The sequence below is a fragment of the Planococcus rifietoensis genome (genome assembly GCF_001465795.2).
Classification (GTDB): Bacteria; Bacillota; Bacilli; order Bacillales_A; family Planococcaceae; genus Planococcus; species Planococcus rifietoensis.
Map to the genome: position 1 here is coordinate 3,200,001 of NZ_CP013659.2, position 57,671 is coordinate 3,257,671.

46 protein-coding genes, 1 tRNA gene, 5 rRNA genes, 1 other RNA gene and 1 other annotated feature (2 of these 54 cut by a window edge) are annotated in these 57,671 nt (G+C 50.4%); of the genes, 47 read left to right on the forward strand and 6 right to left on the reverse strand.

All coding sequences use genetic code 11. The annotated features are described in order from the left end of the window. The 5 genes from AUC31_RS15850 to AUC31_RS15870 all read left to right on the forward strand — a co-directional run. A 23S ribosomal RNA gene (locus tag AUC31_RS15850) occupies positions 1–1,759 on the forward strand (it extends 1,174 nt beyond the left edge of the window). Positions 1,760–1,824: 65 nt separating this feature from the next. Then, a 5S ribosomal RNA gene (gene rrf, locus AUC31_RS15855) occupies positions 1,825–1,940 on the forward strand. A gap of 121 nt (positions 1,941–2,061) precedes the next feature. After that, positions 2,062–2,538 carry a glutathione peroxidase gene (locus AUC31_RS15860; RefSeq protein ID WP_058382260.1) on the forward strand — a complete coding sequence of 159 codons (477 nt, stop codon included), beginning with the start codon at positions 2,062–2,064 and terminating at the stop codon, positions 2,536–2,538. Positions 2,539–2,642: 104 nt separating this feature from the next. Next, positions 2,643–4,106, forward strand: coding sequence for an IMP dehydrogenase (guaB, locus tag AUC31_RS15865; protein ID WP_058382259.1), 1,464 nt, complete (start codon positions 2,643–2,645; stop codon positions 4,104–4,106). A 103-nt stretch (positions 4,107–4,209) separates the two neighbouring features. Next, entirely contained in the window at positions 4,210–5,499 is a 1,290-nt protein-coding gene (locus AUC31_RS15870; protein ID WP_237150652.1) for a D-alanyl-D-alanine carboxypeptidase family protein, read from the forward strand. Between the two features lie 11 nt (positions 5,500–5,510). On the opposite strand, the gene pdxR is transcribed toward AUC31_RS15870, so the two are convergent. Beyond that, positions 5,511–6,935 (reverse strand): MocR-like pyridoxine biosynthesis transcription factor PdxR, encoded by a 1,425-nt coding sequence (pdxR, locus tag AUC31_RS15875; RefSeq protein ID WP_058382258.1) that lies wholly within the window; start codon positions 6,933–6,935, stop codon positions 5,511–5,513. 104 nt (positions 6,936–7,039) lie between these two features. On the opposite strand from pdxR, the gene pdxS reads away from it, so the two are divergent. From pdxS to AUC31_RS15895, 4 genes are all read left to right on the forward strand, one after another. Further along, positions 7,040–7,924 (forward strand): pyridoxal 5'-phosphate synthase lyase subunit PdxS, encoded by an 885-nt coding sequence (gene pdxS, locus AUC31_RS15880; protein WP_058382257.1) that lies wholly within the window; start codon positions 7,040–7,042, stop codon positions 7,922–7,924. A 2-nt stretch (positions 7,925–7,926) separates the two neighbouring features. After that, positions 7,927–8,532 (forward strand): pyridoxal 5'-phosphate synthase glutaminase subunit PdxT, encoded by a 606-nt coding sequence (gene pdxT, locus AUC31_RS15885; RefSeq protein WP_058382256.1) that lies wholly within the window; start codon positions 7,927–7,929, stop codon positions 8,530–8,532. An 11-nt stretch (positions 8,533–8,543) separates the two neighbouring features. Further along, positions 8,544–8,747, forward strand: a binding site (T-box leader). Positions 8,748–8,813: 66 nt separating this feature from the next. Then, on the forward strand, positions 8,814–10,088 hold the full coding sequence (serS, locus tag AUC31_RS15890) for a serine--tRNA ligase (protein WP_058382255.1): 1,275 nt from the start codon (positions 8,814–8,816) through the stop codon (positions 10,086–10,088). An 82-nt stretch (positions 10,089–10,170) separates the two neighbouring features. Further along, positions 10,171–11,028 (forward strand): alpha/beta fold hydrolase, encoded by an 858-nt coding sequence (locus AUC31_RS15895; protein ID WP_058382254.1) that lies wholly within the window; start codon positions 10,171–10,173, stop codon positions 11,026–11,028. A 14-nt stretch (positions 11,029–11,042) separates the two neighbouring features. On the opposite strand, the gene tadA is transcribed toward AUC31_RS15895, so the two are convergent. Continuing rightward, entirely contained in the window at positions 11,043–11,534 is a 492-nt protein-coding gene (gene tadA / locus AUC31_RS15900; protein ID WP_157073514.1) for a tRNA adenosine(34) deaminase TadA, read from the reverse strand. 163 nt (positions 11,535–11,697) lie between these two features. Here tadA and AUC31_RS15905 point away from each other — a divergent pair, with 163 nt between their 5' ends. Together AUC31_RS15905 and AUC31_RS15910 are read left to right on the forward strand one after the other, a co-directional pair. Next, positions 11,698–12,336 carry a deoxynucleoside kinase gene (locus AUC31_RS15905; protein WP_058382253.1) on the forward strand — a complete coding sequence of 213 codons (639 nt, stop codon included), beginning with the start codon at positions 11,698–11,700 and terminating at the stop codon, positions 12,334–12,336. Then, on the forward strand, positions 12,333–13,007 hold the full coding sequence (locus AUC31_RS15910) for a deoxynucleoside kinase (protein ID WP_058382252.1): 675 nt from the start codon (positions 12,333–12,335) through the stop codon (positions 13,005–13,007). Before AUC31_RS15905 ends, AUC31_RS15910 begins: the two co-directional genes overlap by 4 nt. Before the next feature lie 178 nt (positions 13,008–13,185). Here AUC31_RS15910 and AUC31_RS15915 read toward each other — a convergent pair. Continuing rightward, a tRNA-Ser gene (locus AUC31_RS15915) sits at positions 13,186–13,278 on the reverse strand. A gap of 181 nt (positions 13,279–13,459) precedes the next feature. Here AUC31_RS15915 and ffs point away from each other — a divergent pair. The 18 genes from ffs (at position 13,460) to rsmI (ending at position 32,913) form a co-directional block, all read left to right on the forward strand. Then, positions 13,460–13,725, forward strand: an RNA gene (gene ffs, locus AUC31_RS15920) — signal recognition particle sRNA large type. A gap of 152 nt (positions 13,726–13,877) precedes the next feature. Continuing rightward, positions 13,878–15,614 carry a DNA polymerase III subunit gamma/tau gene (gene dnaX / locus AUC31_RS15925; protein ID WP_058382251.1) on the forward strand — a complete coding sequence of 579 codons (1,737 nt, stop codon included), beginning with the start codon at positions 13,878–13,880 and terminating at the stop codon, positions 15,612–15,614. Between the two features lie 29 nt (positions 15,615–15,643). Beyond that, positions 15,644–15,964, forward strand: coding sequence for a YbaB/EbfC family nucleoid-associated protein (locus AUC31_RS15930; protein WP_058382250.1), 321 nt, complete (start codon positions 15,644–15,646; stop codon positions 15,962–15,964). Positions 15,965–15,977: 13 nt separating this feature from the next. After that, a complete protein-coding gene (gene recR, locus AUC31_RS15935) occupies positions 15,978–16,577 on the forward strand; it encodes a recombination mediator RecR (protein WP_058382249.1) in 600 nt (199 codons plus the stop codon). Positions 16,578–17,056: 479 nt separating this feature from the next. Continuing rightward, a 16S ribosomal RNA gene (locus tag AUC31_RS15940) occupies positions 17,057–18,607 on the forward strand. A gap of 186 nt (positions 18,608–18,793) precedes the next feature. Then, a 23S ribosomal RNA gene (locus tag AUC31_RS15945) occupies positions 18,794–21,726 on the forward strand. Between the two features lie 65 nt (positions 21,727–21,791). Continuing rightward, a 5S ribosomal RNA gene (gene rrf / locus AUC31_RS15950) occupies positions 21,792–21,907 on the forward strand. The 16S, 23S and 5S rRNA genes sit together here, the layout of an rRNA operon. Before the next feature lie 143 nt (positions 21,908–22,050). After that, positions 22,051–23,469: an aminotransferase class I/II-fold pyridoxal phosphate-dependent enzyme gene (locus tag AUC31_RS15955; RefSeq protein ID WP_058382248.1), complete on the forward strand. Its 1,419-nt coding sequence runs from the start codon at positions 22,051–22,053 to the stop codon at positions 23,467–23,469. Between the two features lie 62 nt (positions 23,470–23,531). Further along, on the forward strand, positions 23,532–25,058 hold the full coding sequence (gene ppx / locus AUC31_RS15960) for an exopolyphosphatase (RefSeq protein WP_058382247.1): 1,527 nt from the start codon (positions 23,532–23,534) through the stop codon (positions 25,056–25,058). A gap of 46 nt (positions 25,059–25,104) precedes the next feature. Further along, positions 25,105–27,201 (forward strand): RNA degradosome polyphosphate kinase, encoded by a 2,097-nt coding sequence (locus AUC31_RS15965; protein ID WP_058383735.1) that lies wholly within the window; start codon positions 25,105–25,107, stop codon positions 27,199–27,201. Between the two features lie 84 nt (positions 27,202–27,285). Next, on the forward strand, positions 27,286–27,918 hold the full coding sequence (gene tmk, locus AUC31_RS15970; RefSeq protein WP_058382246.1) for a dTMP kinase: 633 nt from the start codon (positions 27,286–27,288) through the stop codon (positions 27,916–27,918). A 173-nt stretch (positions 27,919–28,091) separates the two neighbouring features. Continuing rightward, entirely contained in the window at positions 28,092–28,421 is a 330-nt protein-coding gene (locus AUC31_RS15975) for a cyclic-di-AMP receptor (RefSeq protein ID WP_058382245.1), read from the forward strand. 79 nt (positions 28,422–28,500) lie between these two features. Further along, on the forward strand, positions 28,501–29,493 hold the full coding sequence (gene holB, locus AUC31_RS15980) for a DNA polymerase III subunit delta' (RefSeq protein WP_058382244.1): 993 nt from the start codon (positions 28,501–28,503) through the stop codon (positions 29,491–29,493). Between the two features lie 4 nt (positions 29,494–29,497). Further along, entirely contained in the window at positions 29,498–30,310 is an 813-nt protein-coding gene (locus tag AUC31_RS15985) for a PSP1 domain-containing protein (protein ID WP_058382243.1), read from the forward strand. A gap of 13 nt (positions 30,311–30,323) precedes the next feature. Then, complete coding sequence (gene yabA / locus AUC31_RS15990) at positions 30,324–30,683, forward strand: DNA replication initiation control protein YabA (RefSeq protein ID WP_058382242.1); 360 nt, start codon at positions 30,324–30,326, stop codon at positions 30,681–30,683. 364 nt (positions 30,684–31,047) lie between these two features. After that, positions 31,048–31,788, forward strand: a complete 741-nt coding sequence (locus AUC31_RS15995; RefSeq protein ID WP_058382241.1) for a tRNA1(Val) (adenine(37)-N6)-methyltransferase — start codon at positions 31,048–31,050, stop codon at positions 31,786–31,788. Beyond that, positions 31,772–32,044 carry a GIY-YIG nuclease family protein gene (locus tag AUC31_RS16000; RefSeq protein WP_058382240.1) on the forward strand — a complete coding sequence of 91 codons (273 nt, stop codon included), beginning with the start codon at positions 31,772–31,774 and terminating at the stop codon, positions 32,042–32,044. Before AUC31_RS15995 ends, AUC31_RS16000 begins: the two co-directional genes overlap by 17 nt. Continuing rightward, positions 32,041–32,913, forward strand: a complete 873-nt coding sequence (rsmI, locus tag AUC31_RS16005; protein WP_058382239.1) for a 16S rRNA (cytidine(1402)-2'-O)-methyltransferase — start codon at positions 32,041–32,043, stop codon at positions 32,911–32,913. Before AUC31_RS16000 ends, rsmI begins: the two co-directional genes overlap by 4 nt. A gap of 46 nt (positions 32,914–32,959) precedes the next feature. On the opposite strand, the gene AUC31_RS16010 is transcribed toward rsmI, so the two are convergent. Further along, positions 32,960–33,238 (reverse strand): transition state genes transcriptional regulator AbrB, encoded by a 279-nt coding sequence (locus tag AUC31_RS16010; protein ID WP_058382238.1) that lies wholly within the window; start codon positions 33,236–33,238, stop codon positions 32,960–32,962. A gap of 309 nt (positions 33,239–33,547) precedes the next feature. Here AUC31_RS16010 and metG point away from each other — a divergent pair, with 309 nt between their 5' ends. From metG to AUC31_RS16100, 18 genes are all read left to right on the forward strand, one after another. Next, positions 33,548–35,515: a methionine--tRNA ligase gene (gene metG / locus AUC31_RS16015; RefSeq protein WP_058382237.1), complete on the forward strand. Its 1,968-nt coding sequence runs from the start codon at positions 33,548–33,550 to the stop codon at positions 35,513–35,515. 193 nt (positions 35,516–35,708) lie between these two features. Then, positions 35,709–36,476, forward strand: coding sequence for a TatD family hydrolase (locus AUC31_RS16020; protein ID WP_058382236.1), 768 nt, complete (start codon positions 35,709–35,711; stop codon positions 36,474–36,476). A gap of 86 nt (positions 36,477–36,562) precedes the next feature. Continuing rightward, positions 36,563–37,942, forward strand: coding sequence for a G5 and 3D domain-containing protein (locus AUC31_RS16025; protein WP_058382235.1), 1,380 nt, complete (start codon positions 36,563–36,565; stop codon positions 37,940–37,942). A gap of 115 nt (positions 37,943–38,057) precedes the next feature. Then, positions 38,058–38,618: a ribonuclease M5 gene (gene rnmV, locus AUC31_RS16030; protein WP_058382234.1), complete on the forward strand. Its 561-nt coding sequence runs from the start codon at positions 38,058–38,060 to the stop codon at positions 38,616–38,618. Beyond that, positions 38,615–39,493: a 16S rRNA (adenine(1518)-N(6)/adenine(1519)-N(6))-dimethyltransferase RsmA gene (gene rsmA, locus AUC31_RS16035; protein WP_058382233.1), complete on the forward strand. Its 879-nt coding sequence runs from the start codon at positions 38,615–38,617 to the stop codon at positions 39,491–39,493. Before rnmV ends, rsmA begins: the two co-directional genes overlap by 4 nt. A gap of 161 nt (positions 39,494–39,654) precedes the next feature. Continuing rightward, on the forward strand, positions 39,655–39,918 hold the full coding sequence (gene veg / locus AUC31_RS16040; RefSeq protein WP_058382232.1) for a biofilm formation stimulator Veg: 264 nt from the start codon (positions 39,655–39,657) through the stop codon (positions 39,916–39,918). 140 nt (positions 39,919–40,058) lie between these two features. Continuing rightward, positions 40,059–40,922 (forward strand): 4-(cytidine 5'-diphospho)-2-C-methyl-D-erythritol kinase, encoded by an 864-nt coding sequence (gene ispE / locus AUC31_RS16045; RefSeq protein ID WP_058382231.1) that lies wholly within the window; start codon positions 40,059–40,061, stop codon positions 40,920–40,922. 57 nt (positions 40,923–40,979) lie between these two features. Continuing rightward, entirely contained in the window at positions 40,980–41,804 is an 825-nt protein-coding gene (gene purR, locus AUC31_RS16050; RefSeq protein WP_058382230.1) for a pur operon repressor, read from the forward strand. Between the two features lies 1 nt (position 41,805). Next, a complete protein-coding gene (locus AUC31_RS16055) occupies positions 41,806–42,183 on the forward strand; it encodes a RidA family protein (protein ID WP_058382229.1) in 378 nt (125 codons plus the stop codon). A 148-nt stretch (positions 42,184–42,331) separates the two neighbouring features. After that, positions 42,332–42,616: a septation regulator SpoVG gene (gene spoVG / locus AUC31_RS16060; RefSeq protein ID WP_058382228.1), complete on the forward strand. Its 285-nt coding sequence runs from the start codon at positions 42,332–42,334 to the stop codon at positions 42,614–42,616. 300 nt (positions 42,617–42,916) lie between these two features. Next, positions 42,917–44,287: a bifunctional UDP-N-acetylglucosamine diphosphorylase/glucosamine-1-phosphate N-acetyltransferase GlmU gene (gene glmU / locus AUC31_RS16065; RefSeq protein ID WP_058382227.1), complete on the forward strand. Its 1,371-nt coding sequence runs from the start codon at positions 42,917–42,919 to the stop codon at positions 44,285–44,287. A 17-nt stretch (positions 44,288–44,304) separates the two neighbouring features. Next, positions 44,305–45,267, forward strand: a complete 963-nt coding sequence (locus AUC31_RS16070) for a ribose-phosphate diphosphokinase (RefSeq protein ID WP_058382226.1) — start codon at positions 44,305–44,307, stop codon at positions 45,265–45,267. 96 nt (positions 45,268–45,363) lie between these two features. Then, positions 45,364–46,014, forward strand: coding sequence for a 50S ribosomal protein L25/general stress protein Ctc (locus tag AUC31_RS16075; protein ID WP_058382225.1), 651 nt, complete (start codon positions 45,364–45,366; stop codon positions 46,012–46,014). A gap of 108 nt (positions 46,015–46,122) precedes the next feature. Further along, positions 46,123–46,683, forward strand: coding sequence for an aminoacyl-tRNA hydrolase (gene pth / locus AUC31_RS16080; protein WP_058382224.1), 561 nt, complete (start codon positions 46,123–46,125; stop codon positions 46,681–46,683). A gap of 109 nt (positions 46,684–46,792) precedes the next feature. Then, positions 46,793–50,326, forward strand: coding sequence for a transcription-repair coupling factor (gene mfd / locus AUC31_RS16085; RefSeq protein WP_058382223.1), 3,534 nt, complete (start codon positions 46,793–46,795; stop codon positions 50,324–50,326). A gap of 16 nt (positions 50,327–50,342) precedes the next feature. Further along, a complete protein-coding gene (locus tag AUC31_RS16090) occupies positions 50,343–51,923 on the forward strand; it encodes a putative polysaccharide biosynthesis protein (protein ID WP_058382222.1) in 1,581 nt (526 codons plus the stop codon). A 3-nt stretch (positions 51,924–51,926) separates the two neighbouring features. Then, positions 51,927–53,405 carry a bifunctional methyltransferase/pyrophosphohydrolase YabN gene (gene yabN, locus AUC31_RS16095; RefSeq protein ID WP_058382221.1) on the forward strand — a complete coding sequence of 493 codons (1,479 nt, stop codon included), beginning with the start codon at positions 51,927–51,929 and terminating at the stop codon, positions 53,403–53,405. Next, positions 53,392–53,682 carry an RNA-binding S4 domain-containing protein gene (locus tag AUC31_RS16100; protein WP_058382220.1) on the forward strand — a complete coding sequence of 97 codons (291 nt, stop codon included), beginning with the start codon at positions 53,392–53,394 and terminating at the stop codon, positions 53,680–53,682. The genes yabN and AUC31_RS16100 overlap by 14 nt, the downstream gene beginning before the upstream one ends. A gap of 868 nt (positions 53,683–54,550) precedes the next feature. Here AUC31_RS16100 and argF read toward each other — a convergent pair. Further along, on the reverse strand, positions 54,551–55,501 hold the full coding sequence (gene argF / locus AUC31_RS16105; RefSeq protein ID WP_058382219.1) for an ornithine carbamoyltransferase: 951 nt from the start codon (positions 55,499–55,501) through the stop codon (positions 54,551–54,553). Beyond that, positions 55,498–57,671: the 3' portion of a carbamoyl-phosphate synthase (glutamine-hydrolyzing) large subunit gene (locus AUC31_RS16110; protein WP_058382218.1), read on the reverse strand. It continues 925 nt past the right edge of the window; the window shows 2,174 of its 3,099 coding nt (coding positions 926–3,099); its start codon lies off the right edge, out of view — the gene reads right to left on this strand; its stop codon occupies positions 55,498–55,500. Before AUC31_RS16110 ends, argF begins: the two co-directional genes overlap by 4 nt.

Genomic DNA, 57,671 nt, shown 5'->3' on the forward strand with positions numbered 1-57,671 from the left:
ATGTACCGGGGCTAAACGGATTACCGAAGCTGTGGATGGACATCGTAGATGTCCGTGGTAGGAGAGCGTTCTAAGGGCGTTGAAGTCAGACCGGAAGGACTGGTGGAGCGCTTAGAAGTGAGAATGCCGGTATGAGTAACGAAAGACGGGTGAGAATCCCGTCCACCGAATGCCTAAGGTTTCCTGAGGAAGGCTCGTCCGCTCAGGGTTAGTCGGGACCTAAGTCGAGGCCGATAGGCGTAGACGATGGACAACAGGTTGATATTCCTGTACCACCTCCCCGCCGTTTGAGCAATGGGGGGACGCAGAAGGATAGGGTGAGCGTGCCGTTGGTTGTGCACGTCCAAGTTGTGAGATGAGAAACGAGGCAAATCCCGTTTCTATACAACATCAAGCAGTGATGGCAAGAGGTTTACCTCAGAGTCCCTGATTTCACACTGCCAAGAAAAGCCTCTAGCGAGGCGGGAGGTGCCCGTACCGCAAACCGACACAGGTAGGCGAGAAGAGAATTCTAAGGTGAGCGAGTGAACTCTCGTTAAGGAACTCGGCAAAATGACCCCGTAACTTCGGGAGAAGGGGTGCTCTGGTAGGGTGTTACAGCCCGAGAGAGCCGCAGTGAATAGGCCCAGGCGACTGTTTAGCAAAAACACAGGTCTCTGCAAAACCGTAAGGTGACGTATAGGGGCTGACGCCTGCCCGGTGCTGGAAGGTTAAGGGGAGTGCTTAGCGCAAGCGAAGGTGCGAACCGAAGCCCCAGTAAACGGCGGCCGTAACTATAACGGTCCTAAGGTAGCGAAATTCCTTGTCGGGTAAGTTCCGACCCGCACGAAAGGCGTAACGATCTGGGCACTGTCTCAACGAGAGACTCGGTGAAATTATAGTACCTGTGAAGATGCAGGTTACCCGCGACAGGACGGAAAGACCCCGTGGAGCTTTACTGTAGCCTGATATTGAATTTTGGTGCAACTTGTACAGGATAGGTAGGAGCCAGAGAACCCGGAGCGCCAGCTTCGGGGGAGGCGTCGGTGGGATACTACCCTGGTTGTATTGAACTTCTAACCCACAAGCCTTAGCGGCTTGGGAGACAGTGTCAGGCGGGCAGTTTGACTGGGGCGGTCGCCTCCTAAAGAGTAACGGAGGCGCTCAAAGGTTCCCTCAGAATGGTTGGAAATCATTCGCAGAGTGTAAAGGCACAAGGGAGCTTGACTGCGAGACGGACAGGTCGAGCAGGGTCGAAAGACGGACTTAGTGATCCGGTGGTTCCGCATGGAAGGGCCATCGCTCAACGGATAAAAGCTACCCCGGGGATAACAGGCTTATCTCCCCCAAGAGTCCACATCGACGGGGAGGTTTGGCACCTCGATGTCGGCTCATCGCATCCTGGGGCTGTAGTCGGTCCCAAGGGTTGGGCTGTTCGCCCATTAAAGCGGTACGCGAGCTGGGTTCAGAACGTCGTGAGACAGTTCGGTCCCTATCCGTCGCGGGCGCAGGAAATTTGAGAGGAGCTGTCCTTAGTACGAGAGGACCGGGATGGACACACCGCTGGTGTACCAGTTGTTCTGCCAAGAGCATCGCTGGGTAGCTATGTGTGGCCGGGATAAGTGCTGAAAGCATCTAAGCACGAAGCCCCCCTCAAGATGAGATTTCCCATTGCGCAAGCAAGTAAGATCCCTCAAAGACGATGAGGTAGATAGGTTCGGGGTGGAAGCGTGGCGACACGTGCAGCTGACGAATACTAATCGATCGAGGACTTAACCAATAAACTGAAACGCGAGTTTCCCACAATGTCGATTTATCCAGTTTTGAGCGAACAAGCTCAACAAGTCCAGTGATGATGGCAAAGAGGCCACACCCGTTCCCATCCCGAACACGGAAGTTAAGCTCTTTTGCGCCGATGGTAGTTGGGGGTTTCCCCCTGTGAGAGTAGGACGTCGCTGGGCAAGTAGAAAGGCCGTTACCGGTTCATTCCGGTAACGGCCTTTTTTGTATGAAAATTTTTCTTATTTCTTGTGAAGATAGTTTTTCAAAGGTAGGCTAAAGATAAGGAGAGGTGGAGTGAAGATGAGTAATCTATATACTTATGAAGTAAAGCAAGCGGATGGCAACATGGAACAGCTAGAAAATTTTAAAGGAAAACCGTTGGTTATTGTCAACACAGCAAGCAAATGCGGGCTAACTCCGCAGTTTGAGGGTTTACAGCATCTGTATGAGAAATATAAAGATCAAGGTTTAGAAATTCTCGGGTTTCCTAGTGGTCAATTCAATGATCAGGAATTCCACACGCAAAAGGAAACACAGGAGTTTTGTCGTAAGAATTACGGAGTGAGCTTTCCCGTCTTTTCTAAAATAGACGTAAATGGAGAACTTGCTGATCCACTTTTTAAGTATTTGACTTCTTGGGGTACAAATGACGTAAGTGGAGAGATTAAATGGAACTTTACTAAGTTTCTAATTGATCGCCAAGGAACCATTATTCAGCGTTACGAACCTCAGGTTGAACCAGAACAAATGGAGAAAGATATACAGAAAATTTTATGATCCATTAGTCGGAATAGTTTTACTTTTATCAGTTTCTTGACACCCCCTGAAACCGCTGATAACCTTACAATAATATTCAAAAGGAAGCAGGAGGCGTGTCAATTATGTGGGAATCAAAATTTCTTAAAGAAGGGTTAACCTTCGATGATGTATTGCTAGTGCCAGCTCATTCAGAAGTGTTGCCGAAGGATATTGATTTGTCAGTAGAACTGACGCCGAAAATCAAGCTGAACATTCCAATTATCAGCGCTGGGATGGACACTGTGACGGAAGCAAAAATGGCTATTTCAATGGCGCGTCAAGGCGGCCTAGGGGTCATTCATAAAAACATGAGCATCGAAGAGCAGGCTGAACAGGTAGTGACTGTCAAACGTTCGGAAAATGGCGTTATTACAGATCCTTTCTACCTGACTCCTCAGCACCAGGTTTACGATGCTGAACATTTGATGGGGAAATACCGTATTTCGGGTGTGCCGATTGTTCAAAGTGAAGAAGATCTTACTTTGGTGGGCATTATCACTAACCGCGACCTCCGCTTTATCCAGGATTACTCTTTAGAAATTAAAGACGTTATGACGAAAGAGAAGTTAGTGACGGCTCCGGTCGGTACTACTCTAGAAGATGCTGAAAAAATTCTTCAGCAATACAAAATCGAGAAGTTGCCGATTGTGGATCAGAACGGCATGCTAAAAGGCCTTATTACTATCAAGGACATCGAGAAAGTGATCGAGTTCCCGATTGCTGCAAAAGACGCCCAGGGACGGTTGCTTGCTGGCGCTGCTGTTGGTGTTACGTCGGATACGATGAAACGCGTTGAACAATTGGTGAAAGCTCATGTCGATGTCGTGGTCATTGATACAGCCCATGGTCATTCGGCAGGCGTATTGAACATGGTCAGCCAGATCCGCGATGCCTATCCTGAACTGACGATTGTGGCAGGGAATGTGGCTACTGCAAGTGGAACGAAAGCTTTGATTGAAGCTGGTGCTGATATCGTAAAAGTGGGCATTGGACCAGGTTCTATTTGTACAACACGCGTTGTTGCCGGTGTAGGAGTACCGCAAATTACAGCTGTTTATGATTGCGCTACTGAGGCCCGTAAACATGGCAAAGCGATTATCGCTGATGGGGGCATTAAGTTCTCAGGCGATATCATCAAAGCGCTAGCTGCAGGCGGACATGTCGTTATGCTTGGCAGCTTGCTTGCAGGAACAACTGAAAGCCCAGGAGACACAGAAATCTTCCAAGGCCGCCGTTTCAAGACCTACCGCGGCATGGGATCGATTGCTTCTATGGAAAAAGGATCGAAAGACCGTTATTTCCAAGATGAAGCGAAAAAATTGGTGCCGGAAGGAATTGAAGGGCGCTTGCCTTATAAAGGGCCTCTTACAGATACGATCCACCAATTGCTTGGAGGCATTCGTGCAGGTATGGGTTATTGTGGAACAAAAGATTTGGCGACACTCCGTGAAGAAGCACAATTTATCCGCATGACGGGTGCAGGATTGATCGAAAGTCATCCGCATGATGTACAAATTACAAAAGAATCACCGAATTACTCAATGTAAGACGAGAAGCCTCTCTAAGGATTCCTAGAGAGGCTTTTTTTCGTTTTGCTTTCAGAGAGTATGATAAAATAGCAAAAGGAATGAATTGATGGAGGACAACTGAGTGAAAAGTTTAGTGAAATGGGTTCAGATATTGATGGTAATGGCTGTAGCTCTGATGATTGTGATGCCGAATCGCGTGCAGGCGGAAGAAACTGTTCCGGTGTTGGCGGATGCGGCCATTGTCGTAGATGCAGAGACCGGACAAATTTTATACGGACAAAATGATGAAGCCGTCCTTGGTATTGCTTCTATGAGCAAAATGATGAGTGAGTACCTTTTGTTTGAAGCGATCGAGCAAGGTATCGTCAGTTGGGACGATGAATATGAAGTGACGGATTATAGCCACCGGATTTCGCAGGATTTACGCTTGAGCAATGTTCCGCTGCGCCGGGATGGTTCCTATACGATGAAGGAGTTATATGAAGCGATGGCGATTTACTCGGCGAATGCGGCGACGATTGGCATTGCTGAAACGATTGCGGGTACTGAGAAAGAGTTTGTCCAGATGATGAATGATAAGGCGAAGGAAATGGGTATTGAAGATGCACATTTCGTCAATTCAACTGGCCTTAATAATTCATTTCTATTGGGCATGCACCCTGAGGGGACGGGAGAAGATGAAGAAAATACGATGTCTGCCCGTTCGGTTGCCATACTGACTAAAGCCTTGCTGGATGATTACCCCGAAATTCTGGATACTGCTAAAATTCCAGAATTGATGTTCCGGAAAGGAACGCCTGACCAGATCCGCATGGTCAATTGGAATACGATGCTTCCTGGGATGGACCATGAATATGAAGGCGTGGACGGTTTGAAAACCGGAACGACGGATTTTGCGGGCCATTCCTTCGCAGGGACTGCCAAACGTGACGGAATCCGGTTGATTGCGATAGTGATGAAAGCGGTCGATGCTGAAGGAGAAGGTTCCTACGATGCTCGTTTTGATGCAACGCGTGCATTACTAGATTACGGCTTTGGATTTCAAGAAACGGAGATCATGAAAGCAGGCCAGCAATTTATGGGGCAGGAATCCCTCCCTGTTGCAAAAGGTGAAAAAGAGCAAGTAGCGATAGCGGTTAAAGAACCGGTTCGTTTGCTGGTCCCGTCTGCTCAGCAAGAGGCGTACCGCACCGAGCTTGAATTGACAGAAGGAGCCCCGATCGAGGCAGCTGTAGAGGAAGGCCAACTTGTAGGTAAGGTAAGAGTTTTGGATTCTGAAGACAATGAAGTGGAGTACTTGAAAGGCGAAAAGCTCGCTGCGGATGTAGCAGCGACAGAAACGGTAGAGCGCGCCAATTGGTTTGCCATTTCCATGAAAAGTGCTGCGGATTTCATTAAGGGGTTATTTTGAGAAAAACCAGCTCATCTTTTAGCAGATGAGCTGGTTTTTGTTATATTCCAGCATGCCATCAATTGGCCGATGCCTTGCTGGATTTCGTTTTCGTCAAGTCCTCCAAAACCGAGGACGATTTTTGGTGAAGTTGATTTTTGCTTAAGCAGGTCGTAATTCTGCATCGCGAATACACGGATTCCGGCATCACTTGCCAAGGAAACTAAGTTTTGTTCTGTGCGTTCGGTATCGATGGTCAACACGACATGCATGCCTGCTTGCTCGCCGGAAACAGTCACTAGTGGTTGATAAGGGTCAAGTGCTTGCATCAGGCATTCGAGTTTTTTCCGGTACAGTTTGCGCATGCGGTTTAAATGCCTTGAAAAATGGCCTTTTTGCATGAAGGTCGCGACGATTTGCTGGTCGATGCGCGGTACGGTGGACGTGTAATGCAAAAAGGTCTTGCGGTAGGCGTTCAACAGCCTTGGCGGCAGCACGAGATAAGCGATGCGCAACGAAGGCATGATTGATTTGGAGAAGGTACTTACATAAATGACCCGACCGCCGACGTCCATGCTTTGGAGGGCAGGAATCGGCTGGCTCGTGTAGCGGAATTCACTGTCGTAATCGTCTTCGATGATATAGCGTTCGGGACTTGCGGCTGCCCAGTTCAATAGCTGTGCGCGGCGTGTGGCGCTTAAGATCGAGCCAGTCGGGAATTGGTGGGACGGGGTGACGTAGGCGATGTCGACGCCGGTTTTGTCGAGTTCCTGCACTTCGATGCCGTCTTCATCGACGGCAATTGGGAAGGCCTGTCTGTCATCGTGTTCGAAAATGCTATGGGTTAAGGCGTATCCCGGATTTTCAAAGCCGAAGCTCAAGTTTTTATCGAAGAGCCGGATCAGTAATGGCATCAATTGTTCGGTCCCGGAGCCAACTATGATTTGTTCCGGTTCGCACACGACACCGCGGGATTGGTATAAATAACGGGCGATTTCAGCGCGCAGCGACTCGTCTCCCTGCGGATGGCCAGCGAGCAGGAGTTCATGGTTTTCTTCATCGATTACTTCGCGTGCCGTTTTGCGCCATGTCGGGAATGGGAATGAACGGGTATCGATGCGCGCTGGGTTAAAGTCATATACATAAGTGGGTTTTGGTACATCGCGGATAGCTGTTTCTTCTTGAGGCAGATCCAAATAAGCCAGTTCTTCCACCGGCATCGTGAAAAAGCCTTTTCGCGGGCGTGGTTCAATAAAACCTTCTGCAACTAATTGGGAATAGGCGAGTTCGACGGTGGTCTGGCTGATCTGCAGATAATCCGCCAGTTTGCGCTTGCTCGGCAGCTTGGTATCGACCGCAATTTTACCGGCCGTGATGGCGGTACGGATTTCACGGTAAAGCTGCTTGTATAGTGGAATGGTTGATTGTTTTTGCAATTGGAACATGAGCATATCCATCAGGTTTCCTCCAACTGACCTTTTAAATTAACGTAAACTGAGTCTTTTTATATGGTCACAGTTTATTATACTGGAAACAACCAACAAAAGGGAGGAATTTTCAGATGAGTGAAAAAGGTACAGATCGAGTGAAGCGTGGCATGGCAGAAATGCAAAAAGGCGGCGTTATCATGGATGTGGTCAATGCAGAACAGGCGAAAATTGCAGAAGCGGCAGGGGCGACGGCTGTCATGGCGCTTGAGCGCGTGCCATCCGATATCCGCAAAGAAGGCGGCGTTGCCCGTATGGCGGACCCGCGCATTACCGAAGAAGTGATGAATGCCGTATCGATTCCGGTCATGGCGAAAGCACGCATCGGCCATATTACAGAAGCGCGCGTGCTAGAAGCGATGGGCGTCGACTATATCGACGAAAGCGAAGTACTGACACCGGCGGATGAGGAATTTCACTTGCTGAAAAATGATTACACGGTGCCGTTCGTCTGCGGCTGCCGTAATATTGGGGAAGCGGCACGGCGCATTGGAGAAGGGGCATCGATGCTGCGCACGAAAGGCGAGCCTGGCACAGGGAATATCGTCGAAGCGGTGCGCCATTTACGCCAAGTGAATGCCGAAGTGCGCAATATCGTCGCGATGGGCGAAGACGAATTGATGACAGCTGCGAGAGACTTAGGTGCATCTTATGAGTTTTTGAAAGAAGTGAAATTGCTTGGCCGTTTGCCGGTCGTCAACTTTGCAGCAGGGGGCATCGCGACGCCAGCGGATGCGGCGCTCATGATGGAACTCGGTGCGGATGGCGTTTTTGTCGGATCCGGCATCTTTAAGTCCGACCAGCCGGAACGTTTTGCGCGTGCCATCGTCGAAGCGACAGCTCATTATCAGGATTATGCGTTGATTGCGAAACTGTCGAAAGATCTTGGGCCGGCAATGAAAGGCTTGGAAATGGCGACAATCGGTGCGGCGGACCGCATGCAGGAAAGAAGCTGGTAACGATGAAAATCGGTGTATTGGCACTGCAAGGAGCGGTGCGTGAACATGTACAGGCGATTCAGGCATGCAGCGCGGAGGCTGTCGTGGTGAAGAAAGCAGCCGAGTTGGCAGACCTTGATGGGCTAGTGCTGCCGGGTGGAGAAAGCACGGCGATGCGCCGTTTAATTGACCGTGCGGAGTTGATGGAACCATTAAGAGAATTTGCTGATTCTGGAAAGCCGATGTTCGGCACTTGTGCAGGGCTCGTGCTGCTGGCAAAAGAAATTGAAGGGCAGGAAGCTGCGCATCTCGGTGTCATGGACATGACCGTGGCGCGCAATTCATTCGGCAGGCAAGTGGACAGTTTTGAAGCGGATCTGGACATTGCGGGAATTGACGCGCCCTTTCCAGCAGTGTTTATCCGTGCGCCGCATATCGTGCGTGCTGGTGAGGATGTGGAAGTCTTGTGTGAATATGATGGGCGCATTGTGTTGGCGCGGAGCGGGCCGTTCCTTGGCTGTTCATTCCATCCGGAACTGACCGGTGACCACCGGCTGATGCAGCTGTTTTTGGACATGGTCGAAAACAGGGAACTCTTGCCAACCGCAGCGCACTATAGTAAAATATGAATAATTTCAAAGAAGAAACGTTGATGGGAATAGTAAAGCGCAGTTTTTCTGTAAGAGAGCCGGTGGTTGGTGCAAACCGGTGTCAAACGCGTTTGAATCCACCCCGGAGTTGCATGGCGATGAGCCAGTGCCGGTTTTAATGCCGTTATGTGATGAAGAGGATTGGCTTTTGCCGATCAATCAGGGTGGCAACGCGGGTAGCTCTCGTCCCTTTACCAGGGGACGGGGGCTATTTTTGCGTTGTTTTTTCTTATTTGACGAAGACTTAAGGAGGAATTTCTATGTTGGATATCCGTTTTGTACGGGAAAATTTTGAACAAGTGAAAACAAAGCTCGGAAAGCGCGGGGAAGACATTTCCGTACTCGATGATTTCGAAGCGCTAGACCAGAAGCGTCGTGAACTGATCGTCCAGACCGAGAAGCTGAAAGCGGAGCGTAACGAAGCTTCCCAGCAGATTGCTGTCATGAAGCGCAACAAGGAAAATGCGGACGAGGCGATCGCGAAAACACGCGAAGTCGGCGACCAGATCAAAGCGATCGACGATGAGCTGCGCGAAGTGGAAGTAAAACTCGACTACATCATGATGCGCGTGCCGAACGTTCCGCACGACAGCGTGCCGTTCGGCGATTCTGAAGACGATAATGAAGAAATCCGTACATGGGGCGAAAAGCCGGAGTTTGGCTTTGAAGCGAAGCCGCATTGGGACATCGCGACCGACTTGAACATCGTCGATTTCGAGCGCGCCGCTAAAGTGACCGGCAGCCGTTTTGTGTTCTACCGCGGGCTTGGCGCACGTCTCGAGCGTGCACTCATCAATTTCATGATGGACCTTCACCAGGAGGAGCACGGCTACGAGGAAATGCTGCCGCCATATATGGTCAACCGCGAAAGCTTGACGGGCACCGGGCAATTGCCGAAATTCGAGGAAGATGCGTTCTTGATCGAGAAGGAAGATTATTTCCTCATCCCGACTTCTGAAGTGCCGGTGACGAACTTCTACCGTGATGATATTTTGACGGCGGATATGCTGCCGCAAGCTTTCGCTTCTTACAGCGCGAATTTCCGCTCTGAAGCGGGTTCTGCAGGACGCGATACGCGTGGCTTGATCCGACAGCATCAATTCAATAAAGTCGAGCTGGTGCGCTTTGTGAAGCCGGAAGATTCTTATGATGAGCTTGAGAAGCTGACGGGACATGCGGAGAAAGTGTTGCAGCTGTTGGGCCTGCCGTACCGCGTCTTGAAGATGTGTACAGCGGATCTCGGCTTTACTGCAGCGAAGAAATACGATATTGAAGTATGGATTCCGACGCAGGAGACGTACCGTGAAATTTCTTCTTGCTCAAACTTTGAAGATTTCCAGGCGCGCCGCGCGAACATCAAGTTCCGCCGCGAAGCGAAAGGCAAGCCGGAATTCGTCCATACGCTAAACGGCAGCGGACTTGCTGTTGGACGGACTGTGGCGGCATTGCTTGAGAACTACCAGCAGGAAGACGGTTCTGTTGCCATTCCTGAAGTCTTGCAACCTTATATGGGCGGAAAAACAACGATCCGCTAAACGAGAAGACCCGAATACATTTCGGGTCTTTTTCTTTGCAGTAAACGGGTAAACAATAAGAAACGTGAAAGGAGCGGTTCAAATGCAAGAAGTGGAATTTCACTTGATTGAAACCAATGGTATTCGTCTGCACACAGCAGTTGCAGGACCGGAAGATGGGGAACTCGTGGTATTGCTTCATGGGTTTCCGGAATTCTCCTATGGATTCCATCATCAAATGGAAGCACTGGCTGCCTCGGGTTACCGCGTTGTGGCACCGGATCAGCGCGGCTATCATTTGAGCGACAAGCCGGAACAAATAGAAGACTACACGATTAATAAGCTAAGCGATGATATTGCCGGTTTGATTGAAGCATTCGGGGAAACTTCAGCGATGGTGATTGGCCATGACTGGGGAGGGGCGGTCTCCTGGCATTTGGCAGCAAGCAAGCCGGACTACGTTAAAAAGCTGATTGCCATCAATATTCCCCATCCGGCAGCCATGCCACGTGTTTTCATGAAAAACCCGCTGCAATGGCTGAAAAGTTCATACATGGCTTTTTTCCAGCTACCGGAAGTGCCGGAGAAGCTGATGGCTGCAAACGATTTCGAATCGATGAAACAGGCGATGAAAGGGACCGCAAGGCTGGATGCATTCACAGACCAAGAACTTGAACGGTACAAAGATGCGTGGAGCCAGCCAGGCGCTTTAACGGGCATGCTCAATTGGTACCGGACAATCCGAAAAGGGAGTCTCCTGCAAATGCCAAAAGCCCCGATGCGCATGCCGGTGCGCATCATCTGGGGTCTCGGCGACCAGTTCCTGTCGCCGATGCTCGCAACTGAAAGCTTAAAGTTCTGTGAGAACGCCGAACTTGTCTGGGTCGGCGAGGCGACGCATTGGGTGCATCATGAGCAGCCGGAGATTGTGAATCGGTTGATCAAGGAATTTTTGGCATAGAAAAACGGAAAACCCTAGGCTTGGGTTTTCCGTTTATTTTTATTGCGTGCGCGCAAATCGCGGAAAAACTGGGTGAGCAGGCCGCCACACTCATCCGCCATGACATTTTCGGTCACTTCGCATTGGTGGTTGAAGCGCTCGTCGTTCAGCAGACGGTACAGCGAATCGACGCAGCCTGCCTTGCTATCGCGCGCACCGTAGACGATATGCGGGATGCGCGATTGCAGAATGGCGCCGGCGCACATCGGGCAAGGCTCTAACGTAACGTAAAGCTTTGTGTCTCCAAGCCGCCAATTGTCGAGTGCTTCACAGGCTTGCTGGATTGCGAGCAATTCGGCGTGTGTCACTGCATTGCGCGTCGTTTCACGTAAATTATGGGCACGCGCGATGATGCGGTCGCCTTGCACGATGACCGCGCCGATCGGCACCTCGCCTTTTTGGGCTGCTTTTTGGGCTTCTTCAATCGCCAGCCCCATAAAATAATGGTCTTTTTCCATTCCGTTCATGATTCATCGCTCCTCGACTTTCAGTGTATCATTTTTTCATCCTGACAAAGCACTACAAAGCCGTGCACAATTTGGAACGCCATTTGGCTCTACTTTTACTTTTGGAGATATGGTAAAATAAATGGCATTGCATTTTACTTGAATCGAAGAAGGGGGACTTCTTGTGCCGGTGCCATTTATCACCGTAGAAGGTCCGATCGGAGTGGGGAAAACCTCGCTGACGAAAGCACTTTCGGAACAACACCAGTTTCAATTGCTGAAGGAAATCGTGGATGAAAATCCGTTTTTGAATAAATTTTACGAAGATATCGAGGAATGGAGCTTCCAGACGGAAATGTTCTTCCTGTGCAATCGCTATAAGCAATTGAGCGATATCCAAAAGAAATTCATCTCCAACCAGGAGCCGGTCGTTGCGGACTATCATATCTTTAAAAACTTGATCTTCGCCAAACGGACGCTCCCTGAAGAAGAGTATGCCAAATACGAAGCGATCTATAAAATCCTGACGGCCGATATGCCGAAGCCGAACATGGTCATTTATTTGCATGCGAGCCTCGACACCTTGATGAAGCGCATTAAATTGCGCGGCCGTGAATTCGAACAGATGATCACGCCTGATTACATGGAGCAATTGTCTGCAGATTACCATGAATTCATCGAACGTTTCGAGCGCGAGCATCCGGAAATTCCGGTACTGCGCTTTAACGGAGACGAACTTGATTTTGTGCAAAACCGTTCCGACCTCGAAGTGATTCTCACTCATGTGGAAGGCACGCTTGAAAAAAGGAGCTTATCAATATGAATGAAAATTTGCGAGACAAGTACGGCATTCCGAAAGATGCCGTCATCACCATCGCCGGAACGGTCGGCGTTGGCAAATCTACAATGACCAAAGCACTTGCAGATTCACTGCAATTCCGTACCTCTTTTGAAAACGTAGATGGCAACCCGTATCTTGATTTGTTTTACGACGATTTCGAGAAATGGAGCTTCCACTTGCAAATCTATTTCCTGGCAGAGCGTTTTAAAGAGCAAAAGCGGATGTTCGAATATGGCGGCGGCTTTATCCAAGACCGCTCGATTTACGAAGACACCGGCATTTTCGCGAAAATGCACCAGGAAAAAGGCACGATGAATGCAGTGGATTACGAGACCTATACCAACCTATTCGATGCGATGGTCATGACGCCCTATTTCCCGCATCCGGATTTATTGATTTACCTCGAAGGATCGATTGAAGACATTCTCGGGCGCATTCAAGAGCGCGGCCGTGCGATGGAACAGCAGACGCCTGTTGAATACTGGCTGGAAATGCACGAACGCTATGAGCGCTGGATCGATTCGTTCAACGCGTGCCCCGTGCTGCGCCTCAACATCAATGACTACGATTTGATGAACGACCCCGATTGCTCGGAACAAATCGTAGAACGCATCGGCAAGTTTATGCAGCAGACCGCTGTGTTGAAACGCTAAAAAAGCGGAGACAATTGTCTCCGCCTTTTTTATTTCCCGGGAAATAAGCCAATAAAAAACCCACAGGAAGAATCCTGTGGGCTATATCGTAATATTCGGACATATTGATGGGAAGAAAAATTCGTTGCTTACACAACGAATCAACCTCATATCTACATGCGCGTAGTTATTCAAAAAATGGAGGAGGAAGAGGGATTCGAACCCCCGCGGGATTTGACTCCCCTGTCGGTTTTCAAGACCGATCCCTTCAGCCAAACTTGGGTATTCCTCCGTGTTGGACAAGATATAATTTATCACGGATTTAAAAACCCGTCAACAGTTTTGAAAGAAAAAATGCGTTTTTTTATGGAGAGTGATAAATAGACCGGTTTATGGAGACAATCCCCGCCTGTTTTACGCGCTATTAACTTTATGTTTGATTTTTCCTCCAGCACTCCGTATACTAGTAAATGCCGTGCTAGGTGGGAAGGTAGCGGTGTCCTGTAACCTGCAATCCGCTCTAGCAGGACTGAATTCCTTTCTGAGGCTGTTTGTATGCAAGGTCTGCCTCATGCACGTAGTGTTGACATCTGGGTCCTGCGCAATGGAAACCCATGAACCATGTCAGGTCCGGAAGGAAGCAGCATTAAGTGGTACTTTCTATGTGCCGCGGGGTTGCCTAGATCGAGCCAACGACATGAGTAACGTTTGTGTACAGCAGTCGAAGAAAGGTGCACGGCTTAACCTAAATGATCCAAACCTGTCCGCAGCTTGCGGGCAGGTTTTTTTCTGTCCAGAATGTGTGGCGCCCGGTGAAATGATTCGGGAACAAGGCCCTTTTATGGTATAATGAAAGGACGGAACAAAGACTTTTTAAAAGGGGAGAACAAGGTGGCGTATCAAGCTTTTTACCGTGTGTACAGACCGCGGACTTTCTCGGAAATGACCGGCCAGACGCATGTCAAACAAACCCTTCAGAATGCTCTCCTTTATGATAAAACGACCCACGCGTATTTATTCTCAGGCCCTCGGGGTACCGGGAAGACGAGTGCGGCGAAGATTTTCGCTAAAGCGCTGAATTGTGAACAAGCCCCAGCAGCGGAACCGTGCAATGAATGCTCTTCTTGTCGGAGCATCGACGAAGGCTCGAATACAGACGTCATCGAATTTGATGCGGCTTCCAATTCACGGGTCGAGGAAATGCGGGAAATTATCGAGAAAGTTCGTTTTTCTCCAGCTAACTCCCGGTTCAAAGTTTATATCATTGATGAAGTGCATATGTTGTCGAACAGCGCTTTCAACGCGTTGTTGAAAACATTGGAAGAACCGCCGGAACACGTCGTCTTCATTTTGGCGACGACCGAGCCGCATAAATTGCCGCTGACGATCATTTCCCGTTGCCAGCGGTTCGATTTCAAATCGCATACACAAGCGGACATCGTCGCGCGAATGATCACCGTCTTGGAAGATGCTAAGATTCCTTATAATGAGCAAGTGTTGAAAATCATCGCCCAGGCAGCAGCGGGTGGTATGCGTGATGCGCTCAGCTTGCTCGACCAAGTGGTGTCGTTCAGTGGAGATGAAATGACCATTGAAGATGCGCTTCTGGTCACCGGCTCTATCAGCCAGGACATGTTTTACGGCATTGCCGAAGCGCTGTTGAAGAAAGACGTCGGCCAAGCGTTGACCTTGCTCGAGCAATTGGTGCGCGACGGCAAAGACCCGGTGCGCTTAGTGGAAGATTTCATTACCTTCTTCCGCGACCTATTGCTGATCCAAACAGCACCTGGGTTGCGCGACATGCTGGAGCTTGCCGCTTTCGAACCGCGTTTCGAAGAACTGGCAGAACAGTTTGAAGCGTCGACACTTTATGACTGGATCGATATTTTAACAAAGACCCAGCAGGAGATGCGCTTCTCCAACCATACGAAAATCTATATGGAAACCGCACTTCTGAAAATGGTGCAAGCAGACGCCCCCGTCCAAACCATCGGGGCGGGTGCACCGTCTCCTGAACTGGAAGCGAAAGTCGCGAGCCTCGAGCAATTGGTACGCGAACTTCAGCAACAAATGAAGGAAGGCGGCGGCTCGAATAATGCGGCGCCTCAAGCCGAGCAGAAAAAGCGGCAGCGTTCGCAAAGCGCCTTTAAAATTCCAACTGGCCGCATTCAGGAAGTGCTGAAGAATGCAACGAAACCAGATATCCAGGCGATCAAAACTAATTGGGCCACCGTGATGGGGCAACTGCAGCGCTCGCATTCGGCATTGCTTAACGATGCCGAGCCGGTAGCGGCATCCCCGGATGCTTTTGTGTTAAAATTCAAGTATGATATTCATTGCCAGATGGCTTCTGAAAATCAGACTTTTGCTGCAGCGTTTAGCCAATTGCTCGAGCAGTATACGGGCAAGGCTTACACGCCGGTTTACGTGCCGGACGCCAATTGGCTGAAGATCCGTGAAGAGTTTATCCGCAACGGCGGCTTGAAAAATGAAGGCGACGCGCAGGAACCGGAAGGACAGGAAGAGAATCCGTTTTCCGGTGACGGCGCAAGCCCTGAAGAAGATCCATTCGTCTCTGAGGCGGAGCGGCTCTTCGGCAAGGATTTCGTTGAAGTCCATGATGATTAACGAATACAAAATTTGAGGAGGAACCAATTATGCGTGGTGGAGGAAATATGCAAGGTATGATGAAGCAAATGCAAAAAATGCAAAAACAAATGGCGGAGGCTCAAGAAGAGCTCGGTACATTGAAATTTGAAGGAACAGCAGGGGGCGGAATGGTCAAAGTAACCGTTTCCGGCCATAAAGAAGTTCTTGATATCGCATTGGATCCGGCAGTCGTAGACCCGGAAGATGTTGAAATGCTGCAAGATACATTGATCGTTGCAACAAACGAAGCGTTTAAAAAAGCGGACGAGCATGCGAATTCCACAATGGGGAAATTCACGAAAGGCTTGAATATCCCAGGCATGTTCTAGGAGGTAAGCGATAATGCACTACCCGGAACCTATTTCCAAATTGATGGAGAGTTTTATGAAGTTGCCAGGGATCGGGCCGAAAACAGCGGCCCGGCTGGCATTTTTTGTGCTCGGCATGAAAGAAGACACCGTGCTTGATTTTGCGAAAGCATTGGTCGACGCCAAACGCAATTTGAGCTTTTGCTCAGTCTGCGGCCACATTACGGATGTCGACCCGTGCCAGATTTGCCAGGATACAAGCCGCGACCGTTCGATGATCTGTGTGGTCCAGGATCCGAAAGACGTCATCGCGATGGAAAAGATGCGCGATTACACGGGTCTTTATCACGTACTGCAAGGTGCCATTTCACCAATGGATGGCATCGGGCCGGAAGATATCAACGTACCATCACTTTTGACCCGTCTTCAAGACGAGCAAGTAAAAGAACTGATTTTGGCGACGAACCCGACGATCGAAGGGGAAGCGACCGCTATGTATATCTCACGGCTAGTAAGGCCATCCGGCATCCGGACGACGCGTATTGCTCACGGACTTCCAGTTGGAGGCGACTTGGAGTATGCGGATGAAGTCACATTATCCAAAGCTCTCGAAGGCCGACGCGAACTTTCCTAAGCTCTTGATAAATGGTAAATATTCTGACAAATAATGATATTTGTATAATTATTCCGTTTGATTTTAATGAAAGCTTATTATAGAAGGAAGTTGTTTAATCCATCTGTTTCAGATGGGTGAACAGCTTCTTTTTTTGTATGAAAAGAGTGGCGGGAATCAAGAAAGGTTTTTAAATATAATTTAATTTACCAAAAGTGTTGACTTTCTAAAGGGTGTGCTTTAATATAGTAAGAGTCGTCAGGAACGACAGCAAACATGAACCTTGAAAACTGAACAGCAAAACGTCAACGAAAGACGTCACGAGCGCCTTGGCGCGCGAACGGCTTTTGCGATGGTCGCCTTTGGGCGATCGGAGCAATCAGCCATTCCGACCTTCGGTGTTCGTGACTTACTTACTGATCAGCTTCGGCAGATCAAGCGAATCGCGCGTCTTTTAGACGGCGATACGCCAGCAACTATTGAGCAATCAATACTACTCTATAATGGAGAGTTTGATCCTGGCTCAGGACGAACGCTGGCGGCGTGCCTAATACATGCAAGTCGAGCGGAGATAGTGGAGCTTGCTCCATTATCTTAGCGGCGGACGGGTGAGTAACACGTGGGCAACCTGCCCTGCAGATCGGGATAACTCCGGGAAACCGGTGCTAATACCGAATAGTTTGCGGCCTCTCATGAGGCTGCACGGAAAGACGGTTTCGGCTGTCACTGCAGGATGGGCCCGCGGCGCATTAGCTAGTTGGTGAGGTAACGGCTCACCAAGGCCACGATGCGTAGCCGACCTGAGAGGGTGATCGGCCACACTGGGACTGAGACACGGCCCAGACTCCTACGGGAGGCAGCAGTAGGGAATCTTCCGCAATGGACGAAAGTCTGACGGAGCAACGCCGCGTGAGTGAAGAAGGTTTTCGGATCGTAAAACTCTGTTGTGAGGGAAGAACAAGTACCAATTAACTACTGGTACCTTGACGGTACCTCACCAGAAAGCCACGGCTAACTACGTGCCAGCAGCCGCGGTAATACGTAGGTGGCAAGCGTTGTCCGGAATTATTGGGCGTAAAGCGCGCGCAGGCGGTCCTTTAAGTCTGATGTGAAAGCCCACGGCTCAACCGTGGAGGGTCATTGGAAACTGGGGGACTTGAGTGCAGAAGAGGAAAGTGGAATTCCACGTGTAGCGGTGAAATGCGTAGAGATGTGGAGGAACACCAGTGGCGAAGGCGACTTTCTGGTCTGTAACTGACGCTGAGGCGCGAAAGCGTGGGGAGCAAACAGGATTAGATACCCTGGTAGTCCACGCCGTAAACGATGAGTGCTAAGTGTTAGGGGGTTTCCGCCCCTTAGTGCTGCAGCTAACGCATTAAGCACTCCGCCTGGGGAGTACGGCCGCAAGGCTGAAACTCAAAGGAATTGACGGGGGCCCGCACAAGCGGTGGAGCATGTGGTTTAATTCGAAGCAACGCGAAGAACCTTACCAGGTCTTGACATCCCGCTGACCGCCTAGGAGACTAGGCTTTCCCTTCGGGGACAGCGGTGACAGGTGGTGCATGGTTGTCGTCAGCTCGTGTCGTGAGATGTTGGGTTAAGTCCCGCAACGAGCGCAACCCTTGATCTTAGTTGCCAGCATTCAGTTGGGCACTCTAAGGTGACTGCCGGTGACAAACCGGAGGAAGGTGGGGATGACGTCAAATCATCATGCCCCTTATGACCTGGGCTACACACGTGCTACAATGGACGGTACAAAGGGCTGCAAACCCGCGAGGGGGAGCCAATCCCAGAAAACCGTTCTCAGTTCGGATTGCAGGCTGCAACTCGCCTGCATGAAGCCGGAATCGCTAGTAATCGCGGATCAGCATGCCGCGGTGAATACGTTCCCGGGCCTTGTACACACCGCCCGTCACACCACGAGAGTTTGTAACACCCGAAGTCGGTGGGGTAACCCTTACGGGAGCCAGCCGCCGAAGGTGGGACAGATGATTGGGGTGAAGTCGTAACAAGGTAGCCGTATCGGAAGGTGCGGCTGGATCACCTCCTTTCTAAGGATTATATCGGAACCGATCTTCGGATCGGGTTGACGTTTTGCGTTCAGTTTTGAAGGTTCACTCCGCAAGGATTGACTTTCAAACTTGTTCTTTGAAAACTGGATAGATCGACATTGATTAAGAAACAAGCATCAAGTAGCGTGATCGCTTTGCGATCAACTTATTTTTTTGACCCTCAGTGGTTAAGTTAATAAGGGCGCACGGTGGATGCCTTGGCACTAGGAGCCGAAGAAGGACGGCACTAACACCGATATGCCTCGGGGAGCTGTAAGTGAGCTGTGATCCGGGGATTTCCGAATGGGGAAACCCACTGTTCGTAATGGAGCAGTATCCATGTGTGAATACATAGCACATGAGAAGGCAGACTCAGGGAACTGAAACATCTAAGTACCTGAAGGAAGAGAAAGCAAATGCGATTCCCCAAGTAGCGGCGAGCGAAACGGGATCAGCCCAAACCAGAAGGCTTGCCTTCTGGGGTTGTAGGACACTCTATACGGAGTTACAAAGGAACGGATTAAGCGAAGCGACCTGGAACGGTCCGCAAGATAGGGTAATAGCCCCGTAGCTGAAAGTTCGTTCCCTCCAGAGTGGATCCTGAGTACGGCGGAACACGAGAAATTCCGTCGGAATCCGGGAGGACCATCTCCCAAGGCTAAATACTTCCTAGTGACCGATAGTGAACCAGTACCGTGAGGGAAAGGTGAAAAGCACCCCGGAAGGGGAGTGAAATAGATCCTGAAACCGTGTGCCTACAAGTAGTTAGAGCCCGTTAATGGGTGATAGCGTGCCTTTTGTAGAATGAACCGGCGAGTTACGATTGCATGCAAGGTTAAGGTGAGAAGCCGGAGCCGCAGCGAAAGCGAGTCTGAATAGGGCGAGTGAGTATGCAGTTGTAGACCCGAAACCAGGTGATCTACCCATGTCCAGGGTGAAGGTAAGGTAACACTTACTGGAGGCCCGAACCCACGCACGTTGAAAAGTGCGGGGATGAGGTGTGGGTAGCGGAGAAATTCCAATCGAACCTGGAGATAGCTGGTTCTCTCCGAAATAGCTTTAGGGCTAGCCTCAAGATAAGAATCCTGGAGGTAGAGCACTGTTTGGACTAGGGGCCCATCCCGGGTTACCGAATTCAGACAAACTCCGAATGCCAGTGATTTATGCTTGGGAGTCAGACTGCGAGTGATAAGATCCGTAGTCAAGAGGGAAACAGCCCAGACCACCAGCTAAGGTCCCCAAATATCCGTTAAGTGGAAAAGGATGTGGCGTTGCTTAGACAACCAGGATGTTGGCTTAGAAGCAGCCATCATTTAAAGAGTGCGTAATAGCTCACTGGTCGAGTGACACTGCGCCGAAAATGTACCGGGGCTAAACGGATTACCGAAGCTGTGGATGGACATCGTAGATGTCCGTGGTAGGAGAGCGTTCTAAGGGCGTTGAAGTCAGACCGGAAGGACTGGTGGAGCGCTTAGAAGTGAGAATGCCGGTATGAGTAACGAAAGACGGGTGAGAATCCCGTCCACCGAATGCCTAAGGTTTCCTGAGGAAGGCTCGTCCGCTCAGGGTTAGTCGGGACCTAAGTCGAGGCCGATAGGCGTAGACGATGGACAACAGGTTGATATTCCTGTACCACCTCCCCGCCGTTTGAGCAATGGGGGGACGCAGAAGGATAGGGTGAGCGTGCCGTTGGTTGTGCACGTCCAAGTTGTGAGATGAGAAACGAGGCAAATCCCGTTTCTATATAACATCAAGCAGTGATGGCAAGAGGTTTACCTCAGAGTCCCTGATTTCACACTGCCAAGAAAAGCCTCTAGCGAGGCGGGAGGTGCCCGTACCGCAAACCGACACAGGTAGGCGAGAAGAGAATTCTAAGGTGAGCGAGTGAACTCTCGTTAAGGAACTCGGCAAAATGACCCCGTAACTTCGGGAGAAGGGGTGCTCTGGTAGGGTGTTACAGCCCGAGAGAGCCGCAGTGAATAGGCCCAGGCGACTGTTTAGCAAAAACACAGGTCTCTGCAAAACCGTAAGGTGACGTATAGGGGCTGACGCCTGCCCGGTGCTGGAAGGTTAAGGGGAGTGCTTAGCGCAAGCGAAGGTGCGAACCGAAGCCCCAGTAAACGGCGGCCGTAACTATAACGGTCCTAAGGTAGCGAAATTCCTTGTCGGGTAAGTTCCGACCCGCACGAAAGGCGTAACGATCTGGGCACTGTCTCAACGAGAGACTCGGTGAAATTATAGTACCTGTGAAGATGCAGGTTACCCGCGACAGGACGGAAAGACCCCGTGGAGCTTTACTGTAGCCTGATATTGAATTTTGGTGCAACTTGTACAGGATAGGTAGGAGCCAGAGAACCCGGAGCGCCAGCTTCGGGGGAGGCGTCGGTGGGATACTACCCTGGTTGTATTGAACTTCTAACCCACAAGCCTTAGCGGCTTGGGAGACAGTGTCAGGCGGGCAGTTTGACTGGGGCGGTCGCCTCCTAAAGAGTAACGGAGGCGCTCAAAGGTTCCCTCAGAATGGTTGGAAATCATTCGCAGAGTGTAAAGGCACAAGGGAGCTTGACTGCGAGACGGACAGGTCGAGCAGGGTCGAAAGACGGACTTAGTGATCCGGTGGTTCCGCATGGAAGGGCCATCGCTCAACGGATAAAAGCTACCCCGGGGATAACAGGCTTATCTCCCCCAAGAGTCCACATCGACGGGGAGGTTTGGCACCTCGATGTCGGCTCATCGCATCCTGGGGCTGTAGTCGGTCCCAAGGGTTGGGCTGTTCGCCCATTAAAGCGGTACGCGAGCTGGGTTCAGAACGTCGTGAGACAGTTCGGTCCCTATCCGTCGCGGGCGCAGGAAATTTGAGAGGAGCTGTCCTTAGTACGAGAGGACCGGGATGGACACACCGCTGGTGTACCAGTTGTTCTGCCAAGAGCATCGCTGGGTAGCTATGTGTGGCCGGGATAAGTGCTGAAAGCATCTAAGCACGAAGCCCCCCTCAAGATGAGATTTCCCATTGCGCAAGCAAGTAAGATCCCTCAAAGACGATGAGGTAGATAGGTTCGGGGTGGAAGCGTGGCGACACGTGCAGCTGACGAATACTAATCGATCGAGGACTTAACCAACAAACTGAAACGCAAGTTTCCCACAATGTCGATTTATCCAGTTTTGAGCGAACAAGCTCAACAAGTCCAGTGATGATGGCAAAGAGGCCACACCCGTTCCCATCCCGAACACGGAAGTTAAGCTCTTTTGCGCCGATGGTAGTTGGGGGTTTCCCCCTGTGAGAGTAGGACGTCGCTGGGCAAGTAGAAAGGCCGTTACCGGTTCATTCCGGTGGCGGTCTTTTTTGTGTTGTTTTTGTAAAAACGCAGCCCAGCTTTTCGAAAAGATGCGGCGTCCGGTATAATGGAATAAACTATGAATGAAAACGTGAGGATGCAAAGATTATGACTCAAAGACGTCCAGTGGTGGATGCATTATTGGAATTTCAGAGAAGACGGCCGATTTCGTTTCACGTTCCAGGCCATAAAAATGGCCTGCTATCGGGTTTACCGAAAGAATTGAAAGCGGCACTTGCCTATGATATGACAGAGTTGGAGGGCCTTGACGATTTACACGCCCCGAATGCGGCGATCAAGGAAGCGGAAGATTTGCTGGCAGGTGCGTATGGTTCGAAAAAAAGCTACTTTCTGGTGAACGGTTCAACTGCAGGAAACCTTGCGATGATCCATGCGGTCTGCGGAGAAGGCGATTCAGTAATTGTGCAGCGCAATTCGCATAAATCGATTTTCCATGCGCTTGAACTGGCCCATGTAAAACCAGTTTATGTAGCACCTGAATGGGATGAGGCGTCCAAAAGCGCTGCAGCTGTCGCCCTTTCTTCAATAGTGGCTGCCATGGATGAATATCCGGAAGCGAAAGCGGTCGTTTTGACATATCCAAGTTATTATGGCGTGGCCTCTTCTGAACTAGAGGCAATTATTGAATTTTGCCATGAACGTAGAATTCCCGTGCTGGTCGATGAAGCGCATGGGGCGCATTTAGCAGCGGGCGAGCCGTTCCCGGTGAGTGCATTGGCATATGGAGCCGATGTGGTGGTTCAGTCCGCACATAAAACTTTACCGGCTATGACAATGGGCTCGTATCTTCATATAGCAGGAGAGCTGGTAGAGGAAAGAATGATCGGGAAGTATTTGCGAATTTTTCAATCAAGCAGCCCTTCCTATCCCATTATGGCGTCTCTTGATGACGCGAGGGCATATATCCAAAATTATTCTGTTCATGATAAGCGCGATTTTCTTGAAAAACGCCTTTATTTCATTTCCAGTATCAGGCGGATCCCTGCACTTGAAGTAGTGGAGACCGACGACCCGCTGAAATTATTGCTGCGGGTCGAAAACAGAGGGGGCTTTCAGCTGAAAGCGGCATTGGAACAAACGGGTGTTTATGTGGAATTAGCAGATCTGTTCCAGGTGCTGTTGATCTTGCCGCTGTCAAAACCTTGGCATGCTTATCCGTATGCCGAAATACGCAGCCGCATCAAAGAAGCTGTGCACAGTGTGCGTTTATTGGAGAAACGTGTTCCAGAATTTCGACCTGGCTATCCCAAACCGGTGACAGTGCCCGAGCTATCGTTTGAGGAAGTGGATTTATCGGTGCAGGAATGGGTGCCTTACACGAGGGCGATTGGCCGGATCTCATCGGCTATGGTAACGCCTTATCCGCCAGGCATTCCGCTGGTAACGGCAGGGGAGAAGTGGACTGTCGAAAAAGTGGAGGAGCTGTCGGATTATCTAGGAGCTGGTGCGGAGATACAAGGGGAACACCGTTTGTCGGAAAAGCTGGTTTCAGTTATCCCGTGGTGAGTAGAACGAATGCTTGGGTGGTATACAATAGCATATGCGAAAGCGAATGTGGGGGTAATAGTATGGAACAGGAAAAGTACGCAATTATTGATATTGGCTCGAATACCATCCGGTTGGTGATTTATACGCGGGATAAGAGCGGGCGTTTCTCTGAGAGTGAGAACGTTAAGGCAGTTGCCCGTCTGCGCAATTATTTAACAGATGATAATACGCTCTCCGAAGAAGGCATACAAGTATTGATCGATACTTTGAAGAGCTTTCAGGAAGTCACTCGCCACCATCAGCTCGAAGCGATTAAATGCGTGGCGACGGCTGCTGTGCGGCAAGCGAAAAACCAGGAAGTTATTATCGATCGAGTTGGAAAAGAGACGGATTTTACCATGCGCATTCTATCGGAATACGAAGAAGCGCATTACGGTTATTTGGCTGTGGTCAATTCGATGTCGTACAAAAGCGGCATTACGGTCGATATCGGCGGTGGCAGTACGGAACTGACTTTATTTGAAGGCCGTGAACTCATTCATTTCCACAGTTTTCCGTTCGGTGCTTTATCGCTGAAGAAGCAGTTTATCGAAGGGGATACACCGAAAAACAGTGAACTGAAGGCGTTGCGGGAGTTTCTTGAAAGCCAATTTTTGACACTTGATTGGATCGAAGGAAAGAAATTGCCATTGATCGGAATCGGAGGCAGTGCGCGAAACTTGGCGCAGGTTCACCAAGAAAAAATCGATTATCCACTTTCCGGTGTCCATCAATACACCATGAAGCGAAAAGAAGTGGAAGAAACGAACAAATGGCTGGGATCGATGGCATTTGACGATTTGCAGCGTGTGGAAGGTTTGTCGCGTGACCGAGCGGATATCATCATTCCAGCCGTGGAAGTATTCAATTGCCTGATGGAATTGATTGATGCTGAATTGTTTGCTTTGAGCCGAAAAGGTCTTCGGGATGGCGTGTTTTATGAAGAGATGACCAAAGATTTTGAGATGCCGGTGTTTCCGAATGTCATTGAGGAAAGTTTCTACGATTTGGCGATCGACTACGATATCAATTTGACGCATGCCATCCATGTGACCAATAGCTCGCTGATGATTGTGCGGGAATTGGAAGAGCAAGGGCTTCTCGAATTGACGGAGAAGGATCATCAATGGGTCCGCCTTGGCAGTTCCATGTACAATCTCGGTTCGTATATCGACTCTGAATCGAGCAATCAGCATACCTTCTATCTACTGGCGAACCGGACCATCGATGGGCTTTTGCACAAAGAGCGCATCATTGTCGCCTTGCTCGCCTCTTATAAAAACAAGAATTTGTTCAAACGCAATGCAGCGCTCTATGAAGACTGGTTTACGGAAGAAGAGCTGGATAAATTCAATATCATCGGCGCGGTCATCAAATTCGCCTATAGTTTGAATGCGACGAAACGCGATATTGTTGAAGACATCCAATTGGAATCCCAAAAAGAAGCGCTCATTTTCTCCATTCAATGCCGTGAAGACTGGAAACCGGAGCAATACCAGGTCGAGAAGCAGAAAAAGCATTTGGAGAAGCTATTAAAGAAAACGATCACCGTCCACTTTCATGAATGAATGAAACCTGAGGGGGAGTTTTGCCGTGGGAAAGAAAAAGGAAGACATGATCCAGTTGAACAATCCTTCTTATTACAATAACCGCGAACTGAGTTGGCTGGCATTCAATGAACGGGTGTTGCAAGAAGCGCTTGACCCGCGCAATCCGCTGCTCGAAAAGCTTAAGTTCTTGGCGATTTTCAGTTCCAACTTGGATGAGTTTTTCATGGTCCGTGTGGCGGGACTACAGGACCAAGTGAAGGTGGGCTTTAATAAGCCTGAGAACAAAGCCGGGATGACGCCAAAGCAGCAATTGCATGAAATTGCCTTGAAGAACCATGAATTGGTGAATTTGCAATACGACACTTTGCGCAAAATATTGTATCCCAAGCTTCAAAGAGAACATGTCCATTTCCTGAAAGTAAGGGAATTGAACGATTTGCAGCGAGAGGCTTTGGAGGTTTATTTTGATGAGCATATTTTTCCTGTGTTGACCCCGATGGCGATCGATGCCTACCGCCCGTTTCCGATGCTGTTGAATAAAAGTATCAATTTGGCGGTGGTATTGGAAGACACGGCAAAAGAAGCGGATTCTGAACAACGCACGCGAACAGCCATCGTGCAATTGCCTGCGATGCTTGAGCGGTTTGTCCAATTGCCGGAAAACGGCGGATTGCGTAAGTTATTGATGCTCGAAGACGTCATCGGTTTCTTTATCGGCAAGCTGTTTCACGGCTATGAAGTCATATCGACGACTGTGTTCCGTATCACCCGCAATGCGGATATGACAATACACGAAGAAGGCGCGCGCGACTTGCTCAAAGAAATCGAAGAAGAGTTGAGGAAGCGCAAATGGGGCGCTGCCGTTCGCCTCGAAGTGCAAAAAGATGGCTTGGATCCCGTTATTTTGGACTATTTGATGGATGAGTTGGAAGTGCATCCGAAAGACGTCTATGAAATTGATGGATTTCTGGATTTGACGGTGTTTTTCAGTTTTTACAAAAAGATGGCCCCAATATGGGAGCATTTGGTCTACGAAGGGAAGATTTCACAATTGCCGGCGGGAATGGAGAACGGCAAGGCGATTTTTGCGAAAGTTGCCGATGAAGATGTTTTTTTGCATCATCCGTATGAATCGTTCGAGCCAGTCGTTGAGTTTATTTCAGAAGCGGCGGATGACCCTGATGTGCTCGCCATCAAACAGACCTTATACCGTGTCAGCGGGGATTCCCCGGTGATCAATGCCTTGAAGCGGGCAGCGGAAAACGGTAAGCAAGTAACGGTGCTTGTCGAATTGAAGGCGCGTTTTGATGAGGAAAACAACGTGCACTGGGCGAAAGAACTTGAAAAAGCGGGCTGCCATGTTATTTACGGGATGACCCATTTAAAGACCCATAGCAAAATCACTCTTGTGGTGCGGAAAAAACAAGGGCGGATCGAGCGTTTTGTCCATCTTGGGACCGGCAATTACAACGACCAGACGGCAAAAATCTATACCGATATGAGCTTATTTACCTCGAAAAAAGAAATCGGCATCGATGCGACGAATTTCTTTAATTACTTGAGCGGCTACACGGAAAAGCCAGAATTCCATTATCTATCGGTGGCGCCGTTTTCGATCAGGAAAGACATTCTTCATTTGATCGATTCCGAAATTCGGTACGAGAAAAAGTACGGCAATGGCCATATTGTGGCTAAAATGAACTCGTTGACGGATAAGAGCATCATCATCAAGCTGTACGAAGCGTCGCGTGCCGGGGTGAAAATCGATTTGATCGTCCGGGGAATTTGCTGCTTGCGCCCAGGGATTCCCGGAGTGAGCGACAATATTCGCGTGCGCAGCATTGTCGGGCGCCTGCTTGAACATAGCCGTGTGTATTATTTCCATCAGAACGGCAAAGAGAAAACCTTTTTGTCCTCCGCGGACATGATGACGAGAAATTTGAACAACCGCATTGAAATCCTTTTCCCGATTCTCGATAAGAGGGTGAAAGGGCAAGTGTGGGACATTCTCGAGCTTGGGCTACGGGACAATGTCAAAGCCCGTGAACAGGACGAGGAAGGCAATTATGGCTACGTCCGGAGAATCGAAGGGCAAGCGGTGATCGATAGCCAAATGGAACTGTTCGAGCGCGCATACCAAGTGGCGGAAGACGAAGAATAAGGTCAAAAGGAAGTTGTGAAACAGCTGGTTTTTGCGTTATAGTGGGGAAGGTTTTAGTTAAAAGATAAGGGAACAGGTGAAAATATGAGTTATTTTATTACGCTAGAAGGCGGCGAAGGATCGGGTAAGACGACGGCACTGGCGAAGCTGGCAGAACGTTTGACAGCTGATGGGTTTGAAGTAGTGACAACGCGTGAACCGGGGGGCATCGAAATCGCGGAGAAAATCCGCGAAGTCATCCTGGACCGGACGCATACGGCGATGGACGCCCGTACCGAAGCGCTATTATATGCAGCGGCACGGCGTCAGCATTTGGTGGAGCGTGTGCTGCCGGCGCTTCAGGCAGGGAAAATCGTTCTTTGCGACCGTTTTGTCGACAGCAGCCTCGCTTACCAGGGCCACGCGCGCGGGCTTGGCCTGGACAATGTGCTGGCGATCAATGAATTCGCTATCGAAGGGCATATGCCTGAATTGACTTTGTATTTTGATGTCAATCCGAAAACGGGGCTTGCGCGCATCGACCTCGATCAAGGACGTGAATTCAATCGCCTGGATGAGGAGTCACTGGCGTTTCATTACAAAGTGAGGGAAGGCTATTTGCTATTGCTCGGCCGCTACCCAGAACGTATGCAATTGATCAATGCAGAAAATGAGCTGGATGAAGTGGTGGCGGATGCGTATGAAGCACTGCAGCGCTTCTTGGCTGAAAAACAATAATGGATTGCCGGCAGCCCTGTTCGTTAAGGGCTGTTTTTTCATGGACTGAATCAACGGCTTTGTGCATATAGTCATGAATTTTTCGCATTGCCTAAAGGAAAGATGTGACGGCACGTTCGCCGTTCGTGTTATACTAATACATAGAGAAGCAACCAAAAAAGGAGTGAGTGCTGATGAAACTCGTCGTTGCAGTGGTACAGGATCAAGACAGTAACCGCTTATCCAACGCGTTGACGAAAAATGATTTCCGGGCTACCAAGCTTGCCAGTACGGGAGGGTTCTTGCGCTCAGGAAATACCACCTTTTTGATCGGGGTCGACGATAGCCGTGTCCCGAAATTGATGGATTTGATCCGCGACAATTGCCGCGCGCGTGAACAGATGGTGGCGCCGGTTTCCCCGATGGGTGGAAATGCGGATTCCTATATACCGTATCCGGTCGAAGTGGAAGTGGGCGGGGCAACGATTTTTGTCTTGCCAATCGAACAGTTCCAGCAATTTTAAGCAGCAGCTGCTGTGTCGTCCGCACTACCCGTGATCCATCTGGAACACGGGATTTTTTACAAAGTTTGAAGGTGGAATCATGCACAAGACCATAGAAGAATTGCAGGACATGCAGCCGGTTGTGGTGAAGCGGTTGCAAGGGGCGTATGCCAATGACCGTCTGGCCCATGCGTATCTACTCGAAGGGCCATCGGGTTCCGGGAAAAAGGAACTGACGCATTTTTTTGTCAAATTATTATTATGTGAAACACCGATCGATAATGTTCCATGTGAAACATGCCGCAGCTGTAAATTGTATGAAAGCGGCAATCATCCGAATATTTTATTTATCGAACCGGATGGGCAGAACATCAAAATCGACCAGATTCGCGACTTGATTTATACGATGAACAAGACCGCGCTGAATAGCGGGCGCAAGATCTACGTGATCGAGCAGGCGGACCGAATGAATAATTCGTCCGCCAATGCCTTGCTGAAGTTTTTGGAAGAACCCGAAGCGAATGTGACCGCGCTATTATTGACGGAGCGCTTGAATGCCATCATGAGCACGATCCGCTCGCGCTGTCAGCTATTGTCATTCCAGCCGCTGTCACGGCCGAGGCTGATGGAGCGCTTGATGGCGGATGGCATGACGGGGTCGATGGCAGCGACGGTGAGCATGCTGACACAAAGCGAGCAGGAAGCGAAGCGGCTGAGCGAACAAGAGCAGTTTGCCGATGAGCGGAAACTGGTGTTGAAGCTCGTCGAGACGGTCGGGAGCAATGTCCACGAGGCATTACTTTTGATCCAATCTGACTGGCTGCCCTTGTTCAAGGAGAAAGAAGATGCCGAAAGAGGGCTCGACATGTTATTATTTGCATATCGGGACATCGCGACAGTGAAAGCGGGTCTTGAAACTGCACGCACGTATCCGGACATGGAAGAAACTTGGAAGCAGATGGCGCTTCAACGTTCGTTCGATGTATTGTCCAGGCAGCTGCAGGCAGTGCTACAAGCCAAACAGCAATTGCCGCGCAATATGAACCGGACACTGTTGATGGAGCAATTAATGCTGAATCTGCAGGAGGGGTAAGCAATTGTATAAAGTAATAGGAGTCCGCTTCAAGAAAGCGGGTAAAATATATTATTTCGATCCAGGCGAAGCACTGATCGAAAAAGACGATTATGTCATTGTGGAAACAGCACGGGGCATCGAATACGGCAAAGTGGTCGTTCCCGTGAAAGAAGTGGGCGAGAACGATGTTGTTCTGCCGCTTAAGCAAGTGGTGCGGGTCGCTACTGAACGCGACCGCCTGCAAGTGGATGAAAACCGCTCAGAAGCAGAGCGCGCGTTTGAAGTCGGGACGGAGAAAATCGAATCTCACCGTTTGGACATGAAGTTAGTCGATGTGGAATACACATTTGACCGCAATAAAGTCATTTTCTATTTCACGGCAGAAGGCCGTGTCGATTTCCGTAATTTGGTGAAAGACTTGGCGTCGATTTTCCGTACACGCATTGAACTCCGCCAGATCGGTGTGCGCGACGAAGCGAAAATGCTTGGCGGCATCGGGCCATGCGGTCGCATGCTATGTTGTTCGACTTTCCTCGGCGATTTCGAGCCCGTGTCGATCAAGATGGCGAAAGACCAGAACTTGTCGTTGAATCCGTCGAAGATTTCGGGGCTGTGCGGCCGTTTGATGTGCTGCCTGAAATACGAAAACGATGAATACGAACAGGCGAAAAAGGAAATGCCGGATATCGGTGCACGCGTCGAGACGCCAGATGGCAACGGCCGAGTCGTCAGCTTAAACTTGCTTGAAAGAGTATTGAAAATCCGCCTGGCTGAACAAGACCAGACGCTGGAATATACATTGGATGAAATCATGAACCAAGGGACGAGAGCGTGAGGTGGTGGTATCAGTGAAAGAAAAGAACTTTTTGGATACGGTCATGGATTTTGAACAGCAATTGGAATCGATGCAAGAGCAGTTCCGTGATTTGAAAACAGTAGTAGCGCGGACGATGGAAGAGCATCATGCGCTGCAATTGGAAAATCATCATTTGCGTGCCCGCCTCGATGAACTGAACGAAAAGGTGCCGGAACCGGAAAAAGTCGACCCGGTCAAGTTGAAAAAAGCCGTCATGGATATCGGCGAAGGCTACGATAACTTGGCCCGCCTATACCACGAAGGCTACCACGTCTGCAACGTCCATTTCGGCAGCTCCAGAAAAGGCGACGACTGCCTGTTTTGTTTATCTTTCCTAAATAAGCAAAACTAACAAAGAAAAGCGAGGCCGCCTGTTCAGCTCTGACAGGCATAAGACAAGTTCCCGAAGCGGCGCTTTTTGCCGCACAGGGAAATGGGCTTATGACCCGAGGAGCTAGGCGCTTGAGCTGGACAACAAGAAAAGCGTAGACAGCCGTTTAGACCCGACAAGCACAAGGTGGTTTGCTGAAGCGGCGTAGTTTGCCGCATAAGCAAACCACCTTGTGACCTCGAGGGTCTGGCTGTCGAAGCCTAGACATAAAGGAGAAAAGCCGAAACGGCCGTTCTGGCTAGGCAGACATAACCCAAAAATAGAACCAACAGGCTTCCGACACTCCGTGTGGCGGCAGCCTTTTATTATGGCAGGAGTGAACGATATGTTAACAGATGACGAACGGCTGGATTATTTGCTGGCGGAGAACTTGCGCATCATCCAAAGCCCATCGGTATTTTCCTTTTCTTTGGACGCGGTGCTGTTGGCGCGTTTTGCCTATGTGCCGAAAAAGCGCGGCCGCATTGTCGATTTATGCACGGGCAATGGGGCGATTCCATTGTTTTTGAGCGCTCGCACCGAATCAACGATCACGGGAGTTGAACTTCAGCCCCGCCTGGCTGGCATGGCGCGCCGCAGCATCGAATTCAACGGCCTCGACGGACAGATCGACATTATCGAAGGGGACGTGAAAGAAATCCCTGCGCAGCTCGGCTACGAGAAATTCGATACGGTGACATGCAATCCGCCGTATTTCCCGGCGCATGACATGAGCGATAAAAATCTGAGTGAGCATATGGCGATTGCGCGCCACGAACTGCACCTGACATTGGACGAAGCGGTACGGTCGGCGAGCCAGCTGTTGAAGCAAGGCGGCAAAGCGGCGTTTGTGCACCGTGCGGGAAGATTGATCGATATCATGGCGGCGATGCGCAACAACCGCTTAGAGCCAAAACGGATCCGGCTTGTCTACCCGAAGGCTGGAAAAGAAGCGAATACTTTATTGATTGAAGGCATCAAGGATGGCAAGCCTGATTTGAAAGTATTGCCGCCTTTGATCGTTTATGGAGACGACGGCGAATACACGGAAGAAGTGCGAGGTTTGCTGTATGGAAGTGAACAATGAGCATTATTTCTACGTGCTTGAATGTGGGGACGGGTCTTATTATGCGGGTTATACGAATGATTTAAAAAAACGCTTGGCCAAGCATGAAAGCGGCAAAGGCGCGAAATATACGCGCTCCCGCGGCCCGTTGACGCTCCTTTACCACGAAATGTACAAAACAAAGCCGGAAGCGATGAAAGCGGAATACGCCTTCAAACAATTGAGCAAGGCGGAAAAAATCGCCTATATTCAGGACGGAAAGGCGGAACGGACATGAAATCACAGAAAAGTTTCAGTGGCGAACAAACGACGCTTTATTTAGTGGCGACACCGATAGGCAATTTGGAAGACATGACGGTGCGCGCGCTGCGGCTGTTAAAAGAAGTGGATGTCATTGCGGCGGAAGATACGCGCAACACCAAGAAGCTTTGCAATTATTTTTCCATCAGTACGCCGTTAGTTAGCTATCACGAACACAACCAGGATAGCGGGGGAGAGAAAATCCTGCGCTATTTGGCGGAAGGGAAATCGGTGGCGTTGGTCAGCGATGCCGGCATGCCGTGCATTTCCGACCCAGGGGAAGACATCGTGAAAAAAGCAGTCGAGTCAGGCTATCCGGTCGTCCCGGTACCGGGTGCGAATGCGGCACTCAGCGCATTGATTGCTTCTGGCATCACTCCGCAGCCGTTCTTGTTTTACGGGTTCCTATCGCGCAATAAGAAAGCGCGCCTCACCGAACTCGAAAAATTGAGCCAAAAAGAAGAAACGCTGCTATTTTACGAGGCGCCGCATCGTTTGAAAGATAGTTTGAAAAGCCTGATGGCGGTGTTCGGCGGCGAGCGCCGGATTGTCTTGGCCAGGGAAGTGACAAAAAAATTCGAGGAGTTTCTGCGCGGAAGCCTAGAAGAAGCCGTCGCTTGGTCGGAGTCGAATGAAATCCGCGGCGAATTCTGCTTGGTGGTTGAAGGCAATTCGGAGCCCGACATGCTGGAAGTGGATGAGTGGTGGAAAGAACTAACATACGAACAGCATGTCACCCAGTTGATGGAACAAAAACAAATTTCTTCAAAAGAAGCGATCAAGGAAGCGGCAAAAGCGCGCGGCCTGCCGAAGCGGGATGTATACGAAGCATTCCATAAAGACTGAATCGAGTCCATAAAAAAAAGCCGGTGTGCATAGGCACGCCGGTTTTTTATTTCTTCAAATTGCTTTGGATTTCTTTAACGAGCTGCTCCGCGCCTTCTGGGCTGAGGATCAATTTGCCGCCAACCAATTGCATGTTCTCATCGGAAACTTCACCAGTTACCGCACATGTCATATTTGGCATATATTTTTTCAAGATAATTTTGTCGTCGTCGACATAAATCTCCAACGCGTCTTTCTCTGCGATTCCTAGCGTACGGCGCAATTCAATCGGAATAACTACGCGGCCCAATTCGTCCACTTTACGTACAATACCAGTCGATTTCATAATCATTAGCCCCTTTCAATTTTAGCGGCAGAATTCGTCAAAATTCGACATTTACCACTTCTTGTCATAAATCATACCAAGTAATGTCAATTAGGTCAATAAAAAACTATGGATTTCATAATAAATTTTGGGTTTTTGAGGCAAATACCCATTATTTCGTTGTTTTTTTGCCATTTATTTTCCTGTCGACCTATTTTGGGAAGAAGCTCCAGTTTTGGGACTGGGATTTTCCGGGCGGGAGGAAACATTGTACAAAATTCACGACTTCGTTAAAATAAAGGATATACAAAAAAACTGGAGGAATTTTTCGTGACTGCCAAGAACAAGACATTTTACCTGACGACTCCCATTTATTATCCGAGCGGAAAATTCCATATCGGAACGGCTTACACGACCGTTGCATCCGACGCCATGGCGCGTTATAAACGCTTGCGCGGCTTCGATGTCCGTTTTTTGACGGGCATGGATGAGCACGGCCAGAAAATTGAAGAGAAAGCCCGCGAAGCCGGCAAAGAACCGCAAGTCTTTGTCGATGATATGGCTGAGGCGGCGAAAAAAGTATGGGAAGTCATGGACATCAGCTATGACGACTTTATCCGCACGACTGAAGCCCGCCATAAGGAAGGCGTGGAGAAAATTTTCCAAACCTTCCTCGACAATGGCGATATCTACAAAGGCGAATACGAAGGCTGGTATTGCACGCCTTGTGAATCCTTCTTCACGGAATCTCAGCTAGAAGACGGCAATTGCCCGGATTGCGGACGCCCGGTGCATAAAGTGAAAGAAGAATCGTATTTCTTCAATATGAAAAAGTACGCAGACCGCTTGCTTGATTATTACGATAAGCATGTCGAATTCATCGAGCCGGAATCGCGTAAAAATGAAATGGTCAATAATTTCATTAAGCCGGGCCTTGAAGATTTGTCGGTTTCCCGGACTTCATTCGACTGGGGCATCCCGGTTCCTGGAGATCCGAAGCATGTCATCTATGTATGGGTCGATGCGTTGTCGAATTACATCACGTCACTCGGCTATGGTTCGAATGATGATTCCAATTTCAATAAATACTGGCCGGCAGACGTCCACGTCGTCGGAAAAGACATCGTGCGCTTCCATACGATCTATTGGCCGATCTTCCTCATGGCGCTTGACTTGCCATTGCCGAAGAAAGTCTTCGCACATGGCTTCATCATGATGAAAGACGGCAAAATGTCGAAATCGAAAGGCAATGTCGTCTATCCGGAAATGCTTGTGGAGCGCTACGGGCTGGATGCGGCGCGTTATTTCCTATTGCGCGAACTGCCATTTGGATCTGACGGCGTGTTCTCGCCGGAATCTTTTGTCGAGCGTACCAATTACGACTTGGCGAACGATCTCGGCAACTTGCTGAACCGCACTGTCTCGATGATCAATAAATATTTCGACGGTTCAGTGCCGCAAGTCAATGGCTTCAAGACCGACTTCGACGAGACTTTGCAGACGGTGGCAAAAAACACCGTTGCTGTTTACGAAGAGCATATGGAAAAAATGCAGTTCAGCCTCGTGTTGAGCGAAGTGTGGACATTGATTTCGCGCACGAATAAATACATCGATGAAACGCAGCCGTGGGTATTGGCGAAAGATGATGGCGATCGCACGCAGCTTGCATCGGTCATGGCGCATCTCGCGGAAAGCTTGCGCATGACAGCGGTTATGCTGCAGCCGTTCTTGCCGAATGCACCAAAGCAGATCATCGAACAGCTCGGCCTTACGCCGGAGTTCCTTGAATGGCAGACATTAGAGTCATTCGGTGCGATTCCTTCAGGTACGACCGTCGTGAAAAAAGGCACGCCGATTTTCCCGCGTCTCGAAGTGGAACCGGAAGTGGCGTATATTCGCGACCAAATGCGCGGAGGGGCAGCGCCGAAAGAAGAACAAGCACCTGTTGAGACCGTCCCGGAAAAGCCGGACACCCCCGAGATTACGATCGATGATTTCATGAAAGTGGATTTACGCGTAGCGACGGTTACGGCATGCGAACCGGTGAAGAAGACCGATAAGCTATTGAAGCTGCAAGTGGACATGGGCTATGAAACACGGCAAGTCGTCTCCGGCATTGCGGAGCATTACAAGCCGGATGAGCTCGTCGGCCGAAAAGTCATCATTGTCGCCAACTTGAAACCGGTCAAGCTGCGCGGAGAATTATCGCAAGGCATGATTCTCGCCGGCCAGCAAAATGGCTACTTGACCATCGCTTCCGTAGACCAAAAGTTACCGAACGGCACACAAGTTAAGTAAATATTCATGTGACAGCCTGCTCAGTTGAGCAGGCTGTTTTTATGTGTTTCGTGACTTAAAGACTATGAAAACGTCTGAAAAAGACGAAATGACTTTAAAACATCATGTTTTGTAATCCAAATGTAATATGGCTGTGAAGAAAGAAATGGCCTCAACCCGTACAATGTAATCTATGTGAAGGAGACTGATGAAGATGTATATCGATACCCATGTTCATTTAAACGCCGATCAATACGACGAAGATTTGCAGGAAGTCATTGATCGCGCGCTAAACAGCAAGGTGGAGAAAATGGTCGTCATCGGTTTTGACCGGAAAACGATCAAACGCGCCATTGAATTGGCTGAGCAATATGACTTTATCTATGCCGTCGTCGGCTGGCATCCTGTCGATGCGATCGACTGCACAGATGAAGACCTCGAATGGATCGAACAATTGGCTGCGCACGAAAAAGTGGTCGGCATCGGTGAAACGGGCCTCGATTACCATTGGGATAAATCCCCGAGAGATATCCAACAACAAGTATTCCGCAAGCAGATCCAACTCGCGAAACGCGTCAAGTTGCCAATCATTATCCATAACCGGGAAGCGACAGAAGACGTGCTGACGATCTTGCGCGAGGAAGACGCACAAGAAGTCGGCGGTGTCATGCATTGCTTCGGCGGCAGCGTCGAAACGGCGCAAGAGAGCATCAAGATGAATTTCATGATTTCACTCGGCGGGCCGGTAACATTCAAAAACGCCAAAAAGCCAAAAGAAGTGGCTGCTGAAATTCCACTTGAGCATCTGATGATTGAAACCGACGCCCCGTACCTCGCGCCGCATCCATACCGCGGCAAGCGCAACGAACCTTCGTATATGCCGCTTGTGGCGGAAGAGATCGCCCGCTTGAAAGAGCTGCCGGTCGAAACGGTCGCTGAAGCAACAACGGAAAATGCAAAACGATTCTACAAATTGTCATAAATGCTGGTTAATTGAAAAAACATATGCATTGACATGGAAGTGGTACGCGCCTATAATCACTCAGGTGTACAAAGGAGGAGTTATTTTTGACAAAAGAGGCAAATAATACCAATAACAATAAATCATTTAAAGGGAAGTCGATCGCGATCAGCATTGCAACGGTTCTGTTGTTCGCAGCTGTATTGGCTTTCGCAATTTTCGAAGGCACGAAAAATACGGTGACCATTACAGCGAACGGGGAAACCGAAGAAATCCGCACCCATGCTGAAACGGTCGGCGATGTATTGGACGAAAAGGCGATTGAAGTCGGGAAAGACGATTTCCTCAGCCATTCAGCCGATACGAAGATCGAAGGCGACGCCGCGATCGAATGGGATGAAGCGGAACAATACGCAGTAACAGTTGACGGAGAAACCCGTTCAGCATGGACGACTGAGAACACTGTTGCTGCAATTTTGGAAAAAGCTGAAATTGAAGTGACAAAACATGACAAAGTAAGCCCTGCATTAGATGAGACTGTCGATGAAGATACAATGATCGACGTAGAGAAAGCGTATGAAGTAACCATCGTGGATGGCGGAAAAGACAAAAAAGTCTGGTCCACTTCGACTACGGTCGCTGACTTTTTAAAACAGCATAGTGTAGAACTAAGCAAACTTGACCGTGTAGAACAGGATATGGATGAACTCGTTCTTCCTAACTCGAAAGTCGAGGTCGTGCGTGTAGAAAAAGTCACCGATGTAGTGGAAGACGCTGTGAAGTATGCAGTGGAAACGAGAAAAGATTCGTCCCTTTTGAAAGGCAGCGAAAAGCTTGTCCAAAAAGGGCAGAACGGATTGGTTAAGAAAACGTACGAAGTCGTGAAAGAAAACGGCAAAGAAGTAAAACGTGAATTGAAAAAAGAAAAAGTCGTCAAAGAACCGAAACAGCAGATCTTGGCTGTCGGCACGAAAACAATCGTAGCGAGCGTTTCGCGCGGCACAGCGAAAAAAGAAACCGCCACGCCTAAACAGGCATCAGCGAAACAAGAAGCAGCACCAGTGAAAAAAGCTTCGGCACCGGCGAAGAAAGCTGCGGCTCCAAAGGCGGTAGCAAAAGCTCCTGAAAAAGCTCCTGAAAAAGCGAAAGCTGCACCACAGCCAGCGAAAAAAGAAGCTGCTTCTGAACCTACAGGCGGTAAGGAATTCTATGTCTCGGCAACAGCTTACACGGCTAGCTGCACAGGCTGTTCTGGCATCACGGCAACGGGCATCAACTTGAAAGCGAATCCGGGCCTCAAAGTGATCGCAGTTGACCCAAGCGTCATTCCACTCGGTTCAAAAGTGTGGGTAGAAGGCTACGGCAATGCCATTGCAGGCGATACAGGCGGAGCGATCAAAGGCAACAAGATCGATTTGTTCATGCCGAACCGTTCCGATGCCATCGCATTCGGGCGCAAACAAGTGAAAGTTAAAATCCTCAACTAATCGAATAAGGTATTATATAGAAGGAAAAGCTTTCCCGGAGTATCGGGAAAGCTTTTTACATGTTTGCCGGAAGCGCGGTAAAATGAATGAGATCTGCAGAAACGAGGGATAGGCCATGAAGATACAAGAAGTGATTGTAGTCGAAGGTAAAGATGATACAGTGGCGATTAAGCGGGCTGTGGGCGCCGATACGATCGAAACGAACGGGTCCGCCATCTCAAACGAGACTTTGCGGCGCATTATGCATGCCCAGGAGAAGCGGGGCGTCATCGTCTTCACCGATCCCGATTATCCGGGCAGGCGGATTCGTGCTATTATTGAAGAACACGTGCCGCATGCCAAGCATGCCTTTTTGGCGAAAGAAAAGACTATTGCCAAAAACGGCAAAGGGCTCGGCATTGAACATGCCAGTGATGAAGATATCCGCCAGGCGTTAGAGGCGGTCTATACGCCGCTGACAGCAGAGCGGCCGGTGGAGATCACCCTAGAGGATTTGATCGACGCCCGGCTGATTGCCCATCCGTCAGCGAAAGCCCGCAGGACAGAGCTCGGCGAAGCGCTCAACATCGGCTACACGAACGGCAAGCAGCTGCATAAGCGCCTGCATGTGTTCGGCATTACCAAACAGCAGTTTATCGACGCAGTGCAAGCGTTAACCCAGGAGGACAGAACATGACCAAAGATATAGCAACACCGATCCGTACGCAAGAGATCATGGCCAAACACGGCCTGACTTTCAAGAAAAGCCTCGGCCAGAACTTTTTGATCGATCCGAATATTTTACGCAAAATCGTCTCGCAAGCGGGGCTCACAAAAGATTCGGCCGCCATTGAAATCGGCCCGGGCATCGGTGCATTAACCGAACACCTGGCGAGAGACGCAGGGAAAGTATTGGCGTTTGAAATCGACCAGCGATTATTGCCGGTACTCGCGGACACATTGTCGCCCTATGATAACGTCAAAGTGATCCATTCCGATATTTTGAAAGCGGACGTCGAAAGAGCGATCCAAGAAGAATTGGCCGGTTTTGACGACATCATGGTCGTCGCCAACTTGCCTTATTACGTGACAACGCCGATCATCCTCAAATTATTGCTTGAGAAACTGCCGATTCGCGGAATGGTCGTCATGCTGCAAAAAGAAGTAGCAGAGCGCATTACGGCGAAACCTGGCACGAAAGCATATGGCTCCTTGTCGATCGCCATCCAATATTATACGGAAGCCGATTACGCCATGACAGTGCCGAAGTCGGTTTTCATGCCCCAGCCGAATGTCGACTCCGCGGTCATCCGCATGATCAAACGAACGGAACCGATCGTGCAAGTTATTGACGAAGACTTTTTCTTCTCGGTGACACGCGGGTCATTTGTCCAGCGCCGCAAGACGATTCTCAACAACCTACAAAGTGCCATGCCGAACGGGAAAGCGAAAAAAGACCTCATTTTGCAGGCACTCGAAGAAGCCGGCATTGACCCAGCGAGGCGCGGTGAAACGCTCAGCATCAAGGAATTTGGGCTGCTTTCCGATAAATTGTATCCGCACTTTCACTAAACTGTGAAACTGTAACAGTTTTGGCACAGTTTTTTTCGGAAGTAGAATATTTCGGATAAATAACTGTTGCAATTCCTGAAAAGCATTGGTAAAATTAAAAATTTATTTGACTCCGCGGTCATTTTATGCTAGACTTTAGACTATAGTGAGGTGTAGACAAAATGCCCAAAACTTTGGCGGAGATTAAAAAGTCATTAGACCTGCATTTAGGGAAAAGGTTGCTGTTAAAAGCAAACGGAGGTCGCAAAAAGACGGTAGAACGTGCCGGAATTCTGCGTGAAACCTATCACTCCGTGTTCGTGATTGAATTGGATCAAGATGAACATGCATTTGAACGTGTATCTTATAGCTACGCGGACATCTTAACTGAAGCAGTGGAAATCACTGTCTTTGAAGGAACAGAAGACGCACTAGTCGTTAAATAATTGAACTCTATTTCATACTTACTTTACAACCCGCTTCGGTGATTTCGCCGGAAGCGGGTTTTTTCTATTGTTCCGGTTCTTCGGAAGCCATGCGTCTGTGTTAAAATAGTTTTCATCAGAACAGAAAAGGAGGCAGTGGAATGCTCTATATAAAAGCGCCTGCCAAAATCAATTTGACGCTGGATGTCTTGTATAAGCGTCCGGACAATTACCACGAAATCGAAATGATCATGACCACCGTCGACTTGGCGGACCGGATCGGCCTGCAAGGAACAGCGAAAGGCATACATATCCAGTCAGCGGACCGCTTCGTGCCGAATGACTCGCGCAATCTGGCGTACCAGGCTGCGCAATTGATCAAAGATACATTCAATATCAAGACAGGCGTCATTATCTCGCTCGATAAGCAAATCCCGGTAGCTGCGGGACTTGCCGGCGGCAGCAGCGACGCAGCGGCCACCTTGAAAGGGCTCAACCAGCTATGGCAATTGAATCTGTCGCTCGATGAGCTGGCAGAACTGGGCGCGAAAATCGGCTCTGACGTATCATTTTGCGTATACGGCGGCACAGCGCTCGCGACTGGGCGCGGCGAGGTGATCGAAGAACTGCCGGCGCCTCCGCATTGCTGGGTCATCCTCGCCAAACCATCGCTCGGCGTTTCGACAGCGGATGTATACGGGGCATTCAATCCAGACAAAGCGGATCATCCGGACACGCAAGCGATGATCGCAGCACTCCGTGAAGGGGATTACGAAGCGATGTGCGCTAATCTCGGCAATGCGCTCGAGAGCGTCACGATGAACCTCCACCCCGAAGTTGGGCAGATCAAGGAGCAAATGATTAAATTCGGTGCCGATGCGGTGCTCATGAGCGGCAGCGGTCCGACCGTTTTCGGCCTGGTCAACCAGGAAGCGCGCATTCCGCGCATCTATAACGGCCTGCGCGGCTTCTGCTCCGAAGTATATGCGGTGCGCTTGCTTGGCGACCGGGAGCCTCTTGCTTAAATACGTATATTTATGGTAAGTTTTCATTAGAATATTCGTGTTTAGGAGAGGGTAGTAGTGAAATGGAAGCGCAGTGAACGCTTGGTCGACATGACGCATTATCTATTGGAACATCCGCATCAATTGATTCCGTTGACATATTTCTCGGATCTGTATCAGTCAGCGAAATCATCGATCAGCGAGGACCTAGGCATCGTCAAGGAAACCTTTGAAGAAAAAGGCATCGGCCTGTTGATGACCGTGCCGGGAGCTTCGGGCGGCGTCAAATATGTACCGAAGATGAAAGATGCCGAGATTCGCCAAGTCATGGACGGATTGATTACGGAATTGAGCCAATCGGACCGGCTATTGCCGGGCGGTTATTTGTATATGACCGATGTGCTCGGCAACCCCCAAATGATGAACCGCGTCGGCAAAGTGTTCGCCAGCGCGTTTGCAGGCGAGAAAATCGATGCCATCATGACAGTCGCGACAAAAGGCATCCCCATTGCCCAAGCCATCGCGCGCCACTTGAATGTGCCGGTCGTCATCGTCCGCCGCGACAGCAAAGTGACAGAAGGCTCCACAGTCAGCATCAATTACGTCTCGGGTTCCACGCGCCGCATCCAGACGATGGTGTTGTCGAAGCGCAGCATGAAGAGCGGCCAGCGCGTGCTCATCACCGACGATTTCATGAAAGTCGGGGGCACGATGAACGGCATGAAGAACTTATTGGAAGAATTCGATTGCACATTGGCCGGTGTTGCGGTGCTCGTGGAAGCGGAGCATGCAGACGAACGCCTCGTGGAAAAATATCTCTCCCTCGTCAAATTGGACGAAGTCAGCGAAAAAGACCGGACCATTACGTTGAGAGCCGGAAATTATTTTGAAGGAGCGGATTAATATGAAATACGTAGCGACAGACAAAGCAGCAGCGGCAATCGGGCCGTATTCCCAAGGCGTCATTTCAGGCGATATGTTCTACAGCTCGGGGCAGATCCCGTTGAAAGCAGACGGAGAGCTCGCACAAGGCGGCATAGCGGAACAAACGCATCAAGTGTTCGCCAATCTTCAGGCTGTTTTAGAGGAAGCAGGATCGTCGCTTCAGCAGGTTATCAAGACGACTGTGTTCATCAAAGATATGAACGATTTTGCGGAACTGAACTCTATTTATGCTTCTTATTTCGGCGAGCATAAGCCAGCGCGCTCCACAGTCGAAGTGGCACGCCTGCCAAAAGATGTGAAAGTAGAAATTGAAGTCATTGCGAAAGTTGCACAATAAAACCACCTTTTGGGTGGTTTTTGTTTTATTTTCATTTATTAAGTAAATTTTCTAATAAATTCTGTAATTTTTGAAGGAATTTAGTCCTCTCTCCCGAATACAAACAAATGCGCCAAAAAATTACAGCAAGAGAAGGGGAGATTTGAGAATGGAAGTAACTGATGTAAGGTTGCGCCGAGTCCAGACTGATGGACGCATGCGGGCAATCGCTTCAATCACGCTCGACAATGAATTCGTGGTACACGACATCCGTGTCATCGACGGCAACGACGGGTTATTTGTCGCCATGCCGAGCAAGCGGACGCCGGACGGGGAGTTCCGCGACATTGCACATCCGATCAACTCCGGCACGCGCAATAAATTGCAAGAAGCCGTGCTCGAAGCATATGCACAAAGTGAAGAGCTAGCAGTACTTGAAAATGCCGGCATCTGATACGCCGAAGAACCTTCCAGTTCAAGAGAAGGTTCTTTTTTGTGGGCAAAATTCCATCGGCAAGAAATCCGCCTCGCACCAGCCTTGCTCAGAAGGTGAAAAAAGCGCACGATTGCGCTCGCTTCGGGCTTTGTCATGTGATTGTCATGTCCTGTAACCTTGAAAATCAAGGGTTTTTCAGCTATAGTCAATAAGGAAACGTGAAAGTGGCATTTTTTTGTCTAGAACGGACAGCCCTTTCGCCAGACAATCATTTTTCAGTTAATCAGTTTAAATACAGGAAACGGAGGGATTCGACCGATGGACCATACATATGCAGTGATTTTGGCGGCCGGACAAGGCACGCGCATGAAATCGAAATTGTATAAAGTACTCCACCCGGTGTGCGGCATGCCGATGGTAGAGCACGTCACGGGGAATATCCACCAGCTTGGCGTCGAGAAAATCGTCACGATCGTCGGGCATGGAGCGGAGAAAGTAAAAGACCAGCTGGGGGACATGAGTGAATACGCACTCCAGGAAGAGCAACTCGGCACAGCCCACGCCGTGCAGCAAGCAGCGCCGCTGATCGAAGGGAAAGCCGGGACGACAATTGTCGTATGCGGCGATACGCCTTTGATCCGTGCGGAAACGATGCAGTCACTCATCGACCATCATAAAGAAACCGGCGCTAAAGCGACCATCCTGACGGCTATCGCTGAAGACCCGACAGGCTACGGCCGCATCATCCGGGACGCTTCTGAAAGTGTCGAGAAGATCGTCGAGCAAAAAGACGCATCGACTGCAGAGCAAGCCGTGAAAGAAATCAATACCGGAACCTATTGCTTTGACAACGAAGCTTTGTTCGACGCGTTGAAAAACGTTTCGAATGATAATGTACAAGGCGAATATTATTTGCCGGACGTCATCGAGATCCTGCAAAAACAAGGGGAAATCGTGGCGGCCTTTGCGACCGATAGCTTTGAAGAGACGCTCGGCGTCAATGACCGCGTCGCGCTGAGCCAAGCGGAGACTTTCCTTCGCCGCCGCATCGCTGAACAGCATATGCGTGCGGGTGTGTCGATCATCGACCCGGCGACCGCGTATATTAGCGCACAGGCAAAAATCGGGGCTGATACGATCATCCACCCGAATGTTACCATCGAAGGCGATACAGTCATCGGGGAAGATTGCGTCATCACATCGAACACGCGCATCGTCTCGAGCACAATTGGCGATCGCACGGAAATCCGCAGCTCCGAAGTGTATGACAGCACAATCGGCAACGATACCGCTGTCGGGCCATTCGCCCATATCCGACCGCAATCCGCGCTCGGAAATGAAGTGAAGATCGGCAATTTCGTGGAAGTGAAAAAAGCCGAGCTTGGTACGGGCAGCAAAGTGTCCCATTTGAGCTATATCGGAGATGCGCTTGTCGGAAGCGGCGTCAACATCGGCTGTGGCACGATCACGGTCAATTACGACGGCAAGAACAAGCACCTCACGACCATTGAAGATGATTCGTTCATCGGCTGCAACTCGAATTTGATTGCGCCGGTGACGATCGGCAAAGGCTCTTATGTCGCGGCAGGGTCGACCATCTCGAAAGATGTCCCTAGCGACGCCTTGGCGATTGCCAGAGCGCGCCAGGAAAATAAAGAAGGCTACGCAAGCAAACTAAACCGCAAATAATAGGAGGGTTCCCCCCAATGGGCATTCAAAATACTAACTCGAAGTTGAAAATCTTTTCGTTGAACTCGAACAAAGAACTGGCTGAGCAAATTGCTGAGCAAGTGGGCTTGCCGCTTGGCAAAAGCTCGGTAACACATTTTAGCGACGGAGAAATCCAGATTAACATCGAAGAAAGCATCCGTGGCTGCGATGTGTTCATCGTCCAATCGACTTCACAGCCGGTCAACGAAAACTTGATGGAGCTATTGATCATGATCGATGCCGTCAAGCGTGCATCTGCGCGTACCGTAAACGTAGTCATCCCATACTACGGCTATGCACGCCAGGACCGCAAAGCACGTTCACGCGAGCCGATCACAGCCAAACTCGTCGCCAACCTGCTTGAAACAGCCGGTGCGACACGTGTTGTTGTCTTGGATCTTCACGCTCCGCAAATCCAAGGGTTCTTTGATATTTTGATTGACCATCTGGTAGCTGTGCCACTCCTATCCGATCATTTCCTGAACGATCCAAACATCGATCTCGAGAACGCGATCATCGTGTCGCCTGACCACGGCGGCGTTACGCGTGCCCGTAAAATGGCGGACCGCTTGAAAGCGCCGATTGCCATCATCGATAAGCGCCGTCCGCGCCCGAACGTTGCCGAAGTGATGAACATCGTCGGGAACGTCGAAGGCAAAACAGCGATCATCATCGATGACATTATCGACACGGCTGGAACAATTTCGATTGCAGCTAGCGCATTGATCGAAAGCGGAGCGAAAGAAGTTTACGCTTGCTGTACGCATCCGGTGCTTTCGGGCCCTGCCGTCCAGCGCATCCAGGATTCCGTCATCAAGGAATTGGTCGTGACCAACTCGATCGCTCTTGCAGATGAGAAAAAAATCGACAAGATCAAACAATTGACGGTTGCACCGCTTCTTGCTGAAACCATCATCCGTGTACACGAACAGAAATCAGTCAGCACTTTATTTGATTGATGGCGCTGGGATATCCCAGAGTCTTCCAGGTTTCAGCTTTATATGAACAGGGTAGTTATAAACTATGCGTTTAATATAACTGGAGGTTGAAATTATATGGCTATCAAAATGACAGCAGCGAAAAGAGAAACAGGAAAGCCGCATTCGGCATTAACCGATTTGCGCGGCGAAGGCCACGTGCCTGGCGTCGTATACGGCTACAAAATGGAAACGACACCAATTGCCGTGTCCGAAATTGACTTGATCAAGACTTTGCGTGAATCTGGACGCAATGGCGTCATCAGCTTGGAAATCGGCGGCAAGAGCACGAACGTCGTATTGAGCGATTACCAAATGGATTCATTGAAAGGCAGCTTCAAGCACGTCGACTTCTTGGCAATCAATATGTCTGAAGAAATCGATGTTGATGCAACTGTTCACTTGATCGGTGAATCACCAGGCGAAAAAGAAGGCGGCGTCGTGACGCAGCCGAACCGCGAAGTTCACATTCGCGTCAAACCGAGCGATATTCCGGATTCAGTCGATATCGACATCAGCGAGCTCGCAATCGGCGACTCTGTGTCGGTCAGCGACATCCGTGACAAGTTCAGCTTTGAAATCTTGAACGACGATGACTTCCTGTTGATCTCTGTTACTGCACCACGTACAGAAGAAGAGCTAGAAGAGCTTGAAACAACAGACGAAGGCGAAGAGCCTGAAGTGATCGGCGACAACGAAGAAGAAGCAGCCGGCGAAGAAAAAGAATAATTCCTGCAATGCTCAAACAGGGACTGCCAACCGGCAGTCCCTGTTTTTATTGCATGCGCACGGATTATGGTAAAATAAAAGGCAGTGAAGAAGTAAAAGGAGTTTGCTATGAAAATGATCATCGGCCTGGGGAATCCAGGAAAAACATATGAAGAAACCCGCCACAATATCGGCTTTCACGTAATCGACCGGTTGGCGAAAGAATGGAACGCCCCGCTCACACAGTCCAAGTTCAAGGGAATGTATTCCGTCGTCCACCGCCCAGAAGGCAAAGTGATGCTCGTTAAGCCGCTCACCTATATGAATCTATCCGGCGAATGTATCGGCCCCTTGATGGATTATTACAATGTCGACACAGAAGACATTGTGGTCATCTACGACGATCTGGATTTGCCGGCAGGACAGCTCCGCTTGCGCCAAAAAGGCAGCGCGGGTGGCCACAACGGCATCAAGTCACTGATCCAGCATCTCGGCACCCAGCAGTTCAACCGCATGCGCATCGGCATCAGCCGCCCGCCTGCAGGAATGAAAGTGCCGGATTACGTACTCGCTAAGTTCAATGCTGAAGAAAAGCCATTGATGCAAGAGGCGGTCGGAAAAAGTGCGGATGCGTGCAATTACTGGCTGTCGAAACCATTTATCGAAGTCATGAACGAATACAACGGTTAATCGCTTTGGCGCATGCGTGCGTCCAAGGCTTTTTCCCGTTTCCTATCGTTTTTAAAAGGGTAATATAGCCATCAAACGGCTTTATTTTGGACAGGAAGGAGGAATCTTCATGAAGCACATTTTGCAGACATTTTTAGGGGATTCCCACACTCAATCGTTTATCAAAGAACTGAAAAAAGGCCAGGACCACCAGCTGATCTCGGGCTTATCCGGCAGCGCGCGCCCGATTTTTTATCAGACGGTCCATGAAGAACTCGACAAGCCGCTGCTCGTCGTGACGCCGAATTTGCTGCATGCCCAACGGGTCTATGACGATTTGGTCAGGCTCATGGGGGAGCGGCACGTGCGTTTGTATCCAGCGGAAGAAACGATCGCCGCAGATATTGCATTTTCCGGACCGGAACTGCGTGCCCACCGCATCGACACGCTCGACCATATAAAATCGACCGGCAAAGGCATTTACGTCACGCCGGTTTCCGGCTTGCGCAAATTATTGCCGTCCCCGGCACAATGGGACGGGGCGACGCTGCGCGTTGCGGACGGAGATGAACTCGAGACCGAGAACTGGCTATTGAAGCTTGTTGCAATGGGCTATTCCCGCACGACAATGGTCACTTCACCCGGCGAATTCGCCTTGCGCGGCGGCATCCTTGATGTCTATCCGCTGCATTTCGAGCATCCGGTGCGCATTGAACTATTCGATACGGAAGTCGATTCCATCCGCCTGTTCTCCGCAGAAGACCAGCGCTCTCTCGAGAAAATCGAGTCGCTGTGCATTTTACCGGCTGTCGAATTGGTGTTGTCAGCAGGGCAGAAGCGTGTATTGGCAGACCGAATCGAAGATCAATTGACCACGAGCTTGAAAAAGCTAAAGGATGACGATACGAAAGAGTTGATGCTGCAGTATATACAGCATGATATCGATACCCTCCGGAGCGGCGACGAACCGGAACAGCTGGCGAAGTATGCCGCTTTGGTCGACTCGCAATCCGCTTTTCTCGGGGATTATTTCCCTGAAGACGGCGTCGTGTTTTTCGATGAACTCGGACGCATTCAAGAGATGACCGAAACGCTGGAGCGCGAAGAAGCGGAGTGGACGGTGTCGCTCCTCGAAGAAGGAAAGTTCCTCCACGATGTGCCATTGGCGTACCCGTTCCGTGACGTGTTGTCGAAACTCAAGCAGCCAGCCAATTTCCTGTCGCTCTTTACACGGACTTTCCCGCTCGTCACGATCAAGAAATCGCTCGCCTATTCCTGCAAGCCGATGCAATCGTTCCACGGGCAAATGAATTTACTGCAAGCTGAAATGGAACGCTGGACGCTCGGCAAGTTCCGCGTATTTGTCGTGGCAAGCGGCGAAGAACGGCTGCAAAAAGTACGCTCTGTTTTGGACGATTATGAAATGGAAGCTGAAATCATTACCGAAAAAACCATCGTGCAAGACGGCAAAACCTATCTCGTCGACGGCGAATTGTCGAGCGGCTTTGAAATGCCGCTGCAGCGCATGGCGGTCATTACAGATGCGGAATTGTTCAAAAAGCAGCCGAAGAAAAAAACCCGCGCACAAAAATTGACCAATGCCGAGCGCATCAAGAGCTATTCGGAGATCAAGCCGAGCGACTATATCGTCCATATCCACCACGGAATTGGCCGGTTTGTCGGCATTGAGACATTGGAAAGCGGCGGTGTGCATAAAGATTATCTTCACATCGTCTATAAAGGCGATGATAAATTATTTGTGCCGGTCGATAAAATCGACCTCGTCCAGAAATACATCGCCTCGGAAGAAAAAGAACCGAAGCTCCATAAAATGGGCGGCGTCGAATGGAAGAAGACACGCACGAAAGTATCGGCGGCCGTACAGGATATCGCTGATGACTTAATCAAGCTGTATGCGGAACGTGAAGCGCTCGAAGGCTTTACGTTCAGCGAAGACCAGGACATGCAGCGCCAATTCGAAACGGAATTCCCTTACGAGGAAACGCCTGACCAATTGCGCTCCATCGACGAAGTGAAAAAAGACATGGAGAGAAAACGCCCGATGGACCGCTTGATCTGCGGCGATGTCGGCTACGGAAAAACGGAAGTCGCCATCCGTGCAGCATTCAAAGCGGTGCTCGACGGCAAGCAAGTGGCGTTCCTCGTGCCGACCACCATTCTTGCCCAGCAGCATTTCGAAACAATGAGCGAGCGTTTCAAGGATTACCCGATCGAGGTTGGCCTCATGAGCCGCTTCCGTTCGAAAAAGCAGCAAACCGAAACCGTCAAAGGCTTAAAGAACGGCTCGGTCGACGTTGTCGTCGGCACGCACCGCATTTTATCGAAAGATGTTGTGTATAAAGATCTTGGCTTGTTGATCATCGATGAAGAGCAGCGTTTCGGGGTGACCCATAAAGAGAAAATCAAGCAGCTGAAATCGACGGTCGATGTATTGACGCTGACGGCGACGCCGATTCCGCGTACTTTGCACATGTCGATGATCGGCGTGCGCGACTTGTCCGTCATTGAGACGCCGCCTGCCAACCGTTTCCCGGTGCAGAGCTATGTCATGGAACATAATGGCGGGCTCGTGCGCGAAGCGATCGAACGCGAGATGGCGCGCGGCGGCCAAGTGTTTTATTTATACAACCGTGTGAGCGATATGACCCGCAAAGTGGACGAGATCCAGCAGCTCGTTCCGGAAGCGCGCGTCGGCTATGCCCACGGGCAGATGTCTGAGACTGAACTCGAATCAATCATTCTCGGCTTTCTCGATGGCGAATACGATGTCCTCGTGACGACGACGATCATCGAAACCGGCATCGACATCCCGAATGTCAATACGCTCATCGTCTATGACGCCGACCGCATGGGCTTGTCGCAGCTGTATCAATTGCGGGGCCGCGTCGGGCGCTCGAGCCGCGTGGCATATGCGTATTTCATGTATCAGCGCGATAAAGTGCTGACGGATGTCGCCGAAAAACGGTTGATGGCCATCAAGGAATTCACCGAACTCGGCTCCGGCTTTAAAATTGCCATGCGCGATTTGTCGATCCGCGGGGCGGGCAATTTGCTCGGCTCCCAGCAGCACGGCTTTATCGACTCGGTCGGTTTCGATTTGTATTCGCAAATGCTCGAAGAAGCAATCGAAGAACGCCGAACCGGCATGAAGAAAGAAGTCGTGCCGGAAGTGGAAATCTCGCTGACGGAAGATGCCTATATTCCGGATAGCTATATTGCCGACGGCTACCAGAAGATCCAAATGTACAAACGCGTCAAAAACATGGAAACTGCAGAAGAAATGATCGACTTGCAGGATGAATTGATCGACCGCTTCGGCGATTTGCCGATCGAAGCCGAGCAATTGCTGCGCATCGCCCGCATGAAAGTCTGGGCACGCGCTGCCGGTGTCGACTCGATCAAGCAGCAAGGCGACCGTGTCACTATCAAATTGAGCGATGCCGGAACAGAAGCGATCGACGGCGGCAAAGTCGTCGAAGCTTCCGGCAGCTATGGCCGCGCAGTCGGCTTCACGATGAACGGCCAGGCACTCGTTTTGAATATAGACGGCAAGAAGACCGGCAAGCATCATCCGTTTGATGTACTCGAAGGCATGATGGAGATTCTGGCTGATTCTGTCCGGGAAGAGGCGTCTGTCGGGTGATGCGGGGGACAAGCAGATGACGGCGCAGCATTCGATGACGAGCTTCTTGAAAGGCGCCGCGTTACTTACACTCGCAGGGTTTATCGTTAAACTGCTGAGCGCTGTTTACCGGGTGCCGTTTCAGAACCTGGTTGGCGACGAGGGCTTTTATATTTATCAGCAAGTGTATCCATTCGTGGCGATTTTCGGCATTTGGACGTCCTACGGCTTTGCGGTTGCTGTATCGAAATTATTGGCGGAGCAGCATGATTCAAAGCATGCCGGCATTTTACGAACGGCTACCTGGCTTATGGTAATTCTTTCCGCCTCATCATTTGCCGCGCTCTATTTCGGGGCTGGCATGCTGGCAAGCTGGATGGGCGATCCTTTGCTTGCCGGATTGCTGCGGGCAGGGGCGTTTGCGGTCGTCTTCATGGCACCGCTTGCCATGATGAAAGGCCGACTTCAGGCAACTGGCAATATGGCACCGGTCGCTACGGCTCAAGTGACTGAGCAGGCAGTGCGCGTCGCAGTCATTTTGATCGGCGCATTTGCTGCTGTCAGCTATGGCCTCTCGCTTTATGTCGCAGGGCAAGTGGCAATCGCCGCTGCCGGCGCCGGGGCATTCGCGGCTGTGCTGTTATTATGGCGTTCTTACCGGAGTCAAAGAGAGCGCCCCATTGGCACTTTCGACCGGGGAATGGCGAAGAACCTGCTGTTTACGAGCCTTAGCGTCAGCATGAGTTCGCTGTTATTGGTGCTGTTTCAGCTGGTCGATTCGTTTACTGTCTATCGTCTGCTCGAACAGCCGCTCGGGACAGAGGCCGCGATGGAACAAAAAGGCATCTATGACCGTGCGCAACCGCTTGTGCAATTCGGGATTTTATTGGCGACTTCTTTGACGCTGTCGCTCGTGCCGCTTATTGCCCGTACGATGCAGGAAAAAAGCGGCCGCAGCCCGGCACTTTATGCGAGCCTCGCTTTGCGTGTGTCCGTGTTGTTTGCTGTCGCTGCATCCGCCGGTTTGACGCTGGTTATGCCTTATGTCAATGAAGCTTTATTTAAGACGCCGGACGGATCTGTTGCACTCATCGTTTTCAATTGGCAAATCGTTTCGATGTCACTTGTGCTGGTGCTGACGGCGATTTTGTACGGTTTCGGAAAAATCCGCGTGCCGGCGCTGTTATTGTTTATCGGCTTGATTCTAAAATCGGTTGGCAATTTATTGCTCGTGCCACTGTACGGCATCACTGGCGCAGCGCTGGCCGGCAATATCGGCTTGGTCTTTATTGCGGCAGCGCTCATCTGGTATTTTAAGAAAGTTTGGCCGCTGCAATTTGCTCACGCCCGTTTTTACGGCTGGCTCACAGCAGCGTCTGTGGCGATGACGATCGCGGTATACGCCTTTGTAAAGGTGCTCGTGCCGCTATTGCCGTGGTCCGGCCGGTGGGAAGCCGTATTCATCACACTGACTGCCGTGCCGCTCGGCGCTGCCGTGTTTTTACTGGTGGCGGCAAAATCACGGATTATAACCGAAAGAGAATGGTACATTATCCCGTTCGGACGCCGGCTGGCTGCGTTGCAATTGGCGCTCAATCCACGAAAGAAAAGGAGTTAGACAATGCATACCATTCATATACTCGGCCTTGGCGCCGGGGATCTTCTGCAATTGCCGCTCGGCGTTTACCGTACCTTGAAAGAGGCGGACCCGCTTTATTTGCGGACAGCGGATCACCCGGTCGTTACAGAGCTGGAGACAGAAGGCTTACGTTACGAGAGCTTTGATGCAATTTACGAAAAGTATGACGATTTTGCGCCGGTTTATAAGGAAATCGCCGAGACGCTTATTGCGCTTGCGGAAAACGCATCCGTTTATTACGCAGTGCCGGGACATCCGCTCGTGGCGGAACAGACGGTGCAGTTTTTGATCGAAGCAGAAAAACAAGGACGCTGTGAATTGTCGATCGCCGGGGGGCAAAGCTTTTTGGACGCCATATTCGGCGCGTTGCGCATCGATCCTATCGAAGGCTTCCAGCTGGTCGACGGCATCGGCCTCGACAGCGACCGATTGAATATGACCGAACACATTTTGATCGCGCAAGTGTATGACCAATTCAGCGCATCCGAAGTGAAACTGTCGCTGATGGAGAAATACCCGGAAGATTACCCGGTAACGATTGTTACAGCCGCAGGGGCCACTTCAGAGCGCCTGCGTACGGTACCGCTCCACGAACTCGACCGTTCGGCGGAAATCGATAATTTGACGACTGTCTACGTGCCGCCTGCAACGGAGCAGACGCAGCGGTTGAAAGAATGGCAGACATTCCGTGAGATCATCGCGAAACTGCGCAGTCCTGAAGGCTGCCCATGGGACCGCGAGCAGACACATGAATCGCTGCGTCCTTATTTACTCGAAGAAGCGCACGAATTGCTGCAGGCGATCGAAGAGGAAGATGATGAAGCCATCGCGGAAGAGCTGGGCGATGTGTTATTGCAAGTGTTCCTGCACGCGCAAATCGGCCAGGACAGCGGCTATTTCCAGTTAGAAGACATCCTGGAAGCCATCAGCGATAAAATGATTCGACGCCATCCGCATGTCTTCAGTGATGTGGAAGTGGCGTCCGCAGATGAAGTGGTCGATAATTGGCAAGCGATCAAACACCAAGAAAAACCGGCAGGAGAATCGTTGCTCGATGGCCAGGACCGCTACAGCTCCTCGCTATTAACCTCGTATAATTATCAGAAGAAAGCTGCAAAAGCCGGCTTCACGTGGAAAGACGCGGACGGCGCATGGGCGAAGTTCGAAGAGGAATTGCAGGAGTTCAAGATTGAAGTGGCGAATGGTTCCAAAGACCAGCAGCTCGATGAATTCGGCGATCTGTTGTTCACGCTCGTCAACATTGCGCGTTTTTACGGCTTGTCGCCCGAACAGGCGATGGTCCAGGCGAACCATAAATTCCGCACGCGCTTTTCGCACGTAGAGCAGCGCGCGCAAGAAGACGGCCGCACGTTTTCAGATTACACATTAGACCAGCTCGACAGCTTCTGGAACGAAGCAAAAGCTGGACACGGAGAGGACGAAAATCATGAGACTCGATAAATTCCTGAAAGTTTCCCGTTTGATCAAACGCCGCACTTTGGCGAAAGAAGTAGCCGATCAAGGCCGCATTTTGGTCAATGGCAATAAAGCGAAAGCGAGCAGCGTCGTCAAAGAAGGCGACGAACTGCAGATCCGCTTCGGGCAAAAAGTGGTCACTGCCCGCATCGACCAATTGCGCGAAAACGTCCGCAAAGAACAAACTGCGGAAATGTACACGATCTTGAACGAAGAAAAGCTTGATAAAGTGGACCCGAGCTTTGTGGACGATGAGGCATAAAGAATGAAAAAGAACCCAGCCGGTTAACGGTTGGGTTCTTTTCGTATGTTGAAAATAAGATGATGTGAATAGTTGGAGTGGAATAGTGATGAGGTGAGATTGCGCTTCAACTGCTGCTTTCCGGGGGGCGGGCGTCGAGCCAATGTGCCGCAAAAAAGCGCGACACATTTGTCTCGCCAGTCCCGCTCGGTCCCCCAGGAGTCAGCAGTTTCCGCTTCATCTCTAGGTTTAGATTGGTAAGTAGTTGCGTCACCCTCTCCACTCAGCAAATGAAGAAATAAAGTGCACTTTTTCTCGGTAGACCAGTTTACTGATTTTGTTCAGCACATGCATTGCCAACTAAGCGACATACTCAAAGGCAGACGAGTCATACAAAACTGGAACCATCTTACTTATTTACTTCAATGAAATATCCAAGCCGCCACGCGCACAAGGGTGAGCCGAAGCAATGAGACAGCGGGTTTCTGGCTCATTGCGAAAGGCCAACCCCAAGCGAGGCAGCGATTAACAAAGCGATGCAAATACAATGAACGAACCTCGTCGCACATAAACTTCATGACCCATCCCGCTTAACCCATTAAGCGCATACCCAAAAGCGCACGAACCATCCAGAACCGAATCTATCCGACTCATTCGATTCAACGAAATATCTAAGCCCCTCGCACTTAAGGGTGAAGCGAAGCCAAGAGACAGGTGTTCTTTCTGGCTCATGGCGAGAGCTCAACCCCAAGCGAGGCGGCGGCTACCAAGGTGATGACAAAACACAGCTTCCTTCTCCATACATGAAAACGCCACTCCGCTAAAATTCACCAACCCGAAAAAGAGCCTCGCCAGTTGCAGGCAAGGCTCTTCATTCGTATCAATAAGTTCAATCTCCCATCAAAGTCACGAGCACCGCTTTTTGAGCATGCAGGCGGTTTTCGGCTTCCTGAAAAATGACGGAATGGGGGCCTTCCAAAATATCGGTCGTCACTTCTTCCTCGCGATGCGCCGGGAGGCAGTGCATAAAGATATAATCCGCTTTCGCGTGCTGAACCAGTTCCGCGTTCACTTGGAATCCTTCAAAATCATTCAAACGTTTAATGGCTTCGGCTTCCTGGCCCATGCTCGCCCAGACATCCGTATAGATGGCGTCGCTGTTTTTCACGGCTTCGACGGGATCATGGGTTACCGTCACCACAGCACCGCTATCTTTTGCGATGGCTTGCGCGAGTTCGACCATTTCCGCCTGCGGCTCATAGCCTTTCGGAGCGGCGATCGCGATGTCGAGCCCGACTTTTGCGGCGCCGATCATCAAGGAATTGGCCATATTATTGCCATCCCCGATATACGCCAGCTTGCGGCCTTTCAACTCGCCGAAATGTTCGATGAGCGTCATGAGATCGGCCAGCACTTGGCACGGGTGGTAGTCGTCTGTCAAGCCGTTGATGACGGGAATCGAGCTGAACTTGGCGAGCTCTTCCACAGCGGACTGATGGAATGTGCGGATCATCAAGCCGTCCAAATACCCCGACAGCACACGCGCTGTATCGGCAATCGTTTCACCACGGCCAAGTTGGGTATCCTGAGAACTCAAGAACATCGCGTGGCCGCCAAGTTGCAGCATGCCCGCTTCAAACGACACGCGCGTGCGGGTCGATGATTTCTCGAAGATCATGCCGAGCACTTTTCCTTTCAAGAGCGGCAAATGTTTATTTTCAGGTTTCTTTAATTCAATCGCTAAATTAAGCAAATCGAGAATCTCCTCGGTGCTATAGTCTTTCAATGAAAGAAAATCTTCCTGGGCAACCGTTGGGGCAAGCGGCATAATCATCGTCATTGGGCAAGCACTCCTTTCAAACGTTCAGATTGGTTTTTATGGCTCGCGGCGTAAGCAGCCGCAGTTTCCGGGCGCGACCAGGCGTGGAGGCGGTGGATGGCCGCTTGCGCCATGCGGCCGGTGTCGGGTGTTTCGGAAAAGTCGATATAGGCGGCAGCGTCTTTCGATGTTAACCACTCGTTAAACGAAAGTTGGTCTTCGGTCACGATCGTGAAGCCTTGTGCGCGCCAAGAATTGAGTTGCTCATAGTCGGCGCTGTCTTGCGCGGCAAATAGCGTTGAACCTGATGCAAGTTTCGCTAGCTGGACGGAAGCGCCTGTCAGCGCTTTTTCGAGCGCGTCTTCAAACAGCTTGGCTGTGCCGATCACTTCGCCGGTCGACATCATCTCGGGCGACAGGATAGGGGACAGGCCTGGTAATTTAATATGCGAGAACACCGGGGCTTTGACGGTAAAATCCGGTTGTCCGTTATACATGTCTTCGATGCCGAGCTCATCGTACGGCATGCCGAGCAGTAGGGCGGTTGCGTGTTGTACGAGCGGTACATCCGTCACTTTCGAGCTGATCGGTGCCGTGCGCGACGCCCGCGGATTGATTTCCATGACGAATAATTGATCTTCTTCGTAGACGAATTGGATATTGAAAAGCCCGGTATAGTCAAGCTGTCTCGCAATATGCTTCGCGGTATCGATCAGCTTCTGCTGCTGGACATCTGTTAATGTCACGGGCGGCGTGCTCGCGATGCTGTCGCCGGAATGGACACCGGTTCCTTCGAGATGCTCGAAGATCGCCGACACCCAGACGTTGTCGCCGTCCGTTAAAATATCGGCTTCCGCTTCTTTGCCGGTGACGAAATGGTCGACCAATACCGGAAACGCCTTGTCCGCGCCCGCGAGCCAAGCATCAAGCTCCGCTTGGTCGTGAAGCACGATCATGCCGCGTCCACCGATGACGTAAGAAGGGCGAAGCAAGACCGGGAAGCCGAGCTTTTCCGCTGCGGGCAGCACTTCTTCGGGCGCATTCGCCGTCGTCCCGGGGATGGTCGGCAAGCCGATCGACTCGAGAAACGCGTAAAAGCGGTCGCGGTCTTCCATTTGGTCCAGCAAATCGACCGATGAGCCGAGCACGGTAATGCCCGCTTCTTCCAGTGCTTTCGCCAAATTAAGCGAAGTCTGGCCGCCGAATTGGAGGATGACTTGGTGGATGCCCTCAAATTCCAGGACGTTCAAGACATCTTCCGCCGTGATCGGTTCGAAATAAAGCGCATCGGCCACTTCGTAATCGGTGCTGACGGTTTCCGGGTTGTTGTTGATCATGACCGCTTCATAGCCAAGTTTCTGTGCGGCCATAACGCTGTGCACGCAGCAATAATCGAATTCGATACCTTGCCCGATGCGGATTGGGCCGGATCCGACGACCGCGACTTTTTTCGCATCATTCGAGCGGTCGACGTCTGCGGCATTGTCCCATGTGGAATAGAAATAATTTGTATTCGAACGGAACTCAGCGGCGCATGTATCAATCATCCGGTAGGCTGGCGCAATTTTATAGCTTCTGCGTTGCCCCCAAATTTCAGCTGCCGGCACATTCCAAATATCGGCCATTTGCTGGTCGCTGAAGCCGAGCTTTTTCGCCTGCAATAAGCGATCAGCAGTCACGGAATTCCAGCTGATCGATTTGAGGTCTTGCCACTCTGTAACAATATTCGATAAAACGTATAGGAAATAAGGGGTGATGCCAGTGATGGCATGCAGTTCATCCGTGGTTTCCCCGCGGATGAGCAATTCGAACAGCACAAACAAACGGCGATCGTCCGGCTTCATTGCGAGTTCCAATAAATCGCCCGTTGGCAATGAGGAGATGGCGGGAAGGCGGAACCCGTCTATCGGCAGCTCAAGCGAGCGCAGCGCTTTTTGCATAGCGGCTTCCATGCGGCGTTCGATCGCCATCACTTCGCCGGTCGCCTTCATCTGCGTGCCGAGCGTGCGGTCCGCTAAAGGAAATTGGTCGAACGGCCAGCGCGGGATTTTCAAGGCGACGTAATCGAGTGCCGGCTCGAAGCTGGCATAGGTTGTGCCAGTCACCGGGTTCTTCAATTCATCGAGCGTATAGCCGATGGCGAGCTTGGCGGCGATTTTCGCGATCGGGTAGCCGGTCGCTTTGGAGGCGA

What these genes read in the sequence shown, in the direction of transcription:
- AUC31_RS15860 (WP_058382260.1), top strand. Translation starts at nt 2,062, where the DNA reads ATGAGTAATCTATATACTTATGAAGTAAAGCAAGCGGATGGCAACATG.
- guaB (WP_058382259.1), top strand. Translation starts at nt 2,643, where the DNA reads ATGTGGGAATCAAAATTTCTTAAAGAAGGGTTAACCTTCGATGATGTA.
- pdxR (WP_058382258.1), bottom strand. Translation starts at nt 6,935, where the DNA reads ATGGATATGCTCATGTTCCAATTGCAAAAACAATCAACCATTCCACTA.
- pdxS (WP_058382257.1), top strand. Translation starts at nt 7,040, where the DNA reads ATGAGTGAAAAAGGTACAGATCGAGTGAAGCGTGGCATGGCAGAAATG.
- pdxT (WP_058382256.1), top strand. Translation starts at nt 7,927, where the DNA reads ATGAAAATCGGTGTATTGGCACTGCAAGGAGCGGTGCGTGAACATGTA.
- serS (WP_058382255.1), top strand. Translation starts at nt 8,814, where the DNA reads ATGTTGGATATCCGTTTTGTACGGGAAAATTTTGAACAAGTGAAAACA.
- AUC31_RS15895 (WP_058382254.1), top strand. Translation starts at nt 10,171, where the DNA reads ATGCAAGAAGTGGAATTTCACTTGATTGAAACCAATGGTATTCGTCTG.
- tadA (WP_157073514.1), bottom strand. Translation starts at nt 11,534, where the DNA reads ATGAACGGAATGGAAAAAGACCATTATTTTATGGGGCTGGCGATTGAA.
- AUC31_RS15910 (WP_058382252.1), top strand. Translation starts at nt 12,333, where the DNA reads ATGAATGAAAATTTGCGAGACAAGTACGGCATTCCGAAAGATGCCGTC.
- AUC31_RS15930 (WP_058382250.1), top strand. Translation starts at nt 15,644, where the DNA reads ATGCGTGGTGGAGGAAATATGCAAGGTATGATGAAGCAAATGCAAAAA.
- recR (WP_058382249.1), top strand. Translation starts at nt 15,978, where the DNA reads ATGCACTACCCGGAACCTATTTCCAAATTGATGGAGAGTTTTATGAAG.
- AUC31_RS15955 (WP_058382248.1), top strand. Translation starts at nt 22,051, where the DNA reads ATGACTCAAAGACGTCCAGTGGTGGATGCATTATTGGAATTTCAGAGA.
- ppx (WP_058382247.1), top strand. Translation starts at nt 23,532, where the DNA reads ATGGAACAGGAAAAGTACGCAATTATTGATATTGGCTCGAATACCATC.
- AUC31_RS15965 (WP_058383735.1), top strand. Translation starts at nt 25,105, where the DNA reads ATGATCCAGTTGAACAATCCTTCTTATTACAATAACCGCGAACTGAGT.
- tmk (WP_058382246.1), top strand. Translation starts at nt 27,286, where the DNA reads ATGAGTTATTTTATTACGCTAGAAGGCGGCGAAGGATCGGGTAAGACG.
- AUC31_RS15975 (WP_058382245.1), top strand. Translation starts at nt 28,092, where the DNA reads ATGAAACTCGTCGTTGCAGTGGTACAGGATCAAGACAGTAACCGCTTA.
- holB (WP_058382244.1), top strand. Translation starts at nt 28,501, where the DNA reads ATGCACAAGACCATAGAAGAATTGCAGGACATGCAGCCGGTTGTGGTG.
- AUC31_RS15995 (WP_058382241.1), top strand. Translation starts at nt 31,048, where the DNA reads ATGTTAACAGATGACGAACGGCTGGATTATTTGCTGGCGGAGAACTTG.
- AUC31_RS16000 (WP_058382240.1), top strand. Translation starts at nt 31,772, where the DNA reads ATGGAAGTGAACAATGAGCATTATTTCTACGTGCTTGAATGTGGGGAC.
- rsmI (WP_058382239.1), top strand. Translation starts at nt 32,041, where the DNA reads ATGAAATCACAGAAAAGTTTCAGTGGCGAACAAACGACGCTTTATTTA.
- AUC31_RS16010 (WP_058382238.1), bottom strand. Translation starts at nt 33,238, where the DNA reads ATGAAATCGACTGGTATTGTACGTAAAGTGGACGAATTGGGCCGCGTA.
- AUC31_RS16020 (WP_058382236.1), top strand. Translation starts at nt 35,709, where the DNA reads ATGTATATCGATACCCATGTTCATTTAAACGCCGATCAATACGACGAA.
- rnmV (WP_058382234.1), top strand. Translation starts at nt 38,058, where the DNA reads ATGAAGATACAAGAAGTGATTGTAGTCGAAGGTAAAGATGATACAGTG.
- rsmA (WP_058382233.1), top strand. Translation starts at nt 38,615, where the DNA reads ATGACCAAAGATATAGCAACACCGATCCGTACGCAAGAGATCATGGCC.
- veg (WP_058382232.1), top strand. Translation starts at nt 39,655, where the DNA reads ATGCCCAAAACTTTGGCGGAGATTAAAAAGTCATTAGACCTGCATTTA.
- ispE (WP_058382231.1), top strand. Translation starts at nt 40,059, where the DNA reads ATGCTCTATATAAAAGCGCCTGCCAAAATCAATTTGACGCTGGATGTC.
- AUC31_RS16055 (WP_058382229.1), top strand. Translation starts at nt 41,806, where the DNA reads ATGAAATACGTAGCGACAGACAAAGCAGCAGCGGCAATCGGGCCGTAT.
- spoVG (WP_058382228.1), top strand. Translation starts at nt 42,332, where the DNA reads ATGGAAGTAACTGATGTAAGGTTGCGCCGAGTCCAGACTGATGGACGC.
- glmU (WP_058382227.1), top strand. Translation starts at nt 42,917, where the DNA reads ATGGACCATACATATGCAGTGATTTTGGCGGCCGGACAAGGCACGCGC.
- AUC31_RS16070 (WP_058382226.1), top strand. Translation starts at nt 44,305, where the DNA reads ATGGGCATTCAAAATACTAACTCGAAGTTGAAAATCTTTTCGTTGAAC.
- AUC31_RS16075 (WP_058382225.1), top strand. Translation starts at nt 45,364, where the DNA reads ATGGCTATCAAAATGACAGCAGCGAAAAGAGAAACAGGAAAGCCGCAT.
- pth (WP_058382224.1), top strand. Translation starts at nt 46,123, where the DNA reads ATGAAAATGATCATCGGCCTGGGGAATCCAGGAAAAACATATGAAGAA.
- mfd (WP_058382223.1), top strand. Translation starts at nt 46,793, where the DNA reads ATGAAGCACATTTTGCAGACATTTTTAGGGGATTCCCACACTCAATCG.
- AUC31_RS16090 (WP_058382222.1), top strand. Translation starts at nt 50,343, where the DNA reads ATGACGGCGCAGCATTCGATGACGAGCTTCTTGAAAGGCGCCGCGTTA.
- yabN (WP_058382221.1), top strand. Translation starts at nt 51,927, where the DNA reads ATGCATACCATTCATATACTCGGCCTTGGCGCCGGGGATCTTCTGCAA.
- AUC31_RS16100 (WP_058382220.1), top strand. Translation starts at nt 53,392, where the DNA reads ATGAGACTCGATAAATTCCTGAAAGTTTCCCGTTTGATCAAACGCCGC.
- argF (WP_058382219.1), bottom strand. Translation starts at nt 55,501, where the DNA reads ATGACGATGATTATGCCGCTTGCCCCAACGGTTGCCCAGGAAGATTTT.